42 protein-coding genes, 1 tRNA gene and 1 pseudogene are annotated in these 42,969 nt (G+C 57.9%); 16 read left to right on the top strand and 28 right to left on the bottom strand.

Annotated elements, in window-relative coordinates; all coding sequences use genetic code 11:
- From GBC55_RS23770 to GBC55_RS23750, 5 genes and pseudogenes are all read left to right on the top strand, one after another.
- Positions 1-977 (top strand): annotated as a pseudogene (locus tag GBC55_RS23770) (glycine dehydrogenase (aminomethyl-transferring)); the annotation flags it as partial.
- A 205-nt stretch (positions 978-1,182) separates the two neighbouring features.
- A complete protein-coding gene (locus GBC55_RS23765; protein WP_162439880.1) occupies positions 1,183-2,559 on the top strand; it encodes an L-serine ammonia-lyase in 1,377 nt (458 codons plus the stop codon).
- Between the two features lie 41 nt (positions 2,560-2,600).
- The gene (gene gcvT, locus GBC55_RS23760; protein WP_162439879.1) at positions 2,601-3,725 is read left to right on the top strand and encodes a glycine cleavage system aminomethyltransferase GcvT; all 1,125 of its coding nucleotides are present in this window, start codon (positions 2,601-2,603) and stop codon (positions 3,723-3,725) included.
- A 403-nt stretch (positions 3,726-4,128) separates the two neighbouring features.
- A complete protein-coding gene (locus GBC55_RS23755) occupies positions 4,129-4,341 on the top strand; it encodes a cold shock domain-containing protein (RefSeq protein WP_003175786.1) in 213 nt (70 codons plus the stop codon).
- 96 nt (positions 4,342-4,437) lie between these two features.
- Positions 4,438-4,926, top strand: coding sequence for an RDD family protein (locus GBC55_RS23750; protein ID WP_162439878.1), 489 nt, complete (start codon positions 4,438-4,440; stop codon positions 4,924-4,926).
- A gap of 71 nt (positions 4,927-4,997) precedes the next feature.
- On the opposite strand, the gene nadA is transcribed toward GBC55_RS23750, so the two are convergent.
- From nadA to GBC55_RS23655, 19 genes are all read right to left on the bottom strand, one after another.
- On the bottom strand, positions 4,998-6,056 hold the full coding sequence (gene nadA, locus GBC55_RS23745; protein ID WP_162439877.1) for a quinolinate synthase NadA: 1,059 nt from the start codon (positions 6,054-6,056) through the stop codon (positions 4,998-5,000).
- A 272-nt stretch (positions 6,057-6,328) separates the two neighbouring features.
- Positions 6,329-6,404, bottom strand: a tRNA-Lys gene (locus GBC55_RS23740).
- A gap of 63 nt (positions 6,405-6,467) precedes the next feature.
- On the bottom strand, positions 6,468-7,160 hold the full coding sequence (queC, locus tag GBC55_RS23735; RefSeq protein ID WP_162439876.1) for a 7-cyano-7-deazaguanine synthase QueC: 693 nt from the start codon (positions 7,158-7,160) through the stop codon (positions 6,468-6,470).
- 1 nt (position 7,161) lies between these two features.
- Positions 7,162-7,809: a 7-carboxy-7-deazaguanine synthase QueE gene (gene queE, locus GBC55_RS23730; protein WP_045058222.1), complete on the bottom strand. Its 648-nt coding sequence runs from the start codon at positions 7,807-7,809 to the stop codon at positions 7,162-7,164.
- A gap of 167 nt (positions 7,810-7,976) precedes the next feature.
- The gene (ybgF, locus tag GBC55_RS23725; protein WP_162439875.1) at positions 7,977-8,813 is read right to left on the bottom strand and encodes a tol-pal system protein YbgF; all 837 of its coding nucleotides are present in this window, start codon (positions 8,811-8,813) and stop codon (positions 7,977-7,979) included.
- Positions 8,814-8,819: 6 nt separating this feature from the next.
- Positions 8,820-9,320 (bottom strand): peptidoglycan-associated lipoprotein Pal, encoded by a 501-nt coding sequence (pal, locus tag GBC55_RS23720; protein WP_028621922.1) that lies wholly within the window; start codon positions 9,318-9,320, stop codon positions 8,820-8,822.
- A gap of 52 nt (positions 9,321-9,372) precedes the next feature.
- The gene (gene tolB / locus GBC55_RS23715) at positions 9,373-10,653 is read right to left on the bottom strand and encodes a Tol-Pal system beta propeller repeat protein TolB (protein ID WP_178114329.1); all 1,281 of its coding nucleotides are present in this window, start codon (positions 10,651-10,653) and stop codon (positions 9,373-9,375) included.
- Between the two features lie 17 nt (positions 10,654-10,670).
- On the bottom strand, positions 10,671-11,750 hold the full coding sequence (tolA, locus tag GBC55_RS23710; protein WP_162439873.1) for a cell envelope integrity protein TolA: 1,080 nt from the start codon (positions 11,748-11,750) through the stop codon (positions 10,671-10,673).
- On the bottom strand, positions 11,750-12,202 hold the full coding sequence (tolR, locus tag GBC55_RS23705; RefSeq protein ID WP_162439884.1) for a protein TolR: 453 nt from the start codon (positions 12,200-12,202) through the stop codon (positions 11,750-11,752). The genes tolA and tolR overlap by 1 nt, the downstream gene beginning before the upstream one ends.
- A gap of 23 nt (positions 12,203-12,225) precedes the next feature.
- Entirely contained in the window at positions 12,226-12,921 is a 696-nt protein-coding gene (tolQ, locus tag GBC55_RS23700) for a protein TolQ (protein ID WP_017340467.1), read from the bottom strand.
- Positions 12,911-13,378 carry a tol-pal system-associated acyl-CoA thioesterase gene (gene ybgC / locus GBC55_RS23695; RefSeq protein WP_162439872.1) on the bottom strand — a complete coding sequence of 156 codons (468 nt, stop codon included), beginning with the start codon at positions 13,376-13,378 and terminating at the stop codon, positions 12,911-12,913. Before ybgC ends, tolQ begins: the two co-directional genes overlap by 11 nt.
- A 127-nt stretch (positions 13,379-13,505) precedes the next feature.
- A complete protein-coding gene (gene ruvB, locus GBC55_RS23690) occupies positions 13,506-14,567 on the bottom strand; it encodes a Holliday junction branch migration DNA helicase RuvB (RefSeq protein WP_162439871.1) in 1,062 nt (353 codons plus the stop codon).
- Complete coding sequence (ruvA, locus tag GBC55_RS23685; protein WP_162439870.1) at positions 14,568-15,185, bottom strand: Holliday junction branch migration protein RuvA; 618 nt, start codon at positions 15,183-15,185, stop codon at positions 14,568-14,570. It abuts the gene before it with no gap.
- Between the two features lie 115 nt (positions 15,186-15,300).
- Entirely contained in the window at positions 15,301-15,825 is a 525-nt protein-coding gene (ruvC, locus tag GBC55_RS23680; protein ID WP_162439869.1) for a crossover junction endodeoxyribonuclease RuvC, read from the bottom strand.
- A gap of 154 nt (positions 15,826-15,979) precedes the next feature.
- Entirely contained in the window at positions 15,980-16,726 is a 747-nt protein-coding gene (locus GBC55_RS23675; RefSeq protein ID WP_162439868.1) for a YebC/PmpR family DNA-binding transcriptional regulator, read from the bottom strand.
- A 116-nt stretch (positions 16,727-16,842) separates the two neighbouring features.
- Positions 16,843-18,618, bottom strand: a complete 1,776-nt coding sequence (aspS, locus tag GBC55_RS23670; protein ID WP_162439867.1) for an aspartate--tRNA ligase — start codon at positions 18,616-18,618, stop codon at positions 16,843-16,845.
- Between the two features lie 109 nt (positions 18,619-18,727).
- Positions 18,728-18,949: a zinc ribbon domain-containing protein gene (locus GBC55_RS23665; RefSeq protein WP_010457489.1), complete on the bottom strand. Its 222-nt coding sequence runs from the start codon at positions 18,947-18,949 to the stop codon at positions 18,728-18,730.
- A gap of 147 nt (positions 18,950-19,096) precedes the next feature.
- Positions 19,097-19,423, bottom strand: a complete 327-nt coding sequence (locus tag GBC55_RS23660; protein WP_162439866.1) for a ribbon-helix-helix domain-containing protein — start codon at positions 19,421-19,423, stop codon at positions 19,097-19,099.
- Between the two features lie 260 nt (positions 19,424-19,683).
- Complete coding sequence (locus tag GBC55_RS23655) at positions 19,684-20,154, bottom strand: Dps family protein (RefSeq protein WP_162439865.1); 471 nt, start codon at positions 20,152-20,154, stop codon at positions 19,684-19,686.
- Between the two features lie 309 nt (positions 20,155-20,463).
- Here GBC55_RS23655 and GBC55_RS29835 point away from each other — a divergent pair, with 309 nt between their 5' ends.
- Complete coding sequence (locus tag GBC55_RS29835) at positions 20,464-21,066, top strand: cold-shock protein (protein WP_162439864.1); 603 nt, start codon at positions 20,464-20,466, stop codon at positions 21,064-21,066.
- 64 nt (positions 21,067-21,130) lie between these two features.
- Here the strand turns inward: GBC55_RS29835 and GBC55_RS23645 are convergent, their stop codons facing one another.
- On the bottom strand, positions 21,131-21,337 hold the full coding sequence (locus GBC55_RS23645; RefSeq protein WP_162439863.1) for a SlyX family protein: 207 nt from the start codon (positions 21,335-21,337) through the stop codon (positions 21,131-21,133).
- Positions 21,338-21,340: 3 nt separating this feature from the next.
- A complete protein-coding gene (locus tag GBC55_RS23640) occupies positions 21,341-21,766 on the bottom strand; it encodes an HIT domain-containing protein (protein ID WP_162439862.1) in 426 nt (141 codons plus the stop codon).
- 152 nt (positions 21,767-21,918) lie between these two features.
- Between GBC55_RS23640 and GBC55_RS23635 the strand changes: the two genes are divergently transcribed.
- A complete protein-coding gene (locus GBC55_RS23635; RefSeq protein WP_162439861.1) occupies positions 21,919-22,125 on the top strand; it encodes a hypothetical protein in 207 nt (68 codons plus the stop codon).
- 530 nt (positions 22,126-22,655) lie between these two features.
- Positions 22,656-23,984, top strand: a complete 1,329-nt coding sequence (locus GBC55_RS23630; RefSeq protein ID WP_162439860.1) for an OprD family porin — start codon at positions 22,656-22,658, stop codon at positions 23,982-23,984.
- A 77-nt stretch (positions 23,985-24,061) separates the two neighbouring features.
- Here GBC55_RS23630 and GBC55_RS23625 read toward each other — a convergent pair whose 3' ends face one another.
- On the bottom strand, positions 24,062-24,904 hold the full coding sequence (locus GBC55_RS23625) for a mechanosensitive ion channel family protein (protein ID WP_162439859.1): 843 nt from the start codon (positions 24,902-24,904) through the stop codon (positions 24,062-24,064).
- Positions 24,905-25,037: 133 nt separating this feature from the next.
- Positions 25,038-25,523, bottom strand: a complete 486-nt coding sequence (locus tag GBC55_RS23620) for a YajQ family cyclic di-GMP-binding protein (protein ID WP_007906601.1) — start codon at positions 25,521-25,523, stop codon at positions 25,038-25,040.
- 133 nt (positions 25,524-25,656) lie between these two features.
- On the opposite strand from GBC55_RS23620, the gene GBC55_RS23615 reads away from it, so the two are divergent.
- Genes GBC55_RS23615 through GBC55_RS23605 form a run of 3 tightly spaced genes read left to right on the top strand, consistent with a single transcriptional unit; the run spans position 25,657 to position 29,241 of the window.
- On the top strand, positions 25,657-26,574 hold the full coding sequence (locus GBC55_RS23615) for a putative 2-dehydropantoate 2-reductase (protein WP_162439858.1): 918 nt from the start codon (positions 25,657-25,659) through the stop codon (positions 26,572-26,574).
- A 45-nt stretch (positions 26,575-26,619) separates the two neighbouring features.
- Positions 26,620-28,656, top strand: a complete 2,037-nt coding sequence (locus GBC55_RS23610; protein WP_162439857.1) for a HAMP domain-containing sensor histidine kinase — start codon at positions 26,620-26,622, stop codon at positions 28,654-28,656.
- 3 nt (positions 28,657-28,659) lie between these two features.
- Positions 28,660-29,241, top strand: a complete 582-nt coding sequence (locus GBC55_RS23605) for a cob(I)yrinic acid a,c-diamide adenosyltransferase (RefSeq protein WP_162439856.1) — start codon at positions 28,660-28,662, stop codon at positions 29,239-29,241.
- A gap of 90 nt (positions 29,242-29,331) precedes the next feature.
- On the opposite strand, the gene GBC55_RS23600 is transcribed toward GBC55_RS23605, so the two are convergent.
- The 4 genes from GBC55_RS23600 to secA form a co-directional block, all read right to left on the bottom strand.
- The gene (locus tag GBC55_RS23600; protein WP_162439855.1) at positions 29,332-30,276 is read right to left on the bottom strand and encodes a Nudix family hydrolase; all 945 of its coding nucleotides are present in this window, start codon (positions 30,274-30,276) and stop codon (positions 29,332-29,334) included.
- Positions 30,273-30,905, bottom strand: a complete 633-nt coding sequence (locus tag GBC55_RS23595; RefSeq protein ID WP_162439854.1) for a glutathione S-transferase family protein — start codon at positions 30,903-30,905, stop codon at positions 30,273-30,275. Before GBC55_RS23595 ends, GBC55_RS23600 begins: the two co-directional genes overlap by 4 nt.
- Positions 30,906-31,065: 160 nt before the next feature.
- Positions 31,066-32,283 carry a bifunctional glutamate N-acetyltransferase/amino-acid acetyltransferase ArgJ gene (gene argJ / locus GBC55_RS23590; RefSeq protein WP_162439853.1) on the bottom strand — a complete coding sequence of 406 codons (1,218 nt, stop codon included), beginning with the start codon at positions 32,281-32,283 and terminating at the stop codon, positions 31,066-31,068.
- A gap of 120 nt (positions 32,284-32,403) precedes the next feature.
- Entirely contained in the window at positions 32,404-35,139 is a 2,736-nt protein-coding gene (secA, locus tag GBC55_RS23585) for a preprotein translocase subunit SecA (protein WP_162439852.1), read from the bottom strand.
- 307 nt (positions 35,140-35,446) lie between these two features.
- Between secA and GBC55_RS23580 the strand changes: the two genes are divergently transcribed.
- Entirely contained in the window at positions 35,447-35,902 is a 456-nt protein-coding gene (locus tag GBC55_RS23580) for a DciA family protein (RefSeq protein ID WP_162439851.1), read from the top strand.
- Positions 35,903-35,959: 57 nt separating this feature from the next.
- Here the strand turns inward: GBC55_RS23580 and GBC55_RS23575 are convergent, their stop codons facing one another.
- Positions 35,960-37,447: a helicase HerA-like domain-containing protein gene (locus GBC55_RS23575; protein ID WP_162439883.1), complete on the bottom strand. Its 1,488-nt coding sequence runs from the start codon at positions 37,445-37,447 to the stop codon at positions 35,960-35,962.
- A 172-nt stretch (positions 37,448-37,619) separates the two neighbouring features.
- Here GBC55_RS23575 and GBC55_RS23570 point away from each other — a divergent pair, with 172 nt between their 5' ends.
- From GBC55_RS23570 to GBC55_RS23555, 4 genes are all read left to right on the top strand, one after another.
- Entirely contained in the window at positions 37,620-39,509 is a 1,890-nt protein-coding gene (locus tag GBC55_RS23570) for a methyl-accepting chemotaxis protein (protein WP_162439850.1), read from the top strand.
- 234 nt (positions 39,510-39,743) lie between these two features.
- On the top strand, positions 39,744-40,865 hold the full coding sequence (locus GBC55_RS23565) for a glycosyltransferase family 1 protein (protein WP_178114328.1): 1,122 nt from the start codon (positions 39,744-39,746) through the stop codon (positions 40,863-40,865).
- Positions 40,858-41,634, top strand: coding sequence for a DUF2334 domain-containing protein (locus GBC55_RS23560; protein ID WP_162439849.1), 777 nt, complete (start codon positions 40,858-40,860; stop codon positions 41,632-41,634). Before GBC55_RS23565 ends, GBC55_RS23560 begins: the two co-directional genes overlap by 8 nt.
- A complete protein-coding gene (locus tag GBC55_RS23555) occupies positions 41,631-42,626 on the top strand; it encodes a lysylphosphatidylglycerol synthase transmembrane domain-containing protein (RefSeq protein ID WP_162439848.1) in 996 nt (331 codons plus the stop codon). Before GBC55_RS23560 ends, GBC55_RS23555 begins: the two co-directional genes overlap by 4 nt.
- The last annotated feature ends 343 nt before the right edge of the window (positions 42,627-42,969 follow it).

Raw genomic sequence — 42,969 nt, 5'->3', positions numbered from 1 at the left:
TCGACATCGAAGACTTGCGCGCCAAGGCGATCGAGCACCGCGAACACCTCGCCGCGCTGATGATCACCTACCCGTCGACCCACGGTGTGTTCGAAGAAGGCATCCGCGAAATCTGCGGGATCATTCACGATCACGGTGGCCAGGTGTACATCGACGGCGCCAACATGAACGCGATGGTCGGCTTGTGTGCACCGGGCAAGTTCGGCGGCGACGTGTCCCACTTGAACCTGCACAAAACCTTCTGCATTCCCCACGGCGGTGGCGGCCCGGGCGTCGGCCCGATTGGCGTGAAAGCGCACCTGACACCATTCCTGCCGGGCCACGCACACATGGCGCGCAAGGAAGGCGCGGTCTGCGCGGCACCGTTCGGCAGCGCAAGCATTTTGCCGATCACCTGGATGTACATTCGCATGATGGGCGGCGCCGGCCTCAAGCGCGCTTCGCAGTTGGCGATCCTGAATGCCAACTACATTTCCCGTCGTCTCGAAGAGCACTACCCCGTGCTGTACACCGGCAGCAACGGCCTGGTGGCACACGAATGCATCCTCGACCTGCGTCCCTTGAAAGACAGCAGCGGCATCAGCGTCGATGACGTGGCCAAGCGCCTGATCGACTTCGGTTTCCACGCGCCCACCATGTCGTTCCCGGTGGCCGGCACGTTGATGATCGAACCGACCGAAAGCGAATCCAAAGAAGAACTGGACCGCTTCTGCGACGCCATGATCCGCATCCGCGAAGAGATTCGTGCGGTGGAAAACGGCACGCTTGACAAGGACGACAACCCGCTGAAAAACGCCCCGCACACTGCGGCGGAGCTGGTGGGCGAGTGGTCGCATCCGTATAGCCGTGAGCAGGCGGTATATCCGGTAGCGTCGTTGATCGAAGGCAAGTACTGGCCACCGGTCGGTCGTGTCGACAACGTGTTTGGCGATCGCAACCTGGTTTGCGCCTGCCCGTCGATCGAAAGCTACGCTTAAACAAATAAGGGGGCGGGTTTAATCGCCCCCAAATTCAAGAACACCACAAACCCCTGTAGGAGTGAGCCTGCTCGCGATAGCTATCTGTATGTGGACATTTTTGTTGAATGTCAGAGCGCTATCGCGAGCAGGCTCACTCCTACAAAGGATCTGTGGAAGGTTACAGTTTCCGCCAATTCCTATAACAAGAAACCGGAGAACAACCATGGCTTTAAGCGTGTTCGACCTGTTCAAGATTGGCATCGGCCCCTCCAGTTCCCACACCGTTGGCCCGATGCGTGCAGCCGCACGGTTCGTTGAAGGCTTGCGGCGTGATGCGCTTTTGTCTGCAACCACCTGCGTCAAGGTCGAGCTCTACGGCTCACTCGGCGCCACCGGCAAAGGACATGGCAGCGACAAAGCAGTGCTGCTCGGCCTGGAAGGCGAACACCCGGATACAGTGAACACTGAAACAGTCGCCGCCCGCTTGCTGGAAATTCGCAGCAGCGGTCGCCTGAACCTGCTCGGTGAACACACCATCGAATTCAATGAAAAGCTACACCTGGCGATGATTCGCAAGCCCCTGCCCTATCATCCCAACGGCATGATCTTTCGCGCTTTCGACACCGCTGGCCTGCAAATACGCAGCCGCGAGTATTACTCGGTCGGTGGCGGGTTCGTGGTCGATGAAGACGCTGCGGGCGCCGACCGAATCGTCGAAGACGCAACAAAACTGACCTTCCCGTTCAAAAGCGCCAAAGACTTGCTCGGTCACTGCACCACCTACGGTCTGTCGATCAGCCAGCTGATGCTGACCAACGAAAGTGCCTGGCGACCGGAAGCGGAGACGCGCGCCGGTCTGCTGAAAATCTGGCAGGTGATGCAGGATTGCGTTGCCGCCGGTTGCCGCAACGAAGGCATCTTGCCCGGCGGTTTAAAGGTCAAGCGTCGTGCCGCCGCACTTCATCGGCAATTGTGCAAAAACCCGGAATCGTCACTGCGCGACCCACTGTCGGTGCTGGACTGGGTCAACCTCTATGCGCTGGCAGTGAACGAAGAAAACGCCAATGGCGGACGAGTAGTGACGGCACCTACCAACGGTGCCGCGGGCATTGTTCCAGCGGTACTGCATTACTACATGCGTTTTATTCCCGGCGCGAATGACGACGGCGTGGTGCGCTTTCTGCTGACCGCCGCCGCTATCGGCATCCTCTATAAAGAAAACGCCTCGATCTCCGGCGCCGAAGTCGGTTGCCAGGGCGAAGTCGGCGTAGCGTGCTCCATGGCCGCCGGCGCACTGTGTGAAGTCCTGGGCGGCAGCGTGCAGCAAGTGGAAAACGCCGCCGAAATCGGCATGGAACACAACCTCGGCCTGACCTGCGACCCGATCGGCGGGCTGGTGCAAGTCCCTTGCATCGAGCGCAATGCCATGGGTTCGGTCAAGGCGATCAATGCGGTACGCATGGCATTGCGCGGGGACGGTCAGCACTTCGTCTCGCTCGACAAGGTCATCCGCACGATGCGCCAGACCGGTGCAGACATGAAAAGCAAATACAAGGAAACCGCCCGTGGCGGTTTGGCGGTCAACATTATCGAGTGCTGATGCGCTCACCTGCATCTGCACATTTTTTTCAGGAGCTGAATATGTCCACCGAACACCTGTTGAAAACCCCGTTGCATGCCCTGCACATCGAACTCGGCGCCCGCATGGTGCCGTTCGCCGGCTATGACATGCCGGTGCAATACCCGCTTGGCGTGATGAAAGAACACCAGCACACCCGTGATCAGGCCGGGTTGTTCGATGTGTCGCACATGGGCCAGATCCGTCTGACCGGCGCCAATGCTGCCAAGGCACTGGAAACACTGGTTCCGGTCGACATCATCGACCTGCCAGTGGGCATGCAGCGCTACGCCATGTTCACCAACGACACCGGCGGCATTCTGGACGACCTGATGGTTGCCAACCTGGGTGCCGATGAACTGTTCCTGGTGGTCAACGCGGCCTGCAAGGATCAGGACCTGGCTCACCTGCGCAAGCACATCGGCGACCAGTGCACCATCGAGCCGCTGTTCGAAGAACGCGCCCTGCTGGCGCTGCAAGGCCCGGCAGCGGTGACCGTACTCGCGCGCCTGGCACCTGAAGTAGCGAACATGACGTTCATGCAGTTCACTCGGGTAAAACTGCTGGGTGTTGATTGCTTCGTCAGCCGCTCCGGTTACACCGGTGAAGACGGTTTCGAAATTTCCGTACCGGCGGCCAGTGCCGAAGCCTTGGCTCGCGCACTGTTGGCCGAACCGGAAGTCGCCGCCATTGGCCTGGGCGCTCGCGATTCACTGCGCCTGGAAGCCGGCCTGTGCCTTTACGGCCATGACATGAACACCGAGACCACCCCCATCGAAGCGAGCCTGCTGTGGGCCATCTCCAAGCCTCGTCGTGCCGAGGGTGCACGTGCTGGCGGCTTCCCTGGCGCTGAACCGATATTTGCCCAACAGCAATCCGGTGTCAGCCGCAAACGCGTTGGACTATTGCCCCAGGAACGCACTCCCGTACGTGAGGGCGCGGAAATCGTCAACGAAGCAGGCGATATCATCGGCACTATCTGCAGCGGCGGTTTCGGGCCGACGTTGGGGGCGCCACTGGCGATGGGTTACGTGGACAGTGCATACGTCGCCATCGATACCCCGGTCTGGGCGATCGTTCGTGGGAAAAAGGTGCCTTTGCTTGTAAGCAAAATGCCATTTGTTCCACAACGCTACTATCGCGGTTGATTGACTGTTCCTATAAGTAACGCGATTGCGTTAACAGTGCACTAATGTGTAACGCAATCGCCATAAAAGAGTGCATGGTTTGGCCTCAGGCTTCGATTATGAACTTTACTTATAACGATCGAAAACAATTGAACAACGCTAACGAATAAGCGAGCACTAGTGCACTGACTATTGCCGCCAACCTGAGCAAAACCGGGCCTTCGCGGGGGCTTGTTTTTTCTCCCTTAGTTGGCGTAGAGTTTGTTCACTGTGTTTGCATGGGTCGCTTGGAATCGTGACCTGGGCAGTAGCCTACAAGTTAGCTACATCCCGTTCGACGTCTTCTTACTTTCCTGCAACCAGCCCCAGTACTCTTTCATTAGAAGGAGGCTGTCATTAATTTTTGCGTGATAGGAAATAAGAAATGTCCCAACGTCAGAGCGGTACCGTCAAGTGGTTTAACGACGAGAAAGGTTTTGGTTTTATCACTCCAGAAAGCGGTCCGGATCTGTTCGTGCATTTCCGCGCTATTCAGGGCAACGGCTTCAAAAGCCTGAAAGAAGGCCAGAAAGTGACTTTCGTTGCTGTGCAGGGCCAGAAAGGCATGCAGGCTGACGAAGTACAAGCAGAAGCCTAATCTTCTGTTACGAAAAAGCCCCTGATGCTGACATCAGGGGCTTTTTTGTGCGCGTAAATCCGTAAAATGGCTTCTTTTTTCCGCCGAGAGCCTGCCATGTCGAAACACCTGCTGAATCCCCAGGGCGATTTTCCCGCCGCTGGTCTGGGTCGTCGTCTGGCAGCGATGTTCTACGACTTCCTGTTGTGCACCGCCCTGCTCATTGTCACCAGCGGTATTTACAAGATGATTCAGATGGCGATCATTGGTGAAGACAGAATGCGCACGCTGACCGAAGCAGGGGCGCTGGATGGCGATCCATTACTGTCTACTGTGTTGGTGTTTGTGCTGTTTGGTTTCTTCGCCAAGTTCTGGACCTGGTCTGGTCAGACACTGGGCATGCAAGTCTGGTGCATCCGCGTGCAGAATGCCGACGGCTCATCTATCAGCTTGTGGCAGGCGCTATTGCGCTTTGTTGTATCGATTGCGTCACTGCTGTGCGTTGGCATGGGATTCGTCTGGTCACTGTTCGATAAACAGAAACGCAGCTGGCATGACATGTATTCAGGAACCCAACTCGTTCGAATTCCAAAGAAAACCAAATAACGACCCAAAAAAAAGATCGTCCGAAGGCGAGGGCCGCGTTCGGACGATCTTTTGAGCTTTCGATTTCGGTCTTAAGCGTTACCCGCCAGCTTCATCCGGGCAGCCTGGGTGAAATCCAGCATCCGCTTCAAAGGGCGAATCGCCTGCGGTATCAACGCCGGATCAACAAAGATCTCGTTAGTCCCTTCCTGCAAGCTCTTCAGCGTGCGCTCAAGCGTGTTCATGGCCATCCACGGGCAATGTGCGCAACTGCGGCACGCTGCCCCGTTACCGGCTGTTGGCGCTTCGATGAACACCTTGTCCGGACACAGCTGCTGCATCTTGTAGAAGATGCCGCGGTCGGTAGCGACAATAAACGTCTTGTTGGGCAGGCTCTGAGCCGCGGCGATGAGCTGGCTGGTGGAGCCTACGGCATCGGCCAGCTCGATCACCGACGTTGGCGACTCCGGATGCACCAGAATCGCTGCGTCCGGGTACAGCGCCTTCATGTCTTCGAGCTGCTTGGACTTGAACTCTTCGTGAACGATGCAGGCACCGTCCCACAGCAGCATGTCCGCACCGGTCTTGCGCTGGATATAGGTACCCAGATGCTTGTCCGGACCCCAGATAATCGTTTCGCCGTTATCCATCAGGCTTTCGACGATTTCCAGCGCACAGCTTGAAGTCACGACCCAGTCCGCCCGGGCTTTGACGGCGGCCGATGTATTGGCATACACCACCACCGTGCGTTCCGGGTGCTGATCGCAAAACGCTGAAAACTCGTCCACCGGGCAACCCAGGTCCAGCGAGCAGGTCGCTTCCAGGGTTGGCATCAGGACGCGCTTTTCAGGGTTGAGGATTTTCGCCGTCTCCCCCATGAATTTTACACCGGCGACGACCACAGTCTTGGCTGGATGAGCATTGCCGAAGCGGGCCATCTCCAGCGAGTCGGAGACACAGCCCCCAGTCTCTTCGGCAAGGGCCTGAATAACCGGATCACAATAGAAGTGGGCGACCAGTACCGCGTCCTGAGCCTTGAGCTCGGCGGCGATAGCGGCGCGGTAATAGGCCTCTTCCTCGGCAGTCAGCGGCTTGGGCTGCTTGGCGTCGAGGTGGGCTTGAACCAGAAGGCGTTCAGAAATCTGCGTCATGTTCGCAAGACCTGCAAGCGCTTACGCGCGAAAGTCGAGTATACACCCGGCTCCAGCCCCCTTGAGGGCACCGCCGGGAGAGTGAGTATCATCAGGCACGGACAACGTTGAAGAGGCGCAAGGCTACAGAATATCCAATGGATGCAAAAGATGATTCTGACCTGTGCCACGCGATACGGCTCACTCGGCGGCAAACACAAATCGCGGGCAAAAAAAAATCCGGAAATCCTCACTTTCGTGGGCCTTCCAGACTTTTAAAACTGCTATAAAAATGGTGGGTCGTGTGGGATTCGAACCTACGACCAATTGGTTAAAAGCCAACTGCTCTACCAACTGAGCTAACGACCCGCTGTGTGGTGGCGCGTATAATACTGATTTTTAAGGACTATTCAACACCTAATTTGAAATAAATCAAAAATAAGGTGTTGGGTCGTCGATTCCGGCCGCTGCGAAGCCTTCAGCACGCAGTCGGCAGCTGTCGCACTTACCGCACGCCCGGCCGTTATCGTCGGCCTGATAGCAGGAAACGGTCAGGCCGTAATTAACCCCAAGCTTCACCCCTGCCTGGACAATCTGTGCCTTGCTCAGGTTTTGCAAAGGCGCCTGGATGCGGAAACCATTCCCCTCGACTCCAGCCTTGGTCGCCAGATTAGCCATACGCTCGAACGCCTCGACGAACTCGGGACGGCAATCCGGGTATCCGGAATAGTCCACCGCGTTCACGCCGATAAAGATGTCACGCGCTCCCAGCACTTCGGCCCAGCCCAGCGCCAGGGATAGAAACACCGTGTTGCGCGCAGGGACGTAAGTCACCGGAATGCCTTCACCGGCAACCTCAGGCACTTCGATGCTGCTGTCAGTCAACGCTGAACCACCGATGCCGTTCAGGTTTATACCAATCACTTTATGCTCAACCGCGCCGAGGTCTCGGGAGACGCGTGCAGCAGCGTGCAATTCCGCATGGGAGCGCTGACCGTAATCGAAGCTCATGGTGTAGCAGGTGTAACCATCTGCGCGAGCCATGGCCACGACAGTCGCCGAGTCCAGGCCGCCGGACAGCAGGATAACCGCACGTTTTTCAGCAGTGTTCAGGTGATCAGTCATTTCAGCGCCCCGGCTCGTCATTCCAAAGATATTTATGCAGCTGCAGTTGCAGACGCACTGGGAGATTGTCCGCCACTACCCAATCAGCCAGGTCCCGAGCATTCAGGTCATGGTGACTGGGTGAGAACAGCACCTCGCCGGCCCGTCGATCCAGACCATACTGGATCAGTTTGGAGACAGCCCAGTCGTAGTCCTCCCGGGAACAGATGACAAACTTCACCTGATCATTGGGTGTGAGCAGCTCGATGTTCTCGTAGCGATTACGGTGCGCTTCCTTCGAACCCGGCGTCTTCAGATCAACAACTCGACTGACCCGCGAATCTACTGCCGAGATGTCGAGAGCACCACTGGTTTCCAGTGACACTTCGTAACCGGCATCACACAAGCGCTTGAGCAAAGGAATGGCGTTGGGTTGCGCCAAAGGCTCGCCGCCTGTGACACACACATAGCGCGGACGAAAGCCGGCGACTTGCTCGATGATGTCATCGAGCGGACGGACAGTGCCGCCAGTGAACGCGTAGGCGCTGTCGCAGTATTGGCAACGCAGTGGGCAACCGGTCAGGCGCACAAAAACAGTGGGCAGCCCGGCAGTTCGCGTTTCACCCTGCAACGAGTAAAAAACTTCGGTGATTCTCAATGTGTCTTGCATAGTCGCCACGGGCGTAACAGCTAAACAGGCTGTCCGCCTCCGTCAGGCACTTCAAGGAACCCCGCCATCGCGCGAATCCCAAAAAGCGGTATTACAGAAAAAGGGCGTGAATTCTAACGAAAAAACCCGCAACAAGTGCGGGTTTCTTCAAAACGGGTCCAGCAAGCTTACATGCGCTGCAAGTCGCGCTGTGCCAGCTGAGCGGCGGAAGTCCCCGGATACTGGGCAACCACCTGCTGCAGAATGCCTTTGACCTTGTCGGTATGACCCAGGCGGCGCTCTACATCAGCAAGCTTGTACAGTGAGTCAGGCACTTTTGCATGCTTGGGATACAGCTGCGAAACCTTGGCAAACGCCTGACCTGCGCCTTGCAGGTCGCCTTTGGCCAGGTTTACCTCGCCCAACCAGTACTGAGCGTTACCCGCGTACTGGCTGTTCGGGTACTTGCGCAGGAAAGCGGCGAAGGCCTGACTGGCCTTGTCGAAATCCTTGGCCTTGATCAGGTCGAAGGCTGCATCGTAATACAGTTTTTCCTTCGCCGGATCAGCCGGTTCAGTACCGGCAGCCGGTGATTGAGCGGCAGCTGCTCCGGCACCTGCGCCTGCTGCTGCGGGGGCATTCAAATCGCCACCGCTTGAAGAATTCTCAGGAGTCGCGGCTGGTGCACCGCCGGTTCCTATGCGCCGATCAAGATCCTGATATCGCTCCAGGCTTTCTTGCTTCATGCGCGCTACATCATTTTGCAGAACTTCGATGATGCCTTGTTGGCGCGAGATCTGCTCCTGCATCGATTGCAGTTGGTTGAACAGCTCGCCCTGTGCCGAGACAGGGGCCGAAACCCCTCCCCCGGCATAGGCGCCGTTCGTACCGTAACCCGCAGGCGGATAACTACTCCCGCTATTGTTATAGCCGGAGTTGTCCTCGACCACAGGAACCGCAGCCCACACCGCAAGCGGTGCGAGGCTGAGAGCCAAAACAGTTACAGCACGACGGCACGTTCGCATGACGAATTACTTACGCAGTTCGACGCGACGGTTTTGAGCCCAGGACTGCTCGTCGTTGCCGGTAGCAACTGGACGCTCTTCGCCGTAGGAAACCAGTTCCAGCTGAGCTGGGGAAACGCCTTGCAGTACCAGGTAGCGCTGAACGGCTTTCGCACGACGCTCGCCCAGTGCCATGTTGTACTCACGAGTACCACGTTCGTCGGTGTTGCCTTCCAGAACAACGCGAGCGCCGTTTGCTTTCAGGTCTTTGGCGTGAACGTCCAGAGCGCGCATGGCTTCTGGCTTCAGGTCCGAACTGTCGTATTCGAAGTAGAAAGTGGTGATAGCGCGCAGAGCAGCTTCTTCGCTCAGGGAGCCGTCAACTGCACCAGTGTTTGCGCCATAACCAGCGTTTGGATCAACAGCTGCGCCTTCACCGGCATTGTCGCCGCCTTTAGACGAGCAACCAACGGCTACGGACAAAGCCAGAGCCAGAGCAGCAAACTTACCAAACTTCAGCATTTCCATCGTGAAACTCCTAATGAACCCCAATGTGTTAAGTACAACGTGTAGCGCCGCGTCAGTTCAGGTAAGGGGACCAGGAAGGTTCTCTGACTTCGCCTTGTGCGGTAGGAAGCGGGAGCCTTACGCGTCCATTAATGGACACGAGCATCAAGACTCCCCGGCCCTGCTGGCGGGTGGCGTAGATTACCATGGTGCCGTTGGGCGCAACAGTAGGCGACTCGTCCAGAGTGCTATCAGTGAGGATCTTTACACTACCTCGCTGCAAATCCTGGGCCGCCACCTTGAAATTGGTGAAGCCTTCCTGGCGGTGAATCATCACCAGGGTCTTTTCGTCAGCCGACAGTTTAGGGTTGGCGTTGTAGTTACCAATGAAAGTCACACGCTCTGCACCGCCACCACCGGCGCTGGTTTTGTAGATCTGTGGCTTGCCGCCACGGTCGGAGGTGAAGTAGATGGTTGAACCATCTTTACCCCAGAACGGTTCGGTGTTGATGCCAGGACCGTTGGTGACACGCGTGATCTGACGCGAACCCAGGTTCATCACATAGATATCCGGGTTACCGTCTTTCGACAGGACGAATGCCAGGCGATTGCCATCCGGCGACCAGGCTGGCGCGCCATTCAGGCCTTCGAAGTTGGTAATTTGCTCGCGGCGACCGGTGTCGATGTTCTGCATGAAGATGCGCGGGCGCTTCTGCTCGAACGAAACATAGGCGATGCGCTTGCCATCCGGTGCGAAACGCGGCGACAGGATTGGCTCGCGCGATTGCAGCAGCGTTACGGCGCGGGCACCGTCGTAGTCCGAACGTTGCAGCGTGTAACGCGTGTTCTTCTCGGAGAAACGCTCAGCCGTCACGTACAGCAGGCGAGTCGAGAATGCACCTTTGATACCGGTGAGTTTTTCGAACGACTGGTCTGAGATGTAGTGAGCCATGTCACGCAGCTGATCAACGCTACCCGACACGCTACCGGTCAGCACTTGCTGCTCGGTGGCGACGTTGAACAGCGCGTACTGAACCTGCAGGCGACCGCCCGCAGGGGTAATGCTGCCGACCATGACGTATTGGGCGCCCAGCGCCTTGAAGTCGCGGTAGATGATTTCGCTGGCCTGACTTGGCTGGCTGATCATGTTCTGCTTTGGAATCGGCGAGTAGTAACCCGAGTTACGCAGGTCGTTACCGATGATTTCGGCCATATCGTCCGGCAGCACGCTGCCGCCCTGGTTGCCAAACGGCACGACTGCAATCGGGGTAGCCCGATCACTGCCGCTGGTAACCAGAATGTTTTTCTCATCTGCTGCCGCCATACCTGCCATGCAGCAGATAAAGACCAGCATTCCTCGAAGAAGGTTTCTCACAAGGCTAGATCCTCAGGTGTGAATGTCATCTTGAATGAACGATACGGAGCAAAATCACTCGGCTTCATTCCCTGCATTTCTGTCAAACGACCAATATTTTTCACTGCCGCCACTGCCGAAGCGTCAAACGGACCATCGCCGCTGGACTTGCCGACACTGACCGAAGTCACCGTACCATCCGGCAACATGCCGATTTGAAGCACGACCGTCATACCCTTGCGTGCCGAAGGTGGACGAGCCCAGCCTTCTGCTGCACGAGCACGAATCAAGTCATCGAAGCTGCCGGCGACTTCATCGCCCTGCTCATCCGCCAAGGCCTGCTGACGCTGAGGCGTGTCGGAAAGCAAATCTGCCAAGGCCTGGGCCTTTTTCTCTTCGGCGGATTTACGTGCTGCTTCCTGCGACTTTTTCTTCGCAGCATCGGCAGCAGCTTTCTTCTTCGCGTCTTCGGCGACTTTCTTCTTCGCGTCTTCAGCTTCAGATTTCTTCTTGGCGTCTTCCGCGGCTTTCTTCTTCGCGTCTTCGACGATCTTTTTCTTCGCTTCTTCAGCGGCCGCTTTCTTGGCCTCTTCTTCAGCAGCCTTCTTGGCTTCTTCTTCAGATTTCTTCTTGGCTATATCAGCCAATTGTTTCTCTTCTGCCTTTTTGGCTTCGGCGGTCTTCTTCGCTTCATCGGCTTTCTTGGCTTCATCAGCCTTTTTAGCCTCTTCCGCTTTCTTGGTCTCGTCGGCCTTCTTGGATTCTTCGGCTTTTTGAGCCGTATCTTCCTTCTTTTGTTCCGCGGCTTTGATCGCTTCCTGTTCGATCTTTTTCTGTTCCATCTGTTCGACTTCGGTCTGGCGCGCAGCGGATTTCTTCGCCTCACCCGCAATCTTCTGATTGGTCTGGGTGGTTGCCTGACTTTTCGATTTCAGCTGGTACAGGGTCGCCTGGACGATCGGCCTGGCCGGCGGCAACTCCGGGGTCATGGCGAAGCTGACAAACAACATGCCGAATACCAGCACGTGCAAGCCAATCGCCCAGACACTAGGCCAGAAGTAGCTTTCCGAGGCTGTCGGCTCTCGCTGTTGCTGCATCAGGGCGCCTCGGTAATCAAGCCAACGTTACCGACCCCGGCTTTCTGGAGACCGCCCATGGCGCCCATGACCGATCCGTAATCGACGGTCTTGTCGCCTCGAATGAAGACCTGGGTGTGCTTGCCACCTTCAGTGCCGGTCCGAATGATCTTGGTCACGGCGTCAGTCATCTGCGGCAAGGTCATGGCCTTGTCCTGCTGCTTCTGGGTATCGACTTCGCTGCCAAGGTTCCAGTAATAGGTCTTGTCAGCCTTGATCGAAATGGTCAGGACCTGGGTGTTGTTGTCCTGCGGCAAGGCTTCGCTGGAAACCTTCGGCAGATCAACTTTCACGCCCTGATTGAGCATCGGCGCGGTCACCATGAAGATGACCAGCAGTACCAGCATCACGTCGATGTAAGGCACTACGTTCATCTCGGCGACCGGCTTGCGCTTTTTGCGAGCTCGAGCGATTAAAGCCATTGGAAATTACCTGCTTATTCTTCGCTGGTGTGCACTTTGCGGTGCAGGATCGCCTGGAATTCATCGGCGAAGGTGTAGTAGCGGCTGATCAGCGTTTCGCTGCGGGCAGCAAAACGGTTGTAGGCGATAACGGCAGGGATCGCGGCGAACAGGCCGATCGCGGTAGCAATCAGTGCCTCGGCAATACCCGGTGCCACAGTGGCCAGGGTTGCCTGCTGCGCGGTGGCCAGGCCACGGAAAGAGTTCATGATGCCCCAAACCGTACCGAACAGACCGATGTACGGGCTGACGGAACCGACGGTCGCCAGGAAAGGCAGGCTTTGTTCAAGCTTTTCTTCTTCGCGGGAAATGGCAACGCGCATGGCACGGGCCACACCTTCCATGACCGCTTCAGGATCAACGCCTGGCTGCTGACGCAGACGGGAGAACTCCTTGAAACCGGCACGGAAGATCTGCTCCACACCCGAATCCGGGTCAGGATTGCTGCCGGCCTGACGGTAGAGTTTGGACAGGTCGATACCCGACCAGAAGCGCTCTTCAAAGCTCTCCAGGGCACGTCGACCCGCGCGCAGCAAGTTGCTGCGCTGAAAGATCATGATCCATGAGGTCACCGATGCGGCTACCAGGATCAGCATTACCAGTTGCACCACGATACTGGCATTGCTGACCAGGCTCCACATGGAGGAATGGTCGACGACGTTAGCTTCCACGCTTTATCTCCTGCTTTGAGTGTGTACCCGCGCCGCTCACGTCGGCAAAGGCCGCACGTAGAGCTTCGGGAATGGCCCGGGGTTTCAAACTGTCAGTGCGCACACAGGCCACCAAAAACTGCCCTTCACAGAGCAGCGCATTATCCGTTGTCCGCCTGACCTGCTGCTTGAAACGCAGGCTGACCCGGTTCAATTCGATTACTTCAGCACTTACCAGAAGCTCGTCGTCCAGTCGCGCCGGCGCGTGGTAGCGCGCTTCGCTGGAATGCACGACGAATAACAGGTCCTCCCCTGCCAGCTGGGATTGGGCAAAGCCCAGCTCCCGGAGCCGCTCGGTTCGAGCCCGTTCCATAAACTTGAGGTAATTAACGTAATACACGATGCCGCCCGCATCGGTGTCCTCGTAATAAACGCGACAACGATGTGCGAAAGGCTCAAGCCCGTTTTGCGCGCGCATACTCTAGTGCTTACTCCTCAGGTTGCCAATCCGGCCAGGCAACTGTTTTTCATTGTTCTGCGGCTTTCTCGCGAAAGCACGGTCCTAGGACAGCGCAAACCTCGAATCGATCAGCCCGCAGAAGTGATTAATCGTCTACGGCATCCAGGGATTCGTCTACTACAGGCATATCGCCCATTCGTGACGGGATGTTTAAACCAAAATGCAGGTACGCATGCCGCGTGACCACCCGCCCCCGGGGTGTCCGCATGATATAGCCTTGCTGAATCAGATACGGCTCCAGCACATCTTCAATGGTGTGGCGCTCTTCGCTGATCGCGGCTGCCAGGCTGTCCACCCCGACCGGGCCACCGTCGAATTTTTCGATCATGGTCAGCAACAGACGCCGATCCTGATGATCGAAACCACGCTCGTCGACATCCAGCAGGTTCAAGGCGAGGTCGGCGATCGGCTTGGTGATATGGCCCTTGGCACGCACTTCAGCGAAGTCCCGCACCCGACGCAACAAGCGGTTGGCGATTCGTGGAGTACCCCGGGCCCGACGGGCAATTTCAAAGGCGCCCTCCGGATCAAGCGGCAAGCCAAGAATGCTCGCTGAACGACTGACAATCGTTGCCAGGTCCGCGGTGCTGTAGAACTCAAGGCGCTGCACGATACCGAAACGATCCCGCAACGGGTTGGTCAGCATCCCGGCGCGAGTCGTCGCACCCACCAGGGTGAAGGGTGGCAGATCAAGCTTGATCGATCGCGCAGCGGGCCCCTCGCCGATCATGATGTCCAGCTGGAAATCTTCCATGGCCGGGTACAGTACTTCCTCGACGATCGGCGACAGCCGATGGATTTCGTCGATGAACAGCACGTCATGAGGTTCAAGATTGGTCAATAACGCCGCCAGATCACCCGGACGCTCCAGCACCGGACCGGAGGTGCTTTTGATCGACACCCCCATTTCCTGAGCGATGATGTTGGCCAAGGTTGTTTTACCCAGCCCCGGCGGACCAAAAATCAATGTGTGGTCCAGGGATTCGTTACGCCCACGAGCAGCCTGGATAAATAATTCCATTTGCTCGCGAACCGTCGGTTGACCGATGTACTCGGCCAGGCTGACAGGACGAATTGCCCGGTCCTGGACTTCCTCGCGATCACGAGGGCCCGGCGCGGCGGTAATCAGACGATCAGCTTCAATCACTTAGATCATTCCCTTCAGGGCACGACGAATCATGTCTTCACTGCTCAAGCCTTTCTCCTTGATCGCGGAAATCGCCTTGCTGGCTTCCTGCGGCTTGTAACCCAGGGAGATCAGCGCGCTGACTGCATCATTTTCTGCCGTCGCGACCGGCGCCGGTGCATCCGGACCACCTGGCTGATTGGGTACCAGAGCGAACATCGCCGGCACGGTTTCCCATGCTTTGAAGCGGTCCTTGAGCTCTACCAGCAAACGATCGGCGGTTTTCTTCCCGACGCCGGGCACCTTGGTCAGTGCCGAAGTGTCTTGGGATTGCACGCAACGCACCAGCTCATCGACTTCCAGACTCGACATCAATGCCAAGGCCAGTTTCGGCCCCACACCATTGAGACGGATCAACTCGCGAAAAAAGTCTCGCTCACGCTTGCCATAGAAACCATAGAGTAACTGCGCGTCTTCGCGCACGACCAAATGGGTGTGCAAGGTCAGCGGTTCACCGACCGACGGCAGGCGATAAAGCGTGGTCATAGGCACTTCCAGCTCATATCCCAGACCATTTACATCCAGAATCAGGTGCGGCGGCTGTTTCTCAGCCAGTGTGCCGCGCAAGCGTCCAATCACGTTTCAGATCCTTGAGCGTTGGCCAGAGCATTGCTGGCGACTGACAGAACAAGGGTTTCGTACCGGCAACACAGGCACAGAAACCCTCATTCCCTAAAAATGATTGCTGATGCTATCAGAGACGCAGGCGACCGCCACGACTGCGTGCGGCACCCAGGCCATGCGGCAGCAGACTGGACCGGGTATGAGCGTGACAAATCGCAATGGCCAAGGCATCAGAGGCGTCAATTTGCGGCTTGCTGGTCAATTTCAGCATATGCATGACCATCATCTGCACCTGCTCTTTATTCGCCGACCCCGTCCCTGTTACCGCCTGCTTGACCTGAGTCGCCGTGTATTCGGCGATTTCCAGGCTTTCCTCAGCGCCGGCCACAATGGCGGCGCCGCGCGCCTGGCCAAGTTTCAGCGCGGAATCGGCGTTGCGCGCCATAAAGACTTTTTCAATTCCCATTGTTACAGGGCCATAGGTCTGAATGACTTCACGAACGCCGCGATAAACGATTTGCAGACGCTCATGCAATTCCCCCGAACCGGTACGAATGCAGCCCGACGCTACGTACACACAGCCACGCCCGGTATCGCGCACCACGCCATAACCGGTGATGCGCGAACCGGGGTCGATACCAAGTATTAAAGTCATAACGCCTGCAGAAAGAGATCGCTGTAGCTTGAGAATAACCGTGTAGGACCTGCCGAAGGCTGCGATCCTTTAATAAAAAGCCAAAATCAAAAGATCGCAGGCTTCGCCAGCTCCTACAGGGGCCAAGTGAAGGCTGCGATCTTTAATAAATGCATCAACCGAGTTGAGCGGCAACCGACTCCGGGATATCCGCATTGGAGTAGACATTCTGCACGTCATCCAGGTCTTCAAGCATGTCAATCAGCTTGAGGACCTTCTCGGCGCCCTCCAGGTCCAGCTCGGCACTGGTGGTCGGCAGCATGACGATTTCCGCATCATCACCTTTGAAACCGGCCGCCTCCAACGCGTTACGCACGGAATAGAAACCGGCGAACGAGGTGAACACGTCGATGGATCCGTCTTCGTGAGTGACCACGTCATCGGCATCCGCTTCCATGGCGGCTTCGATCAGCGCGTCTTCGTCGACACCCGGCGCGAAGGAGATCTGTCCTTTGCGTTCGAACATATAAGCGACCGAACCGTCAGTTCCCAAATTGCCGCCGCACTTGCTGAAGGCATGTCGAACGGCTGCAGCAGTGCGATTACGGTTGTCGGTCATGCACTCGACCATTACCGCCACGCCGCCAGGACCGTAACCTTCGTAGGTCAACTCGACCATGTCGTCAGTGTCGGCAGCGCCCGCACCACGAGCCACTGCGCGATCAATGATGTCACGGCTCATGTTCGCACCAAGCGCCTTGTCCAACGCCAGACGCAGACGCGGATTGGAACCCGGATCACCGCCACCCTGACGGGCTGCGACGGTCAGCTCACGAATCCACTTGGTGAAAATCTTGCCCTTTTTGGCATCCTGACGTTCTTTGCGGTGCTTGATGTTCGCCCACTTGGAATGACCCGCCATAACTCGCTCCGAATTCTCTTTGAAACATTGCCCGCCACGCGAATCGTCGGCCAGCAAAAAAAAATCTCGACCTAAAGAAAAGGCGCACCCCGAAGGATGCGCCTTTACGGTCAGCGTTACTCTGCTTTAGGCGTTTCGCGCAGACGAATGTGCAGTTCGCGCAATGCCTTGGCATCTACCACACCCGGAGCCTGAGTCATGACGCAAGCCGCGCTCTGGGTTTTCGGGAAGGCAATGACTTCACGGATCGACTGGGCGCCGGTCATCAGCATGACCAGACGGTCCAGACCGAAAGCCAGACCACCGTGGGGTGGCGCGCCGTATTTCAAAGCATCGAGGAGGAAGCCGAACTTCTCTTCCTGCTCCGCTTCGCTGATACCCAGCAGACGGAATACCGACTGTTGCATTTCCTTGCGATGGATACGGATCGAACCGCCACCCAGCTCGGTACCGTTCAATACCATATCGTAGGCACGGGACAGAGCGGTCGCCGGGTTGGCTTCCAGTTCTTCCGGCGTGCACTTCGGCGCGGTGAATGGGTGGTGCAAGGCGGTGAAGCTGCCGTCGTCGTTCTCTTCGAACATCGGGAAGTCGACAACCCACATCGGCGCCCACTCGCAGGTCAGCAGGTTCAGATCGTTACCGACCTTGATCCGCAGTGCGCCCAGGGCCTCGCTGACAATCTTGGCCTTGTCGGCACCGAAGAACACGATGTCGCCATCTACCGCGCCAACGCGATCAAGGATCACATTGAGGTTGGCTTCAGGGATGTTCTTGACGATAGGCGATTGCAGACCCTCGACACCCTTCGCGCGCTCGTTGACCTTGATGTAGGCCAGGCCTTTGGCACCGTAGATGCCAACGAACTTGGTGTAGTCGTCGATCTTGCTGCGCGGCATGCTTGCGCCGCCTGGAACGCGAAGAGCGGCGATACGGCTTTTCGGATCGTTGGCCGGTCCGCTGAAGACCTTGAAGTCGACTTCTTTAAGCTGGTCGGCAACGTCAACCAGTTCCAGCGGGTTACGCAGGTCTGGCTTGTCGGAACCGTAACGGCGCATGGCCTCGTCCCAGGTCATGTGCGGGAAGTCGCCGAAGTCCAGATCCAGCACTTCCTTGAACAGGTTGCGGATCATGCCTTCGGTAAGGCCCATGATGTCTTTTTCATCGAGGAAGCTGGTTTCGATGTCGATCTGAGTGAACTCAGGCTGACGATCGGCACGCAGGTCTTCGTCGCGGAAGCACTTGGCGATCTGGTAGTAACGGTCGAAGCCGGCCACCATCAACAGTTGCTTGAACAGTTGCGGCGACTGCGGCAATGCGAAGAACGAACCCGCGTGGGTACGGCTCGGCACCAGGTAGTCACGGGCGCCTTCTGGCGTGGCACGGGTCAGGATCGGCGTTTCGACGTCGAGGAAGCCGTTCTCGTCGAGGTAGCGACGGATGCTGGTGGTCATGCGCGAACGCAGACGCAGCTTCTCGAGCATTTCCGGACGACGCAGGTCGATGAAGCGATAGCGCAGACGAGTCTCTTCGCCGACATCCGAGAACTCGTTGAGCGGGAACGGCGGGGTTTCCGCTTCGTTCAGGACTTCGAGTTCGTAGCCCAGCACTTCGATCATGCCCGAAGCCATGTTGGCGTTGCCGGCACCGGCCGGACGCAGACGCACCTTACCAGTGACCTTGACCACGTACTCGCTGCGCACGCGATCGGCGGCGGCGAAGGTTTCTGCGCGATCCGGGTCGAAAACCACCTGGGCCAGACCGTCACGATCACGGATATCGAGGAAAATCACCCCACCGTGGTCACGGCGACGGTGAACCCATCCGCAAAGGGTAATTTCCTGGCCTTCCAGGCTTTCGTTCAGTTGGCCGCAATAATGGCTGCGCATCATGGTAGTGGTTTCACTTCTCGTAATTCGAAATTCGGTTGGAGGCCCCGCGCGCATCAGTCTGCTGATGGTGCAAGAACTCGCTCGTGTCGTTCAACTCAGGTTCCAGACCTTAGTCAGCTTTGTCGCCGCCAGCCAGATTCTTCTTGGAACCGGTCTTGAAATCGGTTTCGTACCAGCCGGTACCGCTAAGGCGGAAGCCTGGCATGGACAGCATCTTTTTAAGCTCTGGCGCCTGGCAGGCAGGGCAGTCGACCAGCGGTGCTGCGCTGATCTTTTGAATGGCTTCCAACTGATGACCACAGGAAGCACATTGATAGTCGTACATCGGCATGGGGGTTGTCTCGGCGATCAGGTTGCTACCGCATACGCAGGGCTTTGCGGAAAAGTGCGGGATTATATCCATTAAATGCAGCCAGTGCAGCCGTAAGACTGCACAGACCGACACTCTGCCACTTTTAGCGCGCCTGCCCAGTCAGGGTCACGCGCGCCCTTCCTTCAAGCTATGTACAACGCAGACAACCCTGACCAGTCCGCTGAAATTCTTCACTCCTCCGTGGCGCAAATGCACCTCGCGATCGACGTGAGACAACAACGCACTGACCGAACATCGATTGGCCCTGGCCATTTCTCCCAGAATATCCCAGTAAACCTGCTCCAGCCGCAAACAGGTCGCAAAGCCGTTTAAACGAACAGACCGTGATAACGGCTGGGCCAGCCCCATATCGAATTCACTGACAAACGGATCGATCCCGATACCTTTGAGTGGATCGAACCGTCCCTCTTTGCCTCTGACAACACTATCCATACTGTTGACACTCCTTTGTCATCCCGCCACTTGCAAGAGCAATGCTGGCTCTTATCAAAGCGCAGGCGCAAAGGTATATCCAGATGACTTTATGACCGTCGACGTAGGATAAGCCTACAACTGAGAGGCGATCTCGGAGCGGGTCTTGCTGAAGACGTTTTCCTACATGCGCGGGTAAAAGCTCATTCAGCAAGAAGGGAAAAGGATGGCATTGCGCGGACGACATCGACCAGACGTCATCCGCGCTCGCCTGCTCTTTATTACTGATCCAGCAATGAGCGCAGCATCCACGCGGTTTTCTCGTGGACCTGCATGCGCTGGGTCAACAAATCTGCCGTTGGCTCGTCGCTGACCTTGTCGAGCAATGGGAAAATACCGCGAGCCGTGCGGGTGACAGCTTCCTGACCCTCGACCAGCTGCCGGATCATGTCCTCGGCCTTGGGAACGCCCTCTTCTTCCTTAATGGAAGACAGACGCGCATAAATGGAATAGGCGCCCGGCGCCGGAAACCCCAGTGCGCGAATGCGCTCGGCAATCGAATCGACGGCCAGCGCCAACTCGTTGTATTGCTCTTCGAACATCAGATGCAGGGTCCGAAACATGGGCCCGGTGACATTCCAATGGAAGTTATGGGTCTTCAAATAAAGCACATAAGTGTCCGACAACAGACGCGAAAGTCCGTCGACGATCGACTTGCGATCTTCTTCGCTGATACCAATATCGATTGCCATGCGTTTCCCCTAAAGGTGATGAAAATTCATCCAACAGGTGCAGGACCACTCTAGCAAGCCTGTCGCCACACCGCAGCAATGGATGCCCTTGGGGCGTGCGACAAATCGACCGCCCAGTGCCGCTGGACTCCCTGATTTGAGTAGCCACGGGCTTTGCTGTTAAATAGGCAGTGTGTCGCTAGCACCTATTTTTCCGGGCGCTGCGCATAGGCTGATATCGGGAACGTGCCCAACGCCTCTTATTGTTCTGAAGCGAACCGTGCTCCATCAGCTCTTCCTTGTGATCCGTCTTAACGTGAGTTAATCAAAATGTTGAAAATCGTCCACCTGCTAATGGGCGCAGCAGCCTTGCTGCTGTCCTTCATCCCTAGCCTGCAAGCCGAAGCTGTTCCTTACCTGCAACACCAAGATGCGCTGTACCTGGCCTTTTTCGGCCTGCTTAATCTGACCCTCGCTCCTGTCATTCCTTACTGGAACAAAGGCACGCGTCATCAATTGCAAAACCTCGTCAGCGCCTTGCTGGTTCTGGCTGTCGTCTTGCAAACCCTGACGTTGTTCGCGCCAATGCCTGTCATTGCCGGCCAGCCTGCCGTTCTGTTCAGCCTGATCGCTGCCGTCATCGCCGTTCTGCTGCACCTGGCGATCAGCTTCTACAAATCTTCACCGGCTGCCGCCTCGCCAAGCTATGACATGACCAACCGCGATACCGGCACCGTCAAGTGGTTCAACACGTCCAAAGGCTTCGGCTTTATTTCCCGTGATTCCGGCGATGACATCTTCGTGCATTTCCGGGCTATTCGTGGCGAAGGCCACCGCGTTCTGGTGGAAGGCCAGCGCGTGGAGTTCTCCGTCATGAATCGTGACAAGGGCCTGCAAGCCGAAGACGTGATCGCTGCTCTGCCGCGACGCTGATCCAAAGCTAAAAAAAACCGCGAGCAGCCAGGCTGATCGCGGTTTTTTTATTGCCTGCTGTTTATCAGTAGTGCGGAGGTGGCGCCTCCTCTTCGGACGAATCGAATTGACCCGCCATTTCCTCCTGGCGCCTGAGCAAGGCAGCCATCTGCAACTGCAAGCGCTCAACCACGCGCTGTTGCGCTACCAGCACATCATTCAACGCCTGAATGGTGTCATCCTGAAACGCCAGTCGGCTTTCGAGATCGTTGACGCGTTCTTCCAGGCTCATGATTCAACCCTCCAGAAACGTGAAGTCATCGGATAACACCAGCCGCAGTCGCTCGCGAATGGTCGCAACCTGCTCCTGACTATAAGGAATGGCAGGGTGTTTGCCCCACACCGGAGCCGGCCACGCAGCATCCTCGCGCTTGCGCACGATCACATGCATGTGCAACTGACTGACTACGTTACCCAACGCCGCGACATTCAATTTATCGGCGTCGAACGAGTCCTTGAGCAACTCCGAAAGTGCAGTCGTTTCCTGCCAAAGCTGCTGTTGATCGGCGACATCCAATTGAAACATCTCACTGATATCGTTGCGGCGCGGTACCAGAATGAACCATGGGTAGTTGGAATCGTTGGACAGCAGCAGCCGGCAAAGCGGGAAATCCCCGATCGGTAACGTGTCTTGTTGAAGTCGTGGATCTAAAGCGAACACTGCGCGCACTCCCGGCTGGTCATCAGTTTTTAGCTTAGCGTCCGCCTCCAGAGAGGACGCGCCAAGCGACAGGACGGCAGCATACCCGCGAACGCCGCCCGCTTCACGATGATCGACAATTCACACGACACATGCTCCGACATGGAACATTTTTGGCCAAGGCGCACCACTTCAGAACCAATTACTTTAAAAAAACCTCGGAAATGACTGAAAAACAACGATGTGTTCGCGACAGCTTGGCGGGCTTGCTGTATGAATTCAGCACAGCGATTGAAATTTATTGCACCAAAATCGCACAGTGCGTCTACGCTGATGCGTCGGGCATCCGCCGTTTACTCACTGACGGGGTGAACCGGTAACGTTTTTGGTTGTCACGCTGCCGACCATCAGGCTGAAACACGATGCCAATGATGGCGTCAAGCCCTGAAAAAAGGCGCTGAACCCCCCGGCTTTATGAGGTTTTTACAGCGGAAGAAGGTGTTTCTGAAAAAAACAGCGGCGTAACCCTGATTTGTGCACGCTTGTTGCATTCACACCCACATAGCTTTTGGCGCCTCCACTGGATGTGGCAGCCTGAAGGCAAATAAAAACAGTGGCAGGGTTGCCCAATGGAGATTCACACGTTTTACCAGGGACTCTTTTTACCGATGCTCAGGCCCTGGAAAACAACGAAAAAGTTGTCAGTCCGCTTGCGTCGGGGCTGCAAATTTGCGACATCGACCACGCTATTTGCGACACGCTCGTAAAGATGCTGAAAGGTTAGATGGGCAAGTATCGCCAACATGGTCGGCGTGATATAAGTTTGCGCCGACACAAAAAGAAAGAGCCGCCCAGATAATAAAACAGGTGGGACGGCAGTACTCTTATAAAACCAAAGGAGCAAATCACGATGCGCGTGATGAAGTGGAGCATGATCGCACTGGCAGTTGCAGCAGCAGCCAGCACTCAAATGGCTACGGCCGCACCTTTCGTAGGCGACCAGGCCGAAGCCAAAGGTTTTGTTGAAGACAGCACTTTCAACGTGCTGCTCCGCAACTACTACTTCAACCGTAACAAGAAAGACGGCGCAGTCGATGACAAAGACTGGACCCAGGGTTTCCACGGTGTATTCAACTCTGGTTACACCCAGGGCACCGTTGGTGTTGGTATTGACGCTTTCGGTTACCTCGCCATCAAACTGGACGGCTCCGACAAGTACTCGGGTTCGGGTAACCTGAGCACTAACGCTGCTGGCGAAAACAATGACAGCCAAGGCAAAGCCGGCGCTGCACTGAAAGTTCGCATCTCCAAGACCGAGCTGAAAGCTGGCGACATGCAGCCAAGCACCGCTCCTGTATTCGCTGTTGGCGGCTCGCGTATCCTTCCGCAAACTGCGAGCGGTTTCCAACTGCAAAGCAGCGAGATCAAAGACCTTGACCTCGAAGCCGGTCACTTCTACTCGGCGACCAGCCAGGACAAAAACGGCCGTGACGGCGGTCTGTGGGCTAACTACGCTGGCGTTGAAGCCGACACCATCAACTACGGTGGTGCGAAATACGGCATCAACGAAAACTTCAGCGTGTCGCTGTATGGCGCCCAGCTCGAAGATATCTGGAACCAGTACTACGCCAACGCCAACTACACCATCCCTATGGGTGGCGATCAGTCGGTGAACCTGGACGGTAACATCTACCGCACAGACGATTCCGGTAGCGCTGAAGCCGGCGACATCAGCAACACCGCGTTCTCCCTGGCAGCTGCTTTCTCGTTCCTGAAAGCACACACCCTCACCGTTGGCTTCCAGAAAATCAACGGCGATACTCCGTTCGACTACGTCGGCGTGGGTAAAAACAACCGTGGCGGCGACTCGATCTTCCTCGCCAACTCCATCCAGTACTCTGACTTCAACGGTCCTGGCGAGAAATCGGCTCAAGTACGTTATGACCTGAAAATGGCCGAATACGGCGTTCCTGGTCTGAGCTTCATGACCCGTTACGTTAAAGGTTGGGACATCGACGGTTCGAACGCTCCAACTAATGGCGCATACGCTGGCCTGTACGGTGAAGATGGCAAACACCACGAAACCAACGTTGAGGCCAAGTACGTAGTACAAGCTGGCCCGGCTAAAGACCTGTCGTTCCGCATTCGTCAAGCATGGCACCGCGCCAACACTGACCAAGGCGAAGGCGATATCGACGAGTTCCGTCTGATCGTCGACTACCCGCTGTCGATCTTGTAATCGAAAGCAGTTAGTTCGCGGTAACCAAAAAAAGGCCCATCTTCGGATGGGCCTTTTTTATTGTTTACGTTTTACAGTTACTGCACCGCAGATTCCTGAACCACTCGAATCACCCGTTGTGGAAACGGGATATCGATACCGGCAGTTTTCAAGCGATCACGGGACTGTTCGTTGAACATGAACATCACGTCCCAGTAATCAGCTGTTTTAACCCAAACACGCAGGGAAACAGTAATCGAACTATCGCCCAGTGTAGAAATGACGGCTTGCGGAGCCGGCTCTGCCAAAATACGTTCGTCCTTGGCCAGATCCAGCAAGACTTCACGGGCTTTCTGCAAGTCCGCCTCGTAATCCACGCCCACATCAAAGACAACTTTGCGAGTCGGTTGACGGTTAGTGTTGGTGATAATGCCGTTAGACAGATTACCGTTCGGGACAATGATGGTTTTGTTGTCGCCGGTACGCAGTACGGTGTGGAAGATCTGGATGCTGTCAACTGTACCTGCGACACCCTGAGCTTCGATCCAGTCACCAATACGGAACGGGCGGAACAACAGAATCAGCACGCCGCCAGCGAAGTTTGCAAGGCTGCCCTGCAATGCCAGGCCGATGGCCAGACCCGCTGCACCGATGGCCGCAACGAATGATGTGGTTTCGACACCGATCATCGACGCCACGCTGACGATCAGCAATACCTTGAGAATGATGTTCGCCAGGCTGCTGATAAAGCCTTGAAGGGCCAGGTCGGCATTACGCAGCGCCAGCAGGGCACCGAGCTTTTGCGTGACCTTATTGATCAGCCACCAACCGATGGCCAGGGTAATGATCGCCAGCAGCACACGGCTACCGTATTCCATGATCATCGGAATCCAGGCCTGGGACGCCTTGACCAGGTTGTCCACTTCAGCATTCAAATCCATCGTTACACTCCTGATTTCCGGCTACCCGGCACACGAAAAATGAGCGGCAGAAAGACCGAACCCATGGGGCTCAATCGTTTCTGCCGTTGCTTGGGCCTCGGACGCCGAAAACGCCGAGAGGTTCCCGCCCCCGTCAGTCGCGGAAGTTGTTGAACTGCAGCGGCATGTCGAAGGTTTTGGCGCGCAGGGCCGCAATGGCTTCCTGCAGGTCGTCACGCTTCTTGCCAGTGATACGCACTTGCTCGCCTTGAATGGCGGCCTGGACCTTGAGCTTGGCGTCCTTGACGTGAGCGACGATTTTCTTCGCCAGCTCTTTGTCGATGCCTTCCTTGAGCACAGCTTCCTGCTTCATCAGCTTGCCCGATGCGTAAGCGTCCTTGACCTCAAGGCACTGCACATCGATCTTGCGCTTGACCAGCGCCAGCTTGAGGATCTCAATCATAGCTTCGAGCTGGAAATCGGCCTCGGCAGTCAGGTTGACAGTCAGGTCCTTTTCCTTGAACTCGAAGGTGCCTTTGCCTTTAAGGTCATAACGGCGATCGAGTTCCTTGACGGCGTTTTCGACCGCGTTGGTGACTTCGTGTTTGTCCAGTTCGGATACCACGTCGAACGACGGCATGTAATCTCTCCAATAAAAGGCGTACCGATGGAGCACGCCTGGCTTGCGGTTAAAATCCGCGCTGATTATAACGGGTCTTTCCCATCATTCACTGCGAGCCGCTGATGCACGCCTCAATCCGAGCAAAAAGCTGATGTCCACCACCTGGCATGTTCTGGGCGCCGGAAGTCTCGGCACATTGTGGGCTACACGCCTGGCACGTGCCGGGTTACCGGTCAGGTTGATCGTGCGGGACGCGACGCGCCTGCAAGCTTACGAGGCCGCGGGCGGGCTGACACTGATCGAACACGGTGAAGCACGCTGCTATCCGGTACCGGCGCAGACACCTGACAACAGTGAACCGATTGCCCGCCTGCTGGTGGCCTGCAAAGCCTACGATGCCGAGAACGCTGTCGCCCAGCTTGTACCCCGAATGGTCCCTGGAGCGGAGTTGATCCTCTTGCAAAATGGCCTGGGCAGCCAGGACGCCGTCGCCGCACAGGCCCCACAGGCGCGCTGCATCTTCGCTTCAAGCACCGAAGGCGCCTTTCGCGATGGCGACTGGCGCGTAGTGTTCGCCGGCCACGGTTACACCTGGCTGGGAGATGCGAGTCATCCAGTGGCGCCGTTCTGGCTGGATGATGTAACCGCCGCGGGCATCCCACATGAATGGAGTACCGATATCCTGACTCGACTGTGGCGAAAACTGGCGCTCAACTGTGCGATCAATCCGCTGACGGTGCTGCACGATTGCCGCAACGGCGGCCTTCAGGACCATCATTGCGAAGTCGCCACCCTCTGTGGCGAACTGACCGAGCTGCTCGAACGTTGCGGCCAGCCCGCCGCTGCCGAGGAACTGCAGCAGGAAGTAGAGCGCGTCATCCATGCCACCGCAGCCAATTACTCTTCGATGTATCAGGACGTCAGCAATCGGCGGCGCACCGAAATCAGCTACCTGCTGGGCTACGCCTGTAAAGTCGCCGCCCGGCATCAATTGAACCTGCCGCACCTCAATCAGCTTGAGTCACGGTTGATCGCCCATCTGCACACCCTTGGATTGCCCAGCGACTGAGCAGCGGCTACGCTGGCCACTTGTTCCTTTTCAGCGACGAACCTGATGCCATTGCGCCAGCGCCTTGAAAACCTCCCGGTCGGCCAGAAACTGCTGGCCGCCCTGCTGGTGCTATTGACCACTGTCCTGCTGGTCGCCAACCTGACCTTTGTCAGCGCCGCGTATTACATCTCGCAGGAGAGCATGGCGCCCCAAGCGTTGCAGACCATCGGGCGGCTGGTGTCCAACCCGAGTCTGGTGTCCGAGGCCTTGCAGTCGCCGGAAAGCGCCGAACGCCTGCTCAACGAACTGAACAGCTATTCCCCGTTGCGCGCGGCGGCACTTTACGACGGCAAGGGCGAACGGCTCGCGCAACTGCAACATGGCGAAAAGCTCAAGCTGCCGGAGCGCTACCGGCACATCGAGTCCTGGCAAGCGACTGAATTTCGCAGCAATCAACTGATCACCCTGCCCCGCCCCGGCACGGCTCCCGGCCATTTGCTCCTGGTTGCCAGCAGCGAATTACCGGTGGCCTTCTACACCGGCACCCTGACGGCCAGTCTCGGCATTCTGATTTTCAGTGTGCTGTTATGGCTGGTGATCGCCCGGCAGATCAAGCGCCTGATTACCCAGCCCATCCATCAACTCGAAGAACTGTCCCGACAGGTGACCCGCGAAGAGAACTATGCCCTGCGCGCGTCCCGGGGCAACCATGATGAAATCGGCAGCCTCGCCGAGGCGTTCAATACCATGCTCTCGCGAATCGAAGCCCGCGAGCACCAACTCAAGCGCGCCCGGGACGACTCCCAGGCAGCCTATGACCAGGCCCAGGGTCTGGCCGAAGAAACCCGTCACACCAACCGCAAGCTGGAGCTCGAAGTCCAGGTGCGCAGCAAGATCGAAAAGAAACTCACGGGCTTCCAGAACTACCTCAACAGCATCATCGACTCCATGCCGTCGGCGCTGATCGCACTGGATGAACAGCTCTACGTGACGCAATGGAATCAGGAAGCCAGCGCCCTGTCCGGTACGCGCCTCGATGAAGCGTTGAATCAGCCGATATTCCTTGCGTTCGAACCCCTCAAGCCGTTCCTGCCGCAACTCAAGCAAACAGTCGAACAGCACACCGTGGCCAAGATCGAGCGTGTGACCTGGTTCAAGGACGACGAGCCCAAGCATTATGCGTTGACGTTTTATCCATTGATGGGCGGGGCCGGACGCGGTGTGGTGATCCGCATCGATGACATCACCCAACGCCTGTCGCTCGAAGAAATGATGGTGCAGTCGGAAAAAATGCTTTCCGTAGGGGGGCTGGCGGCCGGCATGGCCCACGAGATCAATAACCCGCTGGGCGCCATCCTGCATAACGTGCAGAACATTCGCCGACGCCTGTCCTCGGAGCTGCCGAAAAACCTCGAACAAGCTGAACTCATGGGTATTGAGCTGGAGACCGTTAACCAATACCTGGTCGCGCGCGAAGTCCCACAGCTGCTCGACGGTATCCAGCAGGCGGGCGCTCGCGCGGCGAAGATCGTGACGCACATGCTCAGTTTCAGCCGTCGCAGCACCCGCCAAATGGCCCCCTGCGATCTACCGGCATTGATTGATCAGGCAGTGGAAATCGCGGGTAACGACTTCGACCTGGCGATCGGTTTCGATTTCAAAGGCCAGGCCATCGTTCGCCAGTTCGATCCACAGCTCGGCCCGGTGCCTGGCACCGCCAACGAACTGGAACAGGTGTTACTCAACCTGCTGAAAAACGCCGCACAGGCCATTCACCAGCGCGAGGATGACCGTGAGCCCGGACGAATTATCCTGCGTACCAAGTTGAACCCGCCTTGGGCGGAGATCCAGGTGGAGGACAACGGTATCGGTATGAGTGAGAACGTCCGCAAGCGCACCTTCGAGCCGTTTTTCACTACCAAGGAAATCGGCCAGGGCACCGGCCTTGGCCTGTCCGTTTCTTATTTCATCATCACCAACAACCACAAGGGTCAGATGGAAGTGCAATCGACCTTGGGCCAAGGCACGTGTTTCACCTTACGCCTGCCCCTGGCGGGCACTCCGCTGGTCTCTCAAGAACTCAATCAGCTATCGAGGTAACCCATGGGCTTTCGCTTGTCGAAGATTTACACCCGCACCGGCGACAAAGGCGAAACCGGGCTGGGTGACGGCCGCCGCGTCCCCAAGGATCACCCGCGCATCGAGGCGATTGGCGAGGTTGATACGCTGAACAGCCAGGTCGGCGTGTTATTGGCGGGTCTGGCGGCAGAAAGCGACCGTTATCCGGGCTTGAACGAAGTGATCGACGTGTTGGCACCTTGTCAGCACCGCCTGTTCGATCTGGGTGGCGAGCTGGCGATGCCGGTGTATCAAGCACTGAACGCGGCTGAAATCGAACGCCTGGAAGCGGCCATTGATCTCTGGAACGAGGAGCTGGGACCGCTGGAGAATTTTATCCTGCCGGGCGGCTCGATGCTGATCGCCCAGGCCCATGTGTGCAGAAGCCTGGCACGCAGTGCGGAGCGCCGGTGCCAGCAGTTGAATGCGATTGAACCGTTGGCCGGGGTTGGGTTGGCCTACATCAATCGGTTATCGGATGTGTTGTTTGTGGTGGCGCGCTTGATTGCCAAGCGCCAGGGCGTTGCCGAGATTTTGTGGCAGCCGGCTTCCAAACCTGAGGCTTAGTCCAAGCATTGAGTGGCCCCATCGCGAGCAAGCATTACTCCTGTAGGAGCAAGGCTTGCCCGCGATGGGGCCAGCAGCCTGAACACAAAATCAGGCCTCAGGCCAAAACGCCCGAATCCCCGCCACACCTTGCGCCCCTGCTTCCCAAGCCTTCTGCCGTTCAGTCGGGCCAACACCGCCCAACAGGAACACCGGCTTGCTGAATCCCTCGATCAACGTGGCAGCCTGTGGCCAACCCAACGGCTGAGCATCCGGATGCGTCTGGGTCGGCTGTACCGGTGACAACGTCACAAAATCCACGCCCATCTGCTCGGCCAGTGCCAGCTCTTCAGCGTTGTGGCAGGACGCAGCCAACCAGCGCGATGTCGGCAACGGTCGGCCCGCAGCCGCGTGTTTGCGCAATTGTGCCGAAGTGATGTGCCACCCGGCTGACGGAAAATCACCCAGCCATTCGAACGGTCCCTTGATCATCAACTGCGCCTTGCCGGCACACAGACCCGCTGCATCCACGGCCAGATCGCGGTACTTCGGATCGTAGCCGTTGGGCGCCCGCAGCTGGATCAGCTTGATGCCGCCCGCAATGGCTTTCTGAATACCGCGCAGCAGGGCCGGGGTTTCCAGGTCTTCGGGGGTGATCAAGTATTCGGCAGGCAAACGCGCGGCTACGACGATTGGCTGATTGGCGGCCGGAAACTCGTAATCCAGCAGATCACGGGGTGCGACCCAGGCCAGCGGTTGGCCTTCAGCGCCGTGAGGCTCGCCGCTAAACGCCGACACCTCCCACACATCCAGCAACACTTGCTTGTCCGGGTAATCGTGTCGGACCTTGATCAGCGGACGCGCAGCGTTGACCACGATGCCCAACTCCTCCTGAAGCTCCCGCGCCAGGGCGATTTCAACAGATTCGTCGGTCTCGACCTTGCCACCGGGAAACTCCCAAAGGCCACCCTGGTGCTGAGTGTCCGCACGACGAGCGATGAGGATCTTGCCGCTGCCGTCACGAATAACCGCTGCAGCTACATGAACACGTTTCACTGCCCAACCTCCTCCAGACCTGCTTTCTGCCAAGCCTTGAATGCTGGCCATTGGTAGATGGTTTCGACATAGGCCTCGTCAACCGCCGGCAATTTCACCTGATAGGTGCGCAGGCGAACGGCGATCGGCGCGAAAAAGGCGTCGGCTATTGTCGCATCGCCAAACAGAAACGCACCTGGTTCGGTCGCAGCGTTACGGCACTCGGCCCACAACGCCAGCATGCGCTCAGTGTCTGCCTGAACGTCCGCTGGAACCGGCGACAGCGGTGCATCGCGAGACAGGTCAAACGGCATGTTGCCGCGCATGGCGAAGAACCCGGCGTGCATCTGCGCGCAGGCCGAACGCGCCTGGGCACGGGCGGCGGTGTCTTTTGGCCATAGATTGGCATCGGGGAATTGTTCGGCCAGGTATTCAGCAATGGCCATGGAGTCAGCGATGGTGCCGTGCTCGGTTTTCAACAGAGGGACTTTCCCGGTCGGCGAGTGCTTGAGCAGACGTTCGCGAGTATCGGGCTGGTTCAGCTTGATCAATTCTTCGGTATAGGTAGCGCCGGCCAGTTCGAGAGCCAGTGCGCCGCGCAGGGACCAGGAGGAAAGCAGTTTGTCGCCGATGATCAGGTGCAGGCTCATGTTCGGGACCTTTTGATGAGGAAAACAGGCCAGTCTTGTGGTGACTGGCAGACCGTCATCGCGAGTAAGCCCGCGCCCCCAATGGATCGAGCTGTACACACATCCAATGTGGGAGCAAACCTGCTCGCGATGGGCCGGGGTCGCGCTCGGCCGGCCCGGTTTACGTACGGTACTCAGCGTTGATCTTGACGTACTCGTGGGACAGGTCGGTGGTCCAGATGGTTTCGCTGCAATCGCCGCGACCCAGCTCGATGCGGATGGTGATTTCTTCCTGCTGCATCACCGCCGAGCCCTGGGCTTCGGTGTAAGTTGCTGCGCGGGCGCCATGGCTGGCGATGCACACTTCACCGAGGAACACGTCGATCTTGCTCACGTCCAGGTCTGGCACACCCGCACGGCCAACAGCGGCCAGAATGCGGCCCCAGTTTGGATCGGAAGCAAACAGAGCCGTCTTGATCAGCGGCGAGTGTGCCACGGTGTAACCAACGTCCAGGCACTCCTGATGATTGCCGCCGCCATTGACTTCAACGGTCACGAACTTGGTCGCGCCTTCACCGTCACGGACGATGGCTTGAGCGACGTCCATGCACACTTCGAACACGGCCTGCTTCAACTTGGCGAACAACTCGCCTTCGGCGCGGGTAATTTCCGGCAGTGCTGCCTGACCGGTTGCGATCAGCATGCAGCAGTCGTTGGTCGAGGTGTCGCCGTCGATGGTGATGCGGTTGAACGACTTGTTGGCGCCGTCCAGCAACAGGTTTTGCAGCACATCGCGGGAGACTTTGGCATCGGTGGCAATGTAGCCCAGCATGGTCGCCATATTCGGGCGAATCATGCCGGCGCCTTTGCTGATGCCAGTGACGGTGATGGTTACGCCGTCATGCTGAAACTGGCGGCTGGCGCCTTTTGGCAATGTGTCAGTGGTCATGATGCCGGTGGCGGCAGCTTCCCAGTTGTCCACCGACAGGTCATCGAGAGCGGCTTGCAGCGCGCCTTCGATCTTCTCGACCGGCAGCGGCTCACCGATCACGCCCGTGGAGTACGGCAGCACCAGGCTGGCATCGACACCGGTCAGCTCTGCCAGTTTGGCGCAGGTGCGCTCGGCGGCGGCCAGGCCAGGTTCGCCGGTACCGGCGTTGGCGTTGCCCGTGTTGGTCAGCAGGTAACGCACAGGGCCTTGCACGCGTTGCTTGGCCAGAATCACCGGGGCGGCGCAAAAGGCGTTCAGCGTAAACACGCCTGCCACCGTCGAACCTTCGGCGCAGCGCATGACCACGACGTCTTTGCGCCCGGGGCGCTTGATGCCAGCCGATGCAATGCCGAGTTCAAAACCGGCAACCGGGTGCAACGTTGGCAAAGGACCAAGACCAACAGCCATGAATGCGCTCCTTAAAAAGTAGTCATCACCGTCACAGAATGAACGGCGGTGTTAAATGGCAAAACGCCGCGACGGCATAAGCCGGTCGCGGCGCGGGTATTTCAGCGTATGAAACGGGTTTTACTGGATCTGCCCGTGGCAATGCTTGAATTTCTTGCCCGAACCGCAGTAGCACAGTTCGTTTCGACCCAGCTTCTGCTCGTTGCGTACCGGCGCAGCGGCGAGGGCCACATCGACCTCTTCACCGAGCAGTTCCGGTTGCTCAAGACCAGGCGCTTCGTCGTGCTGGAACTGCATGCGTGCCGCCAGTGCTTCGGCTTCCTGGCGCAGGCGTTGCTCTTCTTCGATCGGATCTTCGCGACGAACCTGAACGTGCGACAGCACACGAATAGAGTCGCGCTTGATCGAATCCAGCAGCTCGGAGAACAGCGTGAACGACTCGCGCTTGTACTCTTGCTTCGGGTTCTTCTGGGCGTAGCCACGCAAATGGATACCGTGACGCAGGTGGTCCATGGTCGACAGGTGGTCTTTCCACAGGTCATCCAGTACGCGCAGCACGATTTGCTTCTCGAAGGTGCGCAGCGCCTCGGCGCCCGCCTGGTCTTCTTTCTCGTGGTACGCCGCGATCAGCTCGTTCATCAGCTTCTCGCGCAGGGTCTCTTCGTACAGGTGATCGTCTTCGTCGAGCCATTGCTGGATCGGCAACGCCACGCCGAAGTCGCTCTGCAACGACGCTTCCAGACCGGCCACATCCCACTGCTCAGGCAGCGATTGCGGTGGAATGTGTGCGCTGACGGTAGCGTTGAGCACGTCCTGACGGAAGTCAGCGATGGTTTCCCCGATGTTGTCAGCGGCCAGCAACGTGTTACGCATGTGATAGATCACTTTACGTTGTTCGTTGTTGACGTCGTCGAACTCGAGCAATTGCTTACGAATGTCGAAGTTACGGCCTTCAACCTTGCGCTGAGCCTTTTCGATGGCGTTGGTCACCATGCGGTGCTCAATCGCTTCGCCAGGCTGCATGCCCAGGGCTTTCATGAAGTTCTTCACCCGATCAGAGGCGAAGATGCGCATCAGGCTGTCTTCCAGCGACAGGTAGAAACGGCTGGAACCGGCGTCACCTTGACGACCCGCACGACCACGCAGCTGGTTGTCGATACGGCGCGATTCGTGACGCTCGGACGCGATCACCTGCAAGCCGCCCGACTCGAGCACTTGCTGGTGACGTTTCTGCCAGTCGGCCTTGATCTGGGCAATCTGCTCAGGCGTCGGGTCTTCCAGCGAAGCCACTTCCACTTCCCAGTTGCCGCCCAGCAGGATGTCGGTACCGCGACCGGCCATGTTGGTGGCGATGGTCAGTGCGCCGGGACGACCGGCCTGGGCAATGATCTCGGCTTCTTTTTCGTGGAACTTGGCGTTCAGAACCTTGTGTTCGATGCCTTCCTTGTTGAGCAGATTGGACATGTGCTCGGAAGTTTCGATGGTTGCAGTACCCACCAGCACCGGACGGCCCTGGGTCATGCATTCCTTGATGTCGGTGATGATCGCTGCGTATTTCTCTTCGGCGGTCAGGAACACCAGGTCGTTGTAGTCCTTACGGGCCAACGGTCTGTTTGGCGGAATGACCATCACCGACAAACCGTAGATCTGATGGAACTCGAACGCTTCGGTGTCTGCAGTACCGGTCATGCCGGACAGCTTGTTGTACAGACGGAAGTAGTTCTGGAACGTAGTCGAGGCCAGGGTCTGGCTCTCGGCCTGGATGTTCAGTTCTTCCTTGGCTTCGATGGCCTGGTGCAGGCCTTCGGACAAACGACGACCCGGCATGGTACGACCGGTGTGTTCGTCGACCAGGACGACCTGCCCGTCCTGCACGATGTATTCGATGTTGCGATGGAACAGCTTGTGCGCACGCAGACCGGCATATACGTGGGTCAGCAGGCCCAGGTTATGTGCCGAGTACAGGCTCTCGCCTTCAGCCAGCAGGCCGACGCGGGTGAGCATGTCTTCAATGAACTGGTGACCGGCTTCGTTGAGCTCCACCTGACGAGTCTTCTCGTCGACGGTGTAGTGACCCGCCTTGGTGACTTCGCCTTCAACTTCCTCGACGTGCAACTCCAGCTGCGGGATCAGTTTGTTGATCTCGACGTACATCTTGGAGCTGTCCTCGGCCTGACCGGAAATGATCAGCGGGGTACGCGCTTCGTCGATGAGGATGGAGTCGACTTCGTCGATCACGGCAAAATTGAGTTCGCGCTGGAATTTTTCTTCCATGCTGAACGCCATGTTGTCGCGCAGGTAGTCGAAGCCGAATTCGTTGTTGGTGCCGTAGGTGATGTCAGCGGCGTAGGCCAGGCGTTTTTCTTCCGGCGGCTGGAACGGCGTGACAACGCCGACCGTCAGGCCGAGGAATTCGTAGAGCGGACGCATCCAGTTGGCGTCGCGACGTGCCAGGTAGTCGTTCACTGTCACTACGTGCACGCCCTTGCCGGACAGCGCGTTGAGGTAAACACCCAGCGTTGCCACCAGGGTCTTGCCTTCACCGGTACGCATTTCCGCGATCATGCCTTCATGCAAGGTCATGCCGCCGATCAGCTGGACATCGAAGTGGCGCATACCCATGACACGCTTACCGGCTTCGCGGGCGACCGCAAAGGCTTCTGGCAGCAACTTGTCGAGGGTTTCCCCTTTGGCGATGCGGGCCTTGAACTCGTCTGTCTTGGCACGCAATTGATCGTCCGAAAGGGCCACCATTTGCTCTTCGAAGGCATTGACGAATTGCACCGTCTTGAGCATGCGTTTGACTTCACGCTCGTTCTTGCTTCCAAAAAGTTTCTTTAACAAAGGCGCAAACATATCGGCAGGATCTTCCACACTAAAGGGATGGAGGGCGGCCCCGTGAGTCGCCCGAGCAGCCCTCATGGCCGCATGCGAACGAGCATTCTACCCGGAAACGATGGTGAGGAAAGTGGCGTTGTTCCACGATGCTGGCACAGCGTTGTTACGGGGCTCACTTAAAATAAGGGCTTTTTGCTGAACTTCAAGTCATACACGGCAGAAGTTACTTGTTGATTTAATGGGTAAAGCGCTCGCAAAGCAATGGGTCGGGTCAATCGGGTGCTTTCTGCTAACATGGCGGCTCTGTTACTTCAGGTGTCTGATCATGGCATTTCGCCCTCTTACGGCCAGAGCACCCGCCGTCCTGCTTCGCGAAGCCAAACCGCTGAAAGCCATCTTCGGCCACGCTCAACGCCTGGGTCATCTCCAGCGTCTGCTGGAAAGCCAATTGCAGCCGGCTGCCCGCGAGCATTGCCACGTGGCTTCATGGCGCGAAGGGAGCCTGTTGCTGATCGTCACCGACGGCCACTGGGCGACCCGCCTGCGCTATCAACAAAAACGCCTGCAACGGCAATTGCAGCTGTTCGATGAGTTTGCCAGCCTGACACGCATCCTGTTCAAGGTGCAGCCACCGACTGTCCCGCAAGGGGCGGCGGGGCATACCATCAGCTTGTCGGTTGACGCCGGGGCGACCATCCAGGCGACGGCCGATGGCATTACCGACCCGAACCTGCGGGCTGCGCTTGAACGACTGGCGGCTCACGCCAAACCCAAGGATTGAAAGCAGGATCAAAAGATCGTCCGAAGGCTCGGGTCGCGTTCGGACGATCTTTTGCTTTTAGCGTTTTTTGCTGCCACCCAGCAGCGACCCCATTAACCCGCGCACCAATTGCCGGCCCAACTGGTTAGCCGCCTGTCGCATCGCTGATTTCAGTGCCTGCCCTGCAGCAGTGCCGAGAAACTCCCCGGCCTTGTCGGTAAAGCTTGGCTCTTCAGCGGCGGGTTTTCCCGGCAACGCTTCAGGCTCGGGCGCCAATCCCTTGCGCCCCATCAATACTTCATAGGCCGATTCGCGATCGATCGGTTTGTCGTAACGCCCCTTGAACGGCGACCCTGCAATGAGCACTGTGCGCTCCGTCTCGGTCAACGGCCCGATCCGCGATTGCGGTGGCGCGATCAGCACCCGCTGGACCATCTCCGGCGTGCCCTTGGTCTGCAACGTACCGACCAGCGCCTCGCCGATGCCCAGCTCCGTCAACACTGCCAAGGCATCGAATGCCGGGTTCGGGCGGAAACCCTCAGCCACCGCCCTCAGGGACTTCTGCTCCTTGGCGGTAAACGCGCGCAGCCCGTGCTGGATGCGCAGGCCAAGCTGTGCCAGCACATCATCCGGCAGATCGCCCGGCGATTGGGTGACGAAATACACCCCGACACCTTTCGAGCGAATCAGCCGCACCACTTGTTCCAGGCGGTCCTGCAAGGCTTTGGGCGTGCCAGCGAATAACAAATGTGCTTCGTCGAAAAACAGCGCCAGCAACGGTTTTTCCGCATCGCCGCGTTCCGGCAGTTGCTCGAACAGCTCGGCCAGCAGCCACAGCAGGAACGTCGCGTAGACCTTCGGGGCCTCGTGCACCAGACGGCTGGCATCAAGCAGGTGAATGCGCCCGCGACCATCGACGGCCGGCTGCAATATGTCTTCAAGTTGCAGGGCAGGCTCGCCAAACAGCGCTTCCGCCCCCTGCTGCTCAAGCGTCGCCAGGCGCCGCAATAATGCCTGGCTGGAACCGGTGGTCATCAGTGCGGCGTCATCGCCCAATGACTCCGGGTGGTCGCGCAAATGATTGAGCAGCGCCTTCAGATCCTTGAGATCCAGCAACAACAGACCTTCACGGTCGGCCACCTTAAACGCGGCATACAGCGCCGACTGCTGACTGTCAGTCAGTTCCAGAAGGCTGCCCAGCAGCAACGGGCCCATCTCGCTCAAAGTCGTGCGCAACGGGTGACCCGACTGGCCATGGATATCCCACAACGTCACCGGATACGCCTGAGGTGTGTAGTTCAGCCAGGGCATCCCGGCGATCCGCTCGGCGATCTTGCCCTGTGGGTTTGCGGCAGCGCCCAGCCCGCACAGGTCGCCTTTGATATCCGCCGCGAACACCGCCACGCCGGCATCGCTGAAGGCTTCGGCCAGGCGTTGCAAGGTGACGGTTTTGCCGGTCCCGGTAGCGCCGGCGACCAGGCCATGGCGGTTTGCGAGACGCATCGCCTGGGCGATCGGCTGCCCCGCGAGATCGGCACCGATAACGAGTTGCAAGGAGTCAGGCATTTTGTCACCCATGGTTAATCTTTGATCCTTCACGGCCGATATAAAAGACTAATAGCGTCGGTAATTCCCTAAGGAGAGCACGGAACTATCCGCTTGTGTTTACCACCACCCCTTTCGCGTTCCTTTATAAAAGCACGCCCTTGACATTAAGACCTTAGCGGAACCCCAAGCCATGAACAAAAATCTGCGTTTCAGCCATAAGATACTGCTTGCCGCCGCGCTCATTGTCATCGCCGCCTTCGCCTCGTTCACGCTGTACAACGACTACTTGCAGCGTACCGCCATCCGCGAAGACCTGGACAACTACCTCACTGAAATGGGCGATGTTACCGCCAGCAACATTCAGACCTGGTTGACCGGCCGCATCCTGTTGATCGACAACCTTGCCCAGAACATCGCCCTCAACCCCGAGCGGTCCATGGTTGACAGCCTGCTCGAGCAGAAAGCCCTGACATCGACCTTCATGGCGTCCTACCTTGGCGATGCCACCGGCAGCTTCACCATTCGCCCGGACGCGAAAATGCCTGCTGGCTTCGATCCGCGCGTGCGCCCTTGGTACAAAGGCGCCGAAAGCAGCAACACTGCGACGCTGACCGAACCTTACGTCGATGCGGCCACGGGCCAAACCATCATTTCCATCGCCAGCGCCTCGAAGAAGGCCGGTCAGAGCATCGGCGTGGTCGGTGGCGACCTGAGCCTGCAAACCTTGATCGACACCCTCAGCGCTCGGGATTTCGATGGCATGGGCTACGCATTCCTGGTCAGCGCCGACGGCAAGATCCTGGTGCACCCGGACAAATCGCTGGTGATGAAAACGTTGAGCGAGGCCTATCCACGCAACACGCCGCGTATCAGCAGCGATTTCAGCGAAGTGGAAGTGGATGGCAAGACCCGCATCGTCAACTTCACCCCCGTCAAAGGCCTGCCTTCGGTGAACTGGTACATCGGTTTATCGGTGGATAAAGAAAAAGCCTTCTCGATGCTTAGCGAATTTCGCACCTCGGCCGTCGTCGCGACCCTTATTGCCGTGGCAATCATCATTGCCTTGCTGGGCATGCTGATCCGCATCCTGATCCAGCCGCTGCATGTCATGACCCGCGCCATGGAAGACATTGCCGACGGTGAAGGCGATCTGACCAAGCGCCTGACCATCCAGAACAACGACGAGTTTGGTGTCCTCGGCACCGCATTCAACCGCTTTGTGGAACGTATCCACGGTTCGATCCGCGAAGTGTCATCGGCCACCGGCCAAGTCAACGAAGTGGCCCTGCGCGTGCTCGCCGCTTCAAACTCGTCGATGTTCAACTCTGACCAACAAGCCTCACGCACCAGCAGCGTAGCCGCGGCGATCAACCAGCTCGGCGCCGCCACCCAGGAAATCGCCCGCAACGCTGCACAGGCCTCGAGTCAGGCCAGCGACGCCCGCAACCTGGCCGAAGACGGCCAGCAAGTGGTGGACCGCAGCATTGCCGCGATGAATCAGCTGTCGAGCATGCTCAGCGCGTCGAGCACCAACATCGAATCGCTGAACAGCAAAACCGTGAACATCGGCCAGATTCTTGAAGTGATCACCAGCATCTCCCAGCAAACTAACCTGTTGGCCCTCAACGCGGCGATCGAAGCAGCGCGAGCGGGTGAAGCGGGACGTGGATTTGCGGTGGTGGCCGATGAAGTGCGCAACCTGGCGCATCGCACCCAGGAATCGGCGCAACAGGTTCAGACCATGATCGAGGAACTGCAAGTCGGCGCCCGTGAATCCGTCAGCAACATGAGCGACAGCCAGCGCCACAGCCAGGACAGCGTGGACATCGCCAACCTCGCCGGTGAACGCTTGAACAGCGTCACCTTGCGGATTGGCGAGATCGACGGCATGAACCAGTCGGTGGCCACCGCGACCGAAGAACAGACGGCCGTGGTTGAATCGATCAACGTCGACATCACGGAGATCAATACGCTGAACCAGGAAGGCGTGGAAAACCTGCAATCGACGTTGCGGGCGTGTTCCGACCTTGAACAGCAGGCCGCGCGCTTGAAACAGTTGGTGGGGAGTTTCCGAATCTAGAACGGTTGGCGCTCCATCAGATCTACGTATCTCGTCGTAGAACACACCGAACTTGTGGCGAGGGAATGACTCCCGCGCCACAGGACTTTGGCAGCTCCTGAAAGATGTGTAGATACCGATGCAGCGATGGCGGTCTTGCTCTCACCGCCCCCCACTAACCCCTGCGCCAGCAAACCCCAACCGAACATCTATCCTTCATAAAGGTCAACCAAGGGAGAACAACGGACCGGAGGGATGCTCATCGTGCATATCGCTGACATAACCATGTTCTACGCCCCTGCCAGCGGTGGCGTGCGCACGTATCTGGATGCCAAACACCGACGCCTGGGGATCAAGCCTGGCATTCGCCACAGCCTGCTGATCCCCGGTGCCCACCTGAGCGAACGGGATGGCATTTTCACCGTTCCCGCTCCCGCCCTGCCCTTCGGCAAGGGCTACCGTTTCCCCGTACGTTTGGCTCCGTGGCGAAACGTCCTGCAGGATTTGCAGCCTGATCTCATAGAAGTCGGCGATCCATACCTCACCGCCTGGGCTGCTTTAGATGCGAAGCGTCAACTGGATGTGCCGGTGATTGGTTTCTATCACTCCGACTTGCCGTTGCTGTGCAGCAATCGCATGGGCAACTGGGTGACCCCGAATGTCGAAGCCTATGTCAGCAGACTTTATGGCAACTTCGACCGGGTGCTGGCGCCGAGCCAGGTCATGGCTGAAAAACTCAAGGGGCTTGGGGTCAAGAATGTTTACGTCCAGCCTTTGGGCGTCGACCTGCAAACATTCAATCCTGGCGCAAGGGACCCGGAACTAAGGGCCGAACTGGGCATTGCTGAAGAGACCCATTTGCTGATTTTTGCCGGGCGCGGCTCCAAGGAAAAGAACCTGCCGGTGCTGCTCGATTGCATGAAACAGCTAGGTGCTCGCTATCATCTGCTACTGGTCGGCTCGTCCATGCCGGCAGTCGTGCCGGATAACGTTACCGTCGTCGATGAGTTCTGCCCGGCTGCACAGGTGGCGCGATTGTTAGCCAGTGCCGATGCGCTGGTGCATGCCGGCGACCAGGAAACTTTCGGCCTGGTCATTCTGGAGGCCATGGCCAGCGGCATCCCGGTCATCGCCGTTGATGCCGGGGCATTCAAGGAGATCGTCACTGATCAATGTGGCTTGCTCTGCGCCCCGAACAATTCGTCGGCGATGGCCAGTGCGGTCCGCGAACTGTTCCACTCAGGCAGTGCAGAGCTTGGTAAAAAAGCCCGCGCCCATGTCGAACAGCATTACGCCTGGGACACCGTGGTCAATAGTCTTCTGGGGCACTACCACGCCGTGCTCGGCAACCACTGGCCGCGGACGGCCAATGGATAAAGCCATGAACTCGCCCAGCCTGTTATTGGTGCTGCATGATGTCGCGCCACAAACCTGGGCCGACTACCAACCTTTCGTTGAAGCCGTCGACGCCTTGGGCGATGTGCCGATGACCTGGCTGGTCGTGCCCGATTTTCACCGGCACAACAATCTCGATGCTCACCCGGACTTCCGGCAAATGCTCACCCATCGCGTCGCCCGAGGTGATGAACTGGCTCTTCACGGCTACTTTCATTGCGATGACGGCACGAAACCGAGTAATCCACGGGACTGGTTCATGCGTCGGGTCTACACCCACGAAGGTGAGTTCTACACCCTGTCCGAACAGGCGGCCCTTGCCCGCTTACGCGCAGGCATCGAACTGTTTGATCGCTACAACTGGCCGCTTCATGGCTTCGTCGCGCCAGCCTGGCTGATGAGCGAGGGGACACGCGAGGCACTGCGCCAGTTACCGCTGAGCTACACCAGCGACCCGCAGCACCTGTATCGCTTGCCCGATTTCAGCACGGTTGATGCACCCGGACTGGTCTGGAGCGCGCGTAGCCCATGGCGCCGGGGATTGTCGAAGTGGATCAGCGATTATCGTGAACAACATCGGCGGCATGCACCCGTGATTCGTCTCGGCCTGCATCCAGTGGACATGCGCCATGAGTTTTCACGCAATTATTGGCTACAAACCCTTAAACGACTGCTCGACGAAGGCCGCGTCCCCATGACCAAAGCCCGGTGGCTTGAACGGCAAAACCAGCGCATCGGTCACGCGGCATGAGTCGCGGAATTCTGCTGCTCGTCGCGCTGCTGGTTGCGGTGCTGATCCCCTCCCTGCTCGGAGGCAACGAAACCTGGTACCGGCTGCGCAACTTTCCGTTGCATTGGCTTCTCATCATGTTCGGCATGATCCTGCTGTGCTGGGTGCTTAACACCCTGCGTTTACGTCTATTGCTGGGCGATCAGCGCGACAAGGTCGGCCGGGTGAAAAGCCTTGGCGTGGTGATGGCCGCCGAATTTGCCTATTGCGCCACGCCCGGGGGCAGCGGTGGACCGCTGACGATCATGGCACTGCTCGCCCGTAACGGCGTCCGACCGGCCAGGGGCAGCGCTGTATTTGCAATGGACCAGTTAAGTGACCTGGTGTTTTTTCTCTGTGCGCTCAGTGGGATCCTGATTTATGCACTGTTCCAGCACCTGAGCCAGCGCATGGAGTGGCTGCTGATGGTCAGCGCCCTCTCGATGTTCGGTGGTCTGGTCAGTTGCGTGGTAGTGGCACGCTACCACCGCTTGCTGATTCGCCTGACCGGTCGTTTGCTCGCTCGTCTCAACGTCCAGGCCAGCACGCGCCTGCGATGGGCACGAAAACTCCTGCATTTTCTGGCAGCGTTCACTGACACATTGAAGCTACCCCGCAAGACATTGATCACGGTGTTTGCACTGACTTGCCTGCATTGGGCGCTGCGCTACAGCGTGTTGTACCTGGCACTGCGCGGCCTGGGCGCGGACCTGCAATGGGCCTGGACCTTTTTGATCCAGATGCTCTCTCTCAGCGCGGGGCAATTCAGCCTGTTGCCGGGCGGCGCCGGAGCGGCAGAACTGACTTCAGCAGCGCTGCTGGCACCCATGGTGGGTAAATCCACTGCCGCAGCGGCGATTCTGATCTGGCGGGCGGTGACCTACTACTTCTATCTACTGGTGGGCGGACCGGTGTTCCTGTTGATGCTGGGCAGACCGCTTTTGAAGAAGTTAATGAGGGTCAAGCAGGCGTAGGGCGAGAGTTTTGTTGTATCGGAGCGAATTGAGGCACCTTCATGGCCGCCATCGCCGGCAGGCCAGCTCCCACAGTTTGATCCGGGTAAATCCGAAGAGAATGGTCGGCTGTCAGGCCGCTATCGCGAGCAAGCTCGGCTCCCACAGGTGACCGCGTGCGCTTCGAAAGTCAGGTCGGCTATCAGGCCGCCTCGCTTTGGCTTTTGATCTGCTTTTGATCTTCTTGCCCCCTCGGAAGGCCGAGCGCAGGTTCTGCGCAGTGGGCAACCCGGCATGGATGCCGGGTTAGCCGCGCACGGCCATGGATGGCCGATCGCGGCGGGCCCACGGAGCAGGACCGGAG

The sequence above is a fragment of the Pseudomonas sp. TNT3 genome (genome assembly GCF_010095445.2).
In the GTDB taxonomy this organism is placed as follows: domain Bacteria; phylum Pseudomonadota; class Gammaproteobacteria; order Pseudomonadales; family Pseudomonadaceae; genus Aquipseudomonas.
This window is presented reverse-complemented; position numbering and strand designations above follow the sequence as displayed.

What these genes read in the sequence shown, in the direction of transcription:
- GBC55_RS23565 (WP_178114328.1), top strand. Translation starts at nt 39,744, where the DNA reads ATGCTCATCGTGCATATCGCTGACATAACCATGTTCTACGCCCCTGCC.
- GBC55_RS23630 (WP_162439860.1), top strand. Translation starts at nt 22,656, where the DNA reads ATGCGCGTGATGAAGTGGAGCATGATCGCACTGGCAGTTGCAGCAGCA.
- GBC55_RS23615 (WP_162439858.1), top strand. Translation starts at nt 25,657, where the DNA reads ATGTCCACCACCTGGCATGTTCTGGGCGCCGGAAGTCTCGGCACATTG.
- queC (WP_162439876.1), bottom strand. Translation starts at nt 7,160, where the DNA reads ATGACTGATCACCTGAACACTGCTGAAAAACGTGCGGTTATCCTGCTG.
- pal (WP_028621922.1), bottom strand. Translation starts at nt 9,320, where the DNA reads ATGGAAATGCTGAAGTTTGGTAAGTTTGCTGCTCTGGCTCTGGCTTTG.
- GBC55_RS23575 (WP_162439883.1), bottom strand. Translation starts at nt 37,447, where the DNA reads ATGCCTGACTCCTTGCAACTCGTTATCGGTGCCGATCTCGCGGGGCAG.
- ybgC (WP_162439872.1), bottom strand. Translation starts at nt 13,378, where the DNA reads ATGCGCGCGCAAAACGGGCTTGAGCCTTTCGCACATCGTTGTCGCGTT.
- GBC55_RS23660 (WP_162439866.1), bottom strand. Translation starts at nt 19,423, where the DNA reads ATGGATAGTGTTGTCAGAGGCAAAGAGGGACGGTTCGATCCACTCAAA.
- GBC55_RS23595 (WP_162439854.1), bottom strand. Translation starts at nt 30,905, where the DNA reads ATGAGCCTGCACCTGATCATCGGCGACAAACTGCTTTCCTCCTGGTCC.
- GBC55_RS23625 (WP_162439859.1), bottom strand. Translation starts at nt 24,904, where the DNA reads ATGGATTTGAATGCTGAAGTGGACAACCTGGTCAAGGCGTCCCAGGCC.
- GBC55_RS23555 (WP_162439848.1), top strand. Translation starts at nt 41,631, where the DNA reads ATGAGTCGCGGAATTCTGCTGCTCGTCGCGCTGCTGGTTGCGGTGCTG.
- ybgF (WP_162439875.1), bottom strand. Translation starts at nt 8,813, where the DNA reads ATGCGAACGTGCCGTCGTGCTGTAACTGTTTTGGCTCTCAGCCTCGCA.
- argJ (WP_162439853.1), bottom strand. Translation starts at nt 32,283, where the DNA reads ATGGCTGTTGGTCTTGGTCCTTTGCCAACGTTGCACCCGGTTGCCGGT.
- GBC55_RS23755 (WP_003175786.1), top strand. Translation starts at nt 4,129, where the DNA reads ATGTCCCAACGTCAGAGCGGTACCGTCAAGTGGTTTAACGACGAGAAA.
- GBC55_RS23645 (WP_162439863.1), bottom strand. Translation starts at nt 21,337, where the DNA reads ATGAGCCTGGAAGAACGCGTCAACGATCTCGAAAGCCGACTGGCGTTT.
- tolA (WP_162439873.1), bottom strand. Translation starts at nt 11,750, where the DNA reads ATGCAGCAACAGCGAGAGCCGACAGCCTCGGAAAGCTACTTCTGGCCT.
- gcvT (WP_162439879.1), top strand. Translation starts at nt 2,601, where the DNA reads ATGTCCACCGAACACCTGTTGAAAACCCCGTTGCATGCCCTGCACATC.
- GBC55_RS23750 (WP_162439878.1), top strand. Translation starts at nt 4,438, where the DNA reads ATGTCGAAACACCTGCTGAATCCCCAGGGCGATTTTCCCGCCGCTGGT.
- GBC55_RS23605 (WP_162439856.1), top strand. Translation starts at nt 28,660, where the DNA reads ATGGGCTTTCGCTTGTCGAAGATTTACACCCGCACCGGCGACAAAGGC.
- nadA (WP_162439877.1), bottom strand. Translation starts at nt 6,056, where the DNA reads ATGACGCAGATTTCTGAACGCCTTCTGGTTCAAGCCCACCTCGACGCC.
- GBC55_RS23675 (WP_162439868.1), bottom strand. Translation starts at nt 16,726, where the DNA reads ATGGCGGGTCATTCCAAGTGGGCGAACATCAAGCACCGCAAAGAACGT.
- GBC55_RS23570 (WP_162439850.1), top strand. Translation starts at nt 37,620, where the DNA reads ATGAACAAAAATCTGCGTTTCAGCCATAAGATACTGCTTGCCGCCGCG.
- secA (WP_162439852.1), bottom strand. Translation starts at nt 35,139, where the DNA reads ATGTTTGCGCCTTTGTTAAAGAAACTTTTTGGAAGCAAGAACGAGCGT.
- tolB (WP_178114329.1), bottom strand. Translation starts at nt 10,653, where the DNA reads ATGCTGGTCTTTATCTGCTGCATGGCAGGTATGGCGGCAGCAGATGAG.
- GBC55_RS23560 (WP_162439849.1), top strand. Translation starts at nt 40,858, where the DNA reads ATGGATAAAGCCATGAACTCGCCCAGCCTGTTATTGGTGCTGCATGAT.
- GBC55_RS29835 (WP_162439864.1), top strand. Translation starts at nt 20,464, where the DNA reads ATGTTGAAAATCGTCCACCTGCTAATGGGCGCAGCAGCCTTGCTGCTG.
- GBC55_RS23655 (WP_162439865.1), bottom strand. Translation starts at nt 20,154, where the DNA reads ATGGCAATCGATATTGGTATCAGCGAAGAAGATCGCAAGTCGATCGTC.
- aspS (WP_162439867.1), bottom strand. Translation starts at nt 18,618, where the DNA reads ATGATGCGCAGCCATTATTGCGGCCAACTGAACGAAAGCCTGGAAGGC.
- GBC55_RS23580 (WP_162439851.1), top strand. Translation starts at nt 35,447, where the DNA reads ATGGCATTTCGCCCTCTTACGGCCAGAGCACCCGCCGTCCTGCTTCGC.
- GBC55_RS23765 (WP_162439880.1), top strand. Translation starts at nt 1,183, where the DNA reads ATGGCTTTAAGCGTGTTCGACCTGTTCAAGATTGGCATCGGCCCCTCC.
- ruvC (WP_162439869.1), bottom strand. Translation starts at nt 15,825, where the DNA reads ATGACTTTAATACTTGGTATCGACCCCGGTTCGCGCATCACCGGTTAT.
- GBC55_RS23665 (WP_010457489.1), bottom strand. Translation starts at nt 18,949, where the DNA reads ATGCCGATGTACGACTATCAATGTGCTTCCTGTGGTCATCAGTTGGAA.
- queE (WP_045058222.1), bottom strand. Translation starts at nt 7,809, where the DNA reads ATGCAAGACACATTGAGAATCACCGAAGTTTTTTACTCGTTGCAGGGT.
- GBC55_RS23610 (WP_162439857.1), top strand. Translation starts at nt 26,620, where the DNA reads ATGCCATTGCGCCAGCGCCTTGAAAACCTCCCGGTCGGCCAGAAACTG.
- GBC55_RS23620 (WP_007906601.1), bottom strand. Translation starts at nt 25,523, where the DNA reads ATGCCGTCGTTCGACGTGGTATCCGAACTGGACAAACACGAAGTCACC.